At 54.8% G+C, this 57,671-nt stretch carries 49 protein-coding genes (2 of these 49 cut by a window edge); 28 read left to right on the top strand and 21 right to left on the bottom strand.

Annotated elements, in window-relative coordinates; all coding sequences use genetic code 11:
• The 3 genes from rsmF to yebS form a co-directional block, all read right to left on the bottom strand.
• On the bottom strand, positions 1 to 596 hold the 5' end (the start) of the coding sequence (gene rsmF, locus F3J40_RS01050; protein WP_167012085.1) for a 16S rRNA (cytosine(1407)-C(5))-methyltransferase RsmF. Its footprint begins 832 nt before the window's first position; the window shows 596 of its 1,428 coding nt (coding positions 1-596); it begins with the start codon at positions 594 to 596; its stop codon lies beyond the left edge, outside the window.
• A gap of 88 nt (positions 597 to 684) precedes the next feature.
• Positions 685 to 3,324: a PqiB family protein gene (locus F3J40_RS01045; RefSeq protein ID WP_167012083.1), complete on the bottom strand. Its 2,640-nt coding sequence runs from the start codon at positions 3,322 to 3,324 to the stop codon at positions 685 to 687.
• Positions 3,293 to 4,537, bottom strand: a complete 1,245-nt coding sequence (gene yebS / locus F3J40_RS01040) for a membrane integrity lipid transport subunit YebS (RefSeq protein ID WP_167012081.1) — start codon at positions 4,535 to 4,537, stop codon at positions 3,293 to 3,295. Before yebS ends, F3J40_RS01045 begins: the two co-directional genes overlap by 32 nt.
• Positions 4,538 to 4,760: 223 nt before the next feature.
• Here yebS and msrC point away from each other — a divergent pair, with 223 nt between their 5' ends.
• From msrC to htpX, 4 genes are all read left to right on the top strand, one after another.
• Positions 4,761 to 5,261, top strand: coding sequence for a free L-methionine (R)-S-oxide reductase MsrC (gene msrC, locus F3J40_RS01035; RefSeq protein ID WP_167012079.1), 501 nt, complete (start codon positions 4,761 to 4,763; stop codon positions 5,259 to 5,261).
• A gap of 96 nt (positions 5,262 to 5,357) precedes the next feature.
• Entirely contained in the window at positions 5,358 to 6,038 is a 681-nt protein-coding gene (proQ, locus tag F3J40_RS01030) for an RNA chaperone ProQ (RefSeq protein WP_167012077.1), read from the top strand.
• A 19-nt stretch (positions 6,039 to 6,057) separates the two neighbouring features.
• Positions 6,058 to 8,106 (top strand): carboxy terminal-processing peptidase, encoded by a 2,049-nt coding sequence (prc, locus tag F3J40_RS01025; protein ID WP_167012075.1) that lies wholly within the window; start codon positions 6,058 to 6,060, stop codon positions 8,104 to 8,106.
• A gap of 229 nt (positions 8,107 to 8,335) precedes the next feature.
• The gene (gene htpX, locus F3J40_RS01020; RefSeq protein ID WP_167012073.1) at positions 8,336 to 9,217 is read left to right on the top strand and encodes a protease HtpX; all 882 of its coding nucleotides are present in this window, start codon (positions 8,336 to 8,338) and stop codon (positions 9,215 to 9,217) included.
• 58 nt (positions 9,218 to 9,275) lie between these two features.
• Here htpX and F3J40_RS01015 read toward each other — a convergent pair whose 3' ends face one another.
• Positions 9,276 to 10,652, bottom strand: coding sequence for an MFS transporter (locus F3J40_RS01015; RefSeq protein ID WP_167012071.1), 1,377 nt, complete (start codon positions 10,650 to 10,652; stop codon positions 9,276 to 9,278).
• Positions 10,653 to 10,791: 139 nt separating this feature from the next.
• Positions 10,792 to 11,028 carry a YobH family protein gene (locus F3J40_RS01010; RefSeq protein WP_017347194.1) on the bottom strand — a complete coding sequence of 79 codons (237 nt, stop codon included), beginning with the start codon at positions 11,026 to 11,028 and terminating at the stop codon, positions 10,792 to 10,794.
• Positions 11,029 to 11,221: 193 nt separating this feature from the next.
• Here F3J40_RS01010 and F3J40_RS01005 point away from each other — a divergent pair, with 193 nt between their 5' ends.
• The 5 genes from F3J40_RS01005 (at position 11,222) to rlmA (ending at position 14,345) form a co-directional block, all read left to right on the top strand.
• Positions 11,222 to 11,491 (top strand): YebO family protein, encoded by a 270-nt coding sequence (locus F3J40_RS01005; RefSeq protein WP_167012069.1) that lies wholly within the window; start codon positions 11,222 to 11,224, stop codon positions 11,489 to 11,491.
• An 18-nt stretch (positions 11,492 to 11,509) separates the two neighbouring features.
• Positions 11,510 to 12,499: an MBL fold metallo-hydrolase gene (locus F3J40_RS01000; protein ID WP_167012068.1), complete on the top strand. Its 990-nt coding sequence runs from the start codon at positions 11,510 to 11,512 to the stop codon at positions 12,497 to 12,499.
• A 529-nt stretch (positions 12,500 to 13,028) separates the two neighbouring features.
• Positions 13,029 to 13,103, top strand: coding sequence for a DUF2627 domain-containing protein (locus F3J40_RS00995; RefSeq protein ID WP_128599124.1), 75 nt, complete (start codon positions 13,029 to 13,031; stop codon positions 13,101 to 13,103).
• Positions 13,104 to 13,184: 81 nt separating this feature from the next.
• A complete protein-coding gene (cspE, locus tag F3J40_RS00990) occupies positions 13,185 to 13,394 on the top strand; it encodes a transcription antiterminator/RNA stability regulator CspE (RefSeq protein ID WP_001062678.1) in 210 nt (69 codons plus the stop codon).
• Between the two features lie 138 nt (positions 13,395 to 13,532).
• Positions 13,533 to 14,345: a 23S rRNA (guanine(745)-N(1))-methyltransferase gene (gene rlmA, locus F3J40_RS00985; RefSeq protein ID WP_167012067.1), complete on the top strand. Its 813-nt coding sequence runs from the start codon at positions 13,533 to 13,535 to the stop codon at positions 14,343 to 14,345.
• Here rlmA and F3J40_RS00980 read toward each other — a convergent pair.
• Genes F3J40_RS00980 through manX form a run of 4 tightly spaced genes read right to left on the bottom strand, consistent with a single transcriptional unit; the run spans position 14,342 to position 17,524 of the window.
• Positions 14,342 to 14,800 (bottom strand): DUF986 family protein, encoded by a 459-nt coding sequence (locus F3J40_RS00980; RefSeq protein WP_167012065.1) that lies wholly within the window; start codon positions 14,798 to 14,800, stop codon positions 14,342 to 14,344. The genes rlmA and F3J40_RS00980 overlap by 4 nt on opposite strands.
• Before the next feature lie 58 nt (positions 14,801 to 14,858).
• Positions 14,859 to 15,704 carry a PTS mannose transporter subunit IID gene (locus F3J40_RS00975; RefSeq protein ID WP_017347199.1) on the bottom strand — a complete coding sequence of 282 codons (846 nt, stop codon included), beginning with the start codon at positions 15,702 to 15,704 and terminating at the stop codon, positions 14,859 to 14,861.
• Between the two features lie 15 nt (positions 15,705 to 15,719).
• The gene (locus tag F3J40_RS00970) at positions 15,720 to 16,520 is read right to left on the bottom strand and encodes a PTS mannose/fructose/sorbose transporter subunit IIC (protein ID WP_167012064.1); all 801 of its coding nucleotides are present in this window, start codon (positions 16,518 to 16,520) and stop codon (positions 15,720 to 15,722) included.
• 41 nt (positions 16,521 to 16,561) lie between these two features.
• Positions 16,562 to 17,524 (bottom strand): PTS mannose transporter subunit IIAB, encoded by a 963-nt coding sequence (manX, locus tag F3J40_RS00965; protein ID WP_167012062.1) that lies wholly within the window; start codon positions 17,522 to 17,524, stop codon positions 16,562 to 16,564.
• A gap of 469 nt (positions 17,525 to 17,993) precedes the next feature.
• Between manX and F3J40_RS00960 the strand changes: the two genes are divergently transcribed.
• The 4 genes from F3J40_RS00960 (at position 17,994) to F3J40_RS00945 (ending at position 22,036) form a co-directional block, all read left to right on the top strand.
• Complete coding sequence (locus F3J40_RS00960; protein WP_167012061.1) at positions 17,994 to 19,559, top strand: TerC family protein; 1,566 nt, start codon at positions 17,994 to 17,996, stop codon at positions 19,557 to 19,559.
• A gap of 132 nt (positions 19,560 to 19,691) precedes the next feature.
• Positions 19,692 to 19,874, top strand: a complete 183-nt coding sequence (locus tag F3J40_RS00955) for a hypothetical protein (RefSeq protein WP_167012059.1) — start codon at positions 19,692 to 19,694, stop codon at positions 19,872 to 19,874.
• Between the two features lie 257 nt (positions 19,875 to 20,131).
• On the top strand, positions 20,132 to 21,232 hold the full coding sequence (gene sfnG / locus F3J40_RS00950; RefSeq protein ID WP_167012058.1) for a dimethylsulfone monooxygenase SfnG: 1,101 nt from the start codon (positions 20,132 to 20,134) through the stop codon (positions 21,230 to 21,232).
• A 174-nt stretch (positions 21,233 to 21,406) separates the two neighbouring features.
• A complete protein-coding gene (locus F3J40_RS00945; protein WP_167012056.1) occupies positions 21,407 to 22,036 on the top strand; it encodes a TetR/AcrR family transcriptional regulator in 630 nt (209 codons plus the stop codon).
• A 4-nt stretch (positions 22,037 to 22,040) separates the two neighbouring features.
• Here F3J40_RS00945 and F3J40_RS00940 read toward each other — a convergent pair whose 3' ends face one another.
• Genes F3J40_RS00940 through F3J40_RS00915 form a run of 6 tightly spaced genes read right to left on the bottom strand, consistent with a single transcriptional unit; the run spans position 22,041 to position 27,544 of the window.
• Complete coding sequence (locus F3J40_RS00940) at positions 22,041 to 22,871, bottom strand: phosphodiesterase (RefSeq protein ID WP_167012055.1); 831 nt, start codon at positions 22,869 to 22,871, stop codon at positions 22,041 to 22,043.
• A gap of 10 nt (positions 22,872 to 22,881) precedes the next feature.
• On the bottom strand, positions 22,882 to 23,856 hold the full coding sequence (locus F3J40_RS00935) for an ABC transporter ATP-binding protein (protein ID WP_167012053.1): 975 nt from the start codon (positions 23,854 to 23,856) through the stop codon (positions 22,882 to 22,884).
• Positions 23,853 to 24,650, bottom strand: a complete 798-nt coding sequence (locus tag F3J40_RS00930; protein ID WP_167012052.1) for an ABC transporter permease — start codon at positions 24,648 to 24,650, stop codon at positions 23,853 to 23,855. Before F3J40_RS00930 ends, F3J40_RS00935 begins: the two co-directional genes overlap by 4 nt.
• The gene (locus tag F3J40_RS00925; protein ID WP_167012051.1) at positions 24,647 to 25,525 is read right to left on the bottom strand and encodes an ABC transporter permease; all 879 of its coding nucleotides are present in this window, start codon (positions 25,523 to 25,525) and stop codon (positions 24,647 to 24,649) included. The genes F3J40_RS00930 and F3J40_RS00925 overlap by 4 nt, the downstream gene beginning before the upstream one ends.
• Positions 25,525 to 26,526, bottom strand: coding sequence for an ABC transporter substrate-binding protein (locus F3J40_RS00920; RefSeq protein WP_167012049.1), 1,002 nt, complete (start codon positions 26,524 to 26,526; stop codon positions 25,525 to 25,527). Before F3J40_RS00920 ends, F3J40_RS00925 begins: the two co-directional genes overlap by 1 nt.
• Positions 26,527 to 26,548: 22 nt before the next feature.
• Positions 26,549 to 27,544 carry a LacI family DNA-binding transcriptional regulator gene (locus tag F3J40_RS00915; protein WP_205297184.1) on the bottom strand — a complete coding sequence of 332 codons (996 nt, stop codon included), beginning with the start codon at positions 27,542 to 27,544 and terminating at the stop codon, positions 26,549 to 26,551.
• Positions 27,545 to 28,708: 1,164 nt separating this feature from the next.
• On the opposite strand from F3J40_RS00915, the gene F3J40_RS00910 reads away from it, so the two are divergent.
• Positions 28,709 to 30,175: a hypothetical protein gene (locus F3J40_RS00910; RefSeq protein WP_167012045.1), complete on the top strand. Its 1,467-nt coding sequence runs from the start codon at positions 28,709 to 28,711 to the stop codon at positions 30,173 to 30,175.
• A gap of 382 nt (positions 30,176 to 30,557) precedes the next feature.
• Here F3J40_RS00910 and copC read toward each other — a convergent pair whose 3' ends face one another.
• The 6 genes from copC to F3J40_RS00880 all read right to left on the bottom strand — a co-directional run bounded on the left by copC (position 30,558) and on the right by F3J40_RS00880 (position 37,055).
• Complete coding sequence (gene copC / locus F3J40_RS00905; protein ID WP_167012044.1) at positions 30,558 to 30,932, bottom strand: copper homeostasis periplasmic binding protein CopC; 375 nt, start codon at positions 30,930 to 30,932, stop codon at positions 30,558 to 30,560.
• 252 nt (positions 30,933 to 31,184) lie between these two features.
• Entirely contained in the window at positions 31,185 to 31,409 is a 225-nt protein-coding gene (locus F3J40_RS00900) for a YlcI/YnfO family protein (protein ID WP_370659848.1), read from the bottom strand.
• A gap of 9 nt (positions 31,410 to 31,418) precedes the next feature.
• Positions 31,419 to 33,344 (bottom strand): TonB-dependent copper receptor, encoded by a 1,926-nt coding sequence (locus tag F3J40_RS00895; protein WP_240155278.1) that lies wholly within the window; start codon positions 33,342 to 33,344, stop codon positions 31,419 to 31,421.
• 380 nt (positions 33,345 to 33,724) lie between these two features.
• The gene (locus tag F3J40_RS00890; protein WP_167012041.1) at positions 33,725 to 34,255 is read right to left on the bottom strand and encodes a DUF2946 domain-containing protein; all 531 of its coding nucleotides are present in this window, start codon (positions 34,253 to 34,255) and stop codon (positions 33,725 to 33,727) included.
• Positions 34,256 to 34,700: 445 nt separating this feature from the next.
• Positions 34,701 to 35,801 carry an iron-containing alcohol dehydrogenase family protein gene (locus F3J40_RS00885; RefSeq protein WP_167012040.1) on the bottom strand — a complete coding sequence of 367 codons (1,101 nt, stop codon included), beginning with the start codon at positions 35,799 to 35,801 and terminating at the stop codon, positions 34,701 to 34,703.
• A gap of 75 nt (positions 35,802 to 35,876) precedes the next feature.
• Entirely contained in the window at positions 35,877 to 37,055 is a 1,179-nt protein-coding gene (locus F3J40_RS00880) for an aminotransferase class I/II-fold pyridoxal phosphate-dependent enzyme (protein ID WP_167012039.1), read from the bottom strand.
• A 224-nt stretch (positions 37,056 to 37,279) separates the two neighbouring features.
• On the opposite strand from F3J40_RS00880, the gene F3J40_RS00875 reads away from it, so the two are divergent.
• From F3J40_RS00875 to recD, 14 genes are all read left to right on the top strand, one after another.
• Positions 37,280 to 38,095 (top strand): MetQ/NlpA family ABC transporter substrate-binding protein, encoded by an 816-nt coding sequence (locus F3J40_RS00875; RefSeq protein WP_240155259.1) that lies wholly within the window; start codon positions 37,280 to 37,282, stop codon positions 38,093 to 38,095.
• Positions 38,092 to 39,117, top strand: a complete 1,026-nt coding sequence (locus tag F3J40_RS00870; RefSeq protein WP_167012035.1) for a methionine ABC transporter ATP-binding protein — start codon at positions 38,092 to 38,094, stop codon at positions 39,115 to 39,117. Before F3J40_RS00875 ends, F3J40_RS00870 begins: the two co-directional genes overlap by 4 nt.
• Complete coding sequence (locus F3J40_RS00865) at positions 39,110 to 39,778, top strand: methionine ABC transporter permease (protein WP_167012033.1); 669 nt, start codon at positions 39,110 to 39,112, stop codon at positions 39,776 to 39,778. The genes F3J40_RS00870 and F3J40_RS00865 overlap by 8 nt, the downstream gene beginning before the upstream one ends.
• 12 nt (positions 39,779 to 39,790) lie before the next feature.
• Positions 39,791 to 42,115 (top strand): molybdopterin-dependent oxidoreductase, encoded by a 2,325-nt coding sequence (locus tag F3J40_RS00860; protein ID WP_167012031.1) that lies wholly within the window; start codon positions 39,791 to 39,793, stop codon positions 42,113 to 42,115.
• 95 nt (positions 42,116 to 42,210) lie between these two features.
• Positions 42,211 to 43,230 (top strand): isopenicillin N synthase family dioxygenase, encoded by a 1,020-nt coding sequence (locus F3J40_RS00855; RefSeq protein WP_167012029.1) that lies wholly within the window; start codon positions 42,211 to 42,213, stop codon positions 43,228 to 43,230.
• A 23-nt stretch (positions 43,231 to 43,253) separates the two neighbouring features.
• On the top strand, positions 43,254 to 44,057 hold the full coding sequence (locus F3J40_RS00850; RefSeq protein ID WP_167012028.1) for a MetQ/NlpA family ABC transporter substrate-binding protein: 804 nt from the start codon (positions 43,254 to 43,256) through the stop codon (positions 44,055 to 44,057).
• Entirely contained in the window at positions 44,050 to 44,838 is a 789-nt protein-coding gene (locus F3J40_RS00845) for a methionine ABC transporter ATP-binding protein (protein ID WP_167012027.1), read from the top strand. Before F3J40_RS00850 ends, F3J40_RS00845 begins: the two co-directional genes overlap by 8 nt.
• Positions 44,826 to 45,494 (top strand): methionine ABC transporter permease, encoded by a 669-nt coding sequence (locus tag F3J40_RS00840; protein WP_167012024.1) that lies wholly within the window; start codon positions 44,826 to 44,828, stop codon positions 45,492 to 45,494. The genes F3J40_RS00845 and F3J40_RS00840 overlap by 13 nt, the downstream gene beginning before the upstream one ends.
• A 139-nt stretch (positions 45,495 to 45,633) precedes the next feature.
• On the top strand, positions 45,634 to 46,851 hold the full coding sequence (locus F3J40_RS00835) for a multidrug effflux MFS transporter (protein WP_167012022.1): 1,218 nt from the start codon (positions 45,634 to 45,636) through the stop codon (positions 46,849 to 46,851).
• A 102-nt stretch (positions 46,852 to 46,953) separates the two neighbouring features.
• Positions 46,954 to 47,349: a (R)-mandelonitrile lyase gene (locus F3J40_RS00830; RefSeq protein ID WP_167012020.1), complete on the top strand. Its 396-nt coding sequence runs from the start codon at positions 46,954 to 46,956 to the stop codon at positions 47,347 to 47,349.
• A gap of 103 nt (positions 47,350 to 47,452) precedes the next feature.
• Complete coding sequence (locus tag F3J40_RS00825) at positions 47,453 to 48,544, top strand: Fic family protein (RefSeq protein ID WP_167012018.1); 1,092 nt, start codon at positions 47,453 to 47,455, stop codon at positions 48,542 to 48,544.
• Positions 48,545 to 48,634: 90 nt separating this feature from the next.
• On the top strand, positions 48,635 to 52,114 hold the full coding sequence (gene recC / locus F3J40_RS00820; RefSeq protein ID WP_167012008.1) for an exodeoxyribonuclease V subunit gamma: 3,480 nt from the start codon (positions 48,635 to 48,637) through the stop codon (positions 52,112 to 52,114).
• Positions 52,114 to 55,770: an exodeoxyribonuclease V subunit beta gene (gene recB / locus F3J40_RS00815; protein WP_167012006.1), complete on the top strand. Its 3,657-nt coding sequence runs from the start codon at positions 52,114 to 52,116 to the stop codon at positions 55,768 to 55,770. Before recC ends, recB begins: the two co-directional genes overlap by 1 nt.
• A 2-nt stretch (positions 55,771 to 55,772) precedes the next feature.
• Positions 55,773 to 57,671, top strand: partial view of an exodeoxyribonuclease V subunit alpha gene (gene recD, locus F3J40_RS00810; RefSeq protein WP_167012004.1) — the 5' portion only. The gene runs 135 nt beyond the window's last position; the window shows 1,899 of its 2,034 coding nt (coding positions 1-1,899); its start codon is at positions 55,773 to 55,775; its stop codon lies off the right edge, out of view.

Genomic DNA, 57,671 nt, shown 5'->3' with positions numbered 1-57,671 from the left:
TCACCGGAGCAGGGGGCATCCAGCAGAATGGCATCAAACTGTTGCGGCAACGCTGCGCCAAAAACGCGGGCATCAAAATGGGTTAACGCGCAGTTACTGACGCCGCAGCGGCTGATGTTGGCATGTAACACTTTCACCCGACTAGCGGAGTACTCATTGGCCACAATCAGCCCCTGGTTATTCATCTTTGCCGCAATTTGGGTGGTTTTAGAGCCAGGCGCGGCCGCCATATCCATCACCTGAGTTGGTTCAGGGCAACCGGCAAACAGTGCGCTGACCGGTAACATGGAGCTGGCTTCCTGAATGTAGAACAGCCCAGAGAGGTGTTCAGCCACGCTGCCTAATGGCAGGCTCTCATCTTCACGCTCGATCCAGAAGCCTTCTGCACACCACGGAATGGGGGTTAAGCGCCAGCCGTAGTGGGCGGTTTGTGCTAAGAAGTCCGCTACGCTGATCTTCAACGTATTGATACGCAAACTGCGGCGTAAAGGCTGGAAGCAAATGGCGTTAAAACGTGCGAATTCAGCCTCATCAGGCAGAGCCTGACGCATCAGGGTGAGGAAATCAGGGGGAAAGCGTAAAGACGAATCAGCCACAGCAAGGTTCCAGTCAGGACAAAGGCGGCAAGTTTATCATGTCAGCTAACGCCCGGGCAGAGAATCTGCCCGGGAACGTCAGGAAGGATCAGTTTTGATGCGGATCGGGGATGGCGGTGCCCCAACTGCGCCACTCTTTCGGTGCTTCATCTTGCAACAGGAAGTGCTTGTCCGGTGAAGCTTGTGGTGCCAGCGGCACGGTCGGCGGTGTTGCAAACTGAATGCCGCCACGGATGAACTGCTGGAATGTCCCGGTTTTCACCACGCCGCCAATCAGGCCAAAGTTCAGATCGTAACCGGATGCCAGCCAGAACACCGAGTTGTTACGCACCAGATGCTGATATTTCTTGCTGATACGCAACGCAACCTGCACGCGGTCCGCCATATTGCCCAGTGACGTCCCGGTAACCGTCCCGACTTCCACGCCACGGAACAGCACTGGCGTACCCAGCGAAAGCGATCCGGCTTCGGTAGCATCGACATAAATATTCAGCCCGTTCAGGTAGCGCGCATCGGTGATGGTGCTCTCCTGAAGATAGAAGTTACGTTCCTGTCCGCCCTTACCTGGATCGACATTCACGTACGGCTGTAACAGGCTCTCCAGATGATTCACACCAGCCGGTGAGATTTCGGGTGCCACCACGGAGAAGCTGCTGCCACTGCGGGCAAAGTCCTGCACGTATTCCGGATACAGCACCGCTTTGGCAATCACCTGGTTGTTATCGCTGCTGAGCGCCAGGGATTCGACCTGGCCTACGTTGATACCCAGATAACGAATCGGCATCCCGGCAGAGAGTTTGCTGCCGTCATAGGTGTGCAGCGTAATCTGGCTACCCACGGCACGCGCAGCGGTTTCCGAGGAGTAGAGCACCCGTTTGGCATTGCGCGCGACCTGGGCACCTTTGAGGTTGTCAAAACTGATGGCACCGCGTAATGCCCGGTTGATCGGCGAGGCCTGAACCGTCAGGCCGCTGCCGTTGAGCTGCACCTTGGCGCCGCCTTCAGCCCAGAATACGCTCTCTGAGGTCAGTAATTTACGGTACTCAGGGCGGATATGTACTGCGATATCAAAGGCATCTGCCCGTGGGGTTACGTTTACCACTTCGCCCACCTCAAATTTACGGTACAGCACCACAGAACCGGTCTGCACATCTGGCAGGCTGGCTGCGGTTAGCATCAGCGTAGTGCCAGGCCGATCGCCGGTGATGCCTTCCTGCGCTTTTTCGGCATCGGCATACAGCGGATATTCAGCCTTGCTGGTACCGATGCTGCCGGGATCAAGGCGTATGCCGCCGTTAACCCATTCGCTGGCGCTGGCACCCAGCACCTGCATGCCATCGAGGCCAAATTTCACATTCAGGCGGCTGTTAACGATAAATTTACTGTCGCCATGGACCAACTGGCGATATTGCGACTGAACCGCGACCACAAAGTGAATGCCATCCGCCGCCAGTTCGCGGGAAATAACCTGCCCAATTTGCATCCCGTGCAGCATCAGCGGCTGTCCGGCATCAATACCGAAGCTGTCTGGCGCGGTGAGTTTAACCGTCAATACATCCGGCTGCTGCAATAACGATTCATCTGCTGCTAACACCGTAAAGTGGTCCTGCGCCGGGCCTTCACCGGGCACCAGCACCAGCGTATTTCCGGTTAACAGGCTGCTGAGGCTGGTATCCGTCAGGCTGATTTTCGGGCTGTGCATTTCAATGCGCGTACCGCTACGCATTAAGTCGGTGACGGAAGGATCAATCGTCAATTCGCCGTTGACTTTACCGCCCGGCAGCAGGTTGAGTTTGGTCAAGGTGCCCACTTCCAGCCCTTGGTAGAGCAGTGGCGTGCGTCCCGCTTTGAGATTATTACCATTTGGCAGATCGAGGGTAATGTTGACCCCGCGCTGGCTATGGGAGAGATCCGGGTAGAGCGTGTAATTTTGATCCGCCTTTGCAGGCTGGCCGTCAGAGGGGGAGTCAAAGGCAATCGCCCCATTGACCAGCGCCGACAGGCTTTCCAGCTGGACTTTAGCACCGCTCAGACTGACATCGGCATTCAGCCCGGAGACGTTCCAGAAACGGCTGTTGCTCTTCACCAGGTTAGTGAAGCGGCGATCAACAAGCACATCTACCGTCACACCGTTGCTGCCGTTGTTGATGCTGTAGTCATAGACGCGGCCCACCGGAATCTTACGGTAGTACACCAGAGAACCGGTATTCAGTGACCCCAAATCCGGGGCGTGCAGATGCACCAGCAGTTCACCGGTATTCACGCGATACTTCGGCTGGGTATCCAGCGCGGTGAAGTTATCCCGCGGGTTACCTTTACCGGGCATCATACCGATGTAGTTACCGCCCACCAGCGCGTCCAGTCCGGAGACCCCCGCCAAAGAGGCTTTGGGTGTGACCAGCCAGAACTGGGTATTATCGCGCAGCGCCTCACGCATATCGCTCTTGATACTGGCCTTGATCTGAATGCTGCGATAGTCATCACTCAGCACAATGCCTTGCACCGTGCCCACTTCCACCCCCTGATAGCGAATCGGGGTGCGGCCCGGCACAATGCCGTCCGCGGTCTGGAAGTTGATGGTGATCACCGTTCCGCGATCCTGGTAATTGGTCCAGAGCAGCCAGCCTGCGATCAGCATCGCAATGACAGGCAGCAGCCAGAAGGGCGAAACCTTACGCTTATTGCGCACGTTAGCGCTAGTCGGTGTAGTCGGCGTTTCCTGTTGCATGTGCATCCCAAATCAGTCGGCTATCAAGCCATTCAACAGCCAGAATCGTCAGGATCACTGCTGAGCCAAAGTAAAACGCAGCAGGTCCCATGGTAAAAGCCAGTAGCTGGTCACGGTTAACCAGCGACATGGTAAGCGAAATGACAAACAGATCCAGCATTGACCAGCGTCCCACCCAGGTCACCACGCGCAGCAGTCGAATGCGGGTTTTTAACCCCTGTTCACAGCGGAAATGAATGCTAATTAACAGCGTCAGCATCACCAGTACTTTGGTAAACGGCACCAGAATACTGGCAATAAAGACCACAGCGGCAACGGGTACGTTGCCATTAGCCAGCGAAAGAATCCCCGAGAGAATGGTGTCATCGCGGCGAGCGCCGTTGACATACACGATCGAGATGGGCATCAGATTCGCCGGAATCAGTAGCACAATGGACGCGATCAGGGCCGCCCAGGATTTTTGCAGGCTGTGTCGGCGGCGGAAATCCAACGGGGTATGGCAACGAGGACAACGACCGCGATCGTCCGGGGTGCTGGTGTGATGACAATTAAGGCACACCTGAAGCTTTTCCACCGGCACGTTGGCGGGCGGCTGGGGATAAAAACGCTCCCAAAGCTGTTCCACGTTGAGATGAATCAGCGTCAGCAGGCTCAGTAAGGTGAGGGCAATAAACGCAACCAGCCCATAGCCGGCATCTAAATCGGCGTAGTCCTGGACTTTGATCGAGGCAATCGCGACACCCACCAGATAGATATCCAGCATCACCCACTCTTTGAGCTTATCCAGCATCAGCAACACGGGGCGCAGGTTCATGCCAAGCCGTTCACCCAGCCACAGATAGAGAATCGAGGCGACCAGCGTAACCGGGGCACCCACCGCACAAAATGCCACCATTGAGGCGGTCAGCACATTGCCCTGTTGTGTCATTTGAATGATGCCTTCAATGACACTGGCGTTAATGCGTTGACCTAACAGGCGAATATCCACCAGCGGCAGGGAAAAGGCGAACGGCATCAACACAATCATCGCCACGGCCATGGCGGTTAGCCCGGTCATCGACCAGTCACGGCCGCTGGAAATCTTTGCCTGGCAGCGCGGACAGTAGCAGGACTGATGGGATTTAACATCCGGTAAGGAAAAAAGGGTATCGCATTGCGGGCAACGCTGATAACGTGCGGGGGGCAACGCTTCGGTGATGGCTTGAATTTTCATAAAGAGTGCGATCTCAGCCCATTGCTCGTGACGGATTCTGGTTTACATCAGCCACAATCCATAATGAAGCGACGTTGCAACTGGTGCTCGGCTTTCTGGGCCACAGACAGATAAGGGTATAGTAACTAACGGATTGATTCACCTTGTTGCCCTGGATTTTTAGTGCTTATTTTTAACAGGCGAAGAGAGCAAGGCCTCTTTTGATACTGGTTATGGTTGAATAATGAACAAAACTGAGTTTTATGCGGATTTGAACCGCGACATGCGGGCGTTACTCTCTGGTGAAACCGCCTTCCTGGCCGCACTGGGTAACTTCAGCGCGCTGGTCTACGAACGTCTCGATGGTTTGAACTGGGTCGGTTTTTATCTGCTGACGGAAGCAGACACGCTGGTACTTGGCCCCTTCCAGGGCAAAATTGCCTGTGTGCGTATTCCTGTCGGTAAAGGCGTGTGTGGTACCGCCATTGCCGAAGAGCGTGTACAGCGCGTCGATGATGTTCATGCCTTCCCTGGGCATATCGCCTGCGACGCGGCAAGTAATGCAGAAATCGTTATTCCACTGAAGGTTAACGGTCAGTGGATCGGTGTGCTGGACATCGACAGTACCGTGTTTAACCGCTTCAACGAAGAAGACGAAGCGGGGCTGGTCGAACTGACTGATGGGCTTTGTGAAGTGCTGGCGAACAGCGATCTCGAAAAATTTATTCAGCTGACGCGCAGCTAATCGACTGGAACACATAGCATTTATCAGGCGTGTCATTATAATGTCGCCTGTTCATGCCAGCTCCGGTCGGCAAACCCGTTGTAATCAGGAAATTTCATGGAAAATCAACCTAAGTTGAACAGTAGTAAAGAAGTGATTGCCTTTCTTGCGGAACGTTTTCCGCAATGCTTTAGCGCTGAAGGCGAAGCCCGTCCTCTGAAAATCGGGATCTTCCAGGATCTGGTCGAGCGTGTTCAGGGTGAAATGAGCCTGAGCAAGACGCAGTTGCGTTCCGCTCTGCGCCTTTATACGTCTAGCTGGCGTTACCTTTACGGCGTCAAAGCCGGTGCAATTCGTGTGGACCTGGATGGCAACGACTGTGGCGTGCTGGATGAGCAGCATGTTGAGCATGCGCGCAAACAGTTAGAAGAAGCGAAAGCTCGCGTGCAGGCACAGCGCGATCAGCAGAAAGCGGCAAAACGCGAAGCAGCAGGTGAAGAGGGCGAACGTCGTCCAGCGAAACCTGCACCGCGCCGCCCGGCTAATCCAGACGCACCACGTCAACCACGTGCTAAAACGCAGCGTGACAGTGCACCAGCGCGTAAACCGGCTCCACGTGCGGAGCGGCCTAAGCCAATCACTGACACCTCAACTTTGCAACCCGGCCAAAATATTAAAGTTACAGCGGGTAAAGGTGCAATGGATGCTACCGTCCTTGAAGTTTCAAAAGACGGTGTTCGGGTGCAACTCGCATCTGGCATGGCAATGATTGTACGCGCAGAACATTTGCAGTTCTGATACGGAGGCTGATCGCGGCATGAACACCTTTTTTAAGATCGGTATGATCGCGGGCCTGCTGTTAGCAGGCCCAACTTTCGGCGCGGAAACCCAGATTACGCGCGCGAACCAGATTCCCCAGATCCACGAAGATGCGCAGGACCCCACGGTCAGCGAACGTGTCACTTCACGCTTCACGCGCTCTCACTATCGCCAGTTTGATCTCGATGCCACTTTCTCGGCGCGCATCTTTGATCGCTATCTGAATATGCTGGATTACAACCACAACGTTTTCCTCGCTTCAGACGTTGCGCAATTTGCCGATAAGAAAGGCACCCTGGGCGATGAGTATCGCAGTGGCAAACTGGACGTGTTCTACGATTTATACAATCTTTCGCAGAAACGCCGCTTTGAGCGCTATCAGTACGCCTTGAGCGTGCTGAGCCAACCGATGAATTTCTCCAGCAATGCCACTATTGATATCGATCGCGCTAAAGCACCTTGGCCGAAAGATGAGGCAGAGCTGAATGCCCTGTGGCAGGCTCGCGTCACTTATGACGAACTGAACCTGAAACTGACCGGCAAGAGCGAGCAGGAAATCCGCGATATCCTGACGAAGCGCTATAACTTTGCCATCCGCCGTCTGACGCAAAGCACCAGCGAAGACGTGTTCCAGTTGGCAATGAATGCGTTTGCGCATGAAATTGATCCGCATACCAACTACCTCTCGCCACGCAGTACCGATCAGTTCAACACTGAAATGAGCCTCTCGCTGGAGGGGATCGGTGCGGTTCTGCAGATGGACGACGACTACACCGTGATTAACTCCATGGTGGCTGGCGGTCCAGCGGCGAAAAGCAAAACTATCACCGTTGGCGATCGTATCGTCGGTGTGGGTCAGCCGGGCAAACCTATTGAAGATGTGATTGGCTGGCGTCTTGATGACGTCGTCGACAAAATCAAAGGCCCGAAAGGCAGTAAAGTGCGTCTGGAAATTTTGCCTGCGGGCAAAGGCTCCAAAACCCGCATCGTAACGCTGACGCGTGAAAAAATCCGTCTGGAAGACCGCGCAGTGCAGATGTCTGTCCATAACGTTGGCAAACAAAAAGTCGGCGTGCTGGATATTCCTGGCTTCTACGTGGGCTTAACGGATGACGTAAAAGTCCAGCTGCAAAAACTGCAGAAGCAAAACGTCGACAGCATTGTGATTGACTTGCGTACCAACGGCGGCGGCGCGTTAACCGAAGCGGTAGGCTTGTCTGGTCTGTTCATTCCGAGCGGCCCGGTGGTGCAGGTTCGTGACAACAACGGGCGTATCCGTCAGGACAGCGACAACGACGGCATTGTTTACTACAAAGGCCCACTGGTGGTGCTGGTTGACCGTTTCAGTGCTTCGGCGTCTGAGATCTTCGCGGCAGCGATGCAGGATTATGGCCGTGCGCTGATTGTCGGCGAGCCGACCTTTGGTAAAGGCACCGTACAGCAATACCGTTCGCTCAACCGCATCTACGATCAGATGCTGCGTCCTGAATGGCCAGCCCTGGGTTCGGTGCAGTACACCATTCAGAAATTCTACCGCATCAACGGCGGCAGTACTCAGCGCAAAGGCGTCACGCCGGACCTGATTATGCCGACTGGGGTAGAAGCGGCGAAAACGGGCGAGAAGTTCGAAGATAACGCACTGCCGTGGGACAGCATCACTGCTGCCAGCTACACCAAAACCGGTGACATCAAACCGTATATCCCGGCGCTGGTGAAAGAGCACGAAGAGCGTATTGCCAAAGATCGTGAATTCCAGTACATCATGAAAGATATCGCGCGTTACGATGCGATCAAAGACAAGCTGAACATCGTTTCCCTCAACCTGGCCCAGCGTCAGAAAGAGAATCAGGAAGATGATGCGTTGCGTCTGGAACGCATCAATGCCCGTTATCAGGCAGAAGGCAAAGCGCCACTGAAGAGTCTGGACGCGTTGCCGAAAGATTACAAAGAGCCGGACCCGTATCTTGATGAAACGGTGAAGATTGCCAATGACCTGGCTCAGCTTGAAACGGCCCAGCCTGAAGCTGCGGCAGCCACAGACAAGTAATCTGTCTCATGAGAGAAAAGCATCGCCTCGGCGGTGCTTTTTTTTGCCTGTGTCATACTTGAGGTAAATTTATGCGTCACGCGAGCCAGAAAAATACCAGGACACTTCTGAGTGTAAAGTTATGTCTTTTTAGACACTTAAACGTTAAGGTCGCTTGAAAAGCACGGCAATGATCTTAGGATATGTATCCGCGTATAATCGCGTGAACTACTGAGGAAGATTAACGTTTATGATGCGTATTGCTCTTTTCCTGCTAACCAACCTGGCTGTGATGTTGGTTTTCGGGCTGATTCTCAGCCTGACAGGAATACAGTCAAGCAGTGTTCAGGGCCTGATGATTATGGCAGGCCTGTTTGGCTTCGGCGGTGCGTTTGTTTCACTGCTGATGTCTAAATGGATGGCGTTACGTTCGGTGGGCGGTGAAGTGATTGAACAACCGCGCAACGAAACCGAGCGCTGGTTGATGGATACGGTGGCACGTCAGTCGCAGCACGCTGGATTTAAAATGCCGCAGGTGGCGATTTATCACGCCCCGGACATTAATGCCTTTGCTACTGGCGCACGCCGTGATGCCTCGCTGGTTGCGGTTTCTACCGGGCTGTTGCAAAACATGAACCGCGATGAAGCCGAAGCCGTGCTGGCGCACGAAATCAGCCACATCGCCAATGGCGACATGGTGACGATGACGCTGATCCAGGGGATCGTGAATACCTTTGTGATCTTTATTTCACGTATCCTGGCCCAAATTGCAGCGGGCTTTATGTCGGGCAACCGCGACGGTGAAGAGAACAGTAACGGTAACCCGCTGGTCTATTTTGCCGTAGCCACCGTACTCGAACTGGTCTTCGGTATCCTTGCCAGCGTCATCACCATGTGGTTCTCACGCCACCGTGAGTTCCATGCAGATGCCGGTTCAGCGCGTCTTGTCGGACGTGAGAAGATGATTGCAGCGTTACAGCGGTTGAAAACCAGCTACGAACCGCAGGAGCCAGGAAACATGATGGCGTTCTGTATCAACGGGAAGAACAAGTCGTTGACCGAGCTGTTTATGTCGCATCCGCCATTGGATAAACGCATTGAAGCGTTGCGCAGCGGCCAGTATCTGAAATAACGTCGTTCTAAAACAAAAAAGCGCCACACGTGGCGCTTTTTTTATTGCTGCAAGCCGGTCAGGCAGGGCGTTCCTGTGTCATGCGCGACATGCTCACCACCGCCGCGACACTGGCAAAAACCCCAGCCAGAATCAGTGCCGCATGGGTGCCATGGCTATTGAACAGATTAAACATCAAGGCAACCAGCGCGGCGCCACTGCTTTGTCCCAACAGGCGTGCGGTCCCCAGCATTCCGCTGGCACCACCGCTGCGCTGGCGGGGGGCCGAGCTGATAATCGTATGGTTATTTGGCGACTGAAACAGACCAAAACCTGCGCCACAGAGCGCCATACGCCAGACGATATCAATACTTGAAGGGTTGTGTGGCAAGAGGGCAAGCAGGAACAGGCCTGCCGCAAACATCGCCAGCCCCATACCGCCTAACAGCCCGCTGTGCACGCGGCCAATCAGCCTACCGGCGATGGGCGCAAATGCCATGGTTGCCAGAGGCCATGGCGTTAGCAGAAGACCTGTTGCCACCTCGTCACGGCCTAGCCCGTTTTGCAGGAAGAACGGCAGGGACACCATCGCCAGCATTTGGGCGCAGAACGAGCAAATGGACGTGCACAGTGACAGGCTGAATACAGGAATACGCAGCAGATCCACCGGTAACAGGGGCACCGGCAGGGTAAGCTGGCGACGAATAAACACCCATCCGACAATCACAAAGGCAATGATTTCTGCCCCCACCAGCATCCCGGACTGCCCTTGAGAGAATCCACTTAACGCCGAAATCAGCAGGCCAAAGAACAGCGCATTCATCACCGCACTAAGGGGATCAAATTTCTGCTTCTGCGCTTTTTGTGGATTATCCGGCAGAAAACGCAGCGCCAGCCACAGGGCGACAATGCCAATCGGCACATTAATTAAAAACAGCCACTGCCAGCTCGCAACAGAGAGAATCGCCGCCGCGACAGTCGGCCCGGCAGCTGTAGACACGGCAACAATTAACGAGTTAATTGCCATGCCTCGCCCGAGGTAGCGCTGCGGATAAATAATGCGAATCAGGGCCGTATTCACGCTCATCAGCGCTGCACCGCCAAACCCTTGCAAGATACGGGCGACGGTGAGGACATCCAGCGTGCTGGAGAGCGCACAAAACAGTGAAGTGGCAATAAACAGGCCGAGGCCAACCTGATACACGCGGCGGTAACCGAGCATATCGCCCAGAAAAGAGAGGGTTAGCAGCGAAATCACAATCGCGATTTGGTAAGCATTAACAATCCAAATCGATTCTGCCGGGCTGGCATTCAGGTCACGCGCAATGGTCGGTAAGGCCACGTTAGCAATGACGCCATCCAACACCGCCATGGTAATGCCCAGCGCAATGGTCAGAATGGCACCGTAACGCTGTGGGACGGGTAAACCATCTTGCTGTGAAGAGAGAGAAGACATAGTGGAGTAAGTAAAGGGAGTGAATATTATAATGCTAATGAAATTGTGGGCTGAAAGCACTGACTGTTTAACAGAAAATGTATCTTAAAATATGTCTTAGGTGGGATAAGCACGGGAGTTGTGCTCCCGTGCTGTGAAATCAGTTATCGATGACTTCTCCGCTTTTCTTCAGCAATGGGCACTCGCTCACGCCAATCACGCCGCTGTCACTGTGAAGATACTGGGCAGTAATGACGCCACGCGCGGTCAGGTAGCGGCACTGTAGCCCCAGGCCTGCAACGTTTTTGCTGCTGCCTGTCAGAACGCCATAGCCGGTAAACAACATCGCCAGCCAAATCACCGCCAGTAACATAATGGCACGAATAATCAGTTTCATTTTTATCTCCCTGTGATACACCACGCAGCAGCACCTGTGCGCCACTGGGTGGTGAGTGCATAGCTTGCCGCGCTTCGCTGCCACTTTCGATCAGACTCTACTGAAAGCAGGCTAAATATCTCGGCAAGATTACCATTTTTTTATCCAACGGGTAGAATGCGGGCTGGCATTTAATCTGTTATTTGAGGCAGTTATGAGTGATTTTTCAAACGATCCAGCACTGTTGTTAAACTATGCCCTGGTGGGTGTGCTGTTTCTGTTAGGGCTGTTTATCTGGTTTTTTGTCAACCGATCCAGTGTGCGTGCCAGTGAGCAGATCCACTTGCTGGAACAGCTGCTTGAAGAGCAGAAGAAACAGAACCGCTTGTTGCGCCAGTGGGTAGATGAAAAACAGGGCAAAGGCAGCGAAGTTGCCGAGCCGGCAGAAGAAGAAGACATTATCCGGCTTATCCCGGAACGTTAATCCACAAAAGGAGCGCTCATGGCCTGGCAAAACCCCTGGTACGATGCGAGTAAGTCTCATCATACGCCTGAAGGATTTCGCAACCCGGAGCCTGAAACGCGCCAGCCGGGAGATCTGGACCGCTGGCGTAAAGAGCGCAAAGCGCAGGGGCTGCCGCGACCGCCCCAGCAAGGCTATGAGCAATTTATTGCGCAGTGGTGGCAGCAGGCCGACCTCAGCGGAAGTGACAACCGGATCTGGTGGTTGGGCCACGCGGCAATGCTGCTGCGTGTTAATCAGCGCTATATTCTGATAGACCCTGCGCTCTCGAAGCGGGCTTCGCCAGTGCGTTTTGCTGGCCCGCAACGTAAGACACCCGCGCCGTTACAGATTCGCCAGCTGCCGCAGCTCGATTATGTGTTGATCTCTCACAGCCACTACGATCATCTCGATCGGCCCACCGTGCGTAAAATCGTCGCACGCTTTCCACAGGCGACGTTTATTGTGCCATTAGGGCTGGCCCCCTGGTGTAAGCGTCAGGGCATTCGCCACGTGACACAGCTCGACTGGTGGGATTCAACCCGCGCAGATGGCATTGACTTTCATGCTGTACCGGCGAAACACTGGAGCATGCGCACGTTCCACGATCGTAACCGTTCCCTGTGGTGTGGCTGGGTCATAGTGACATCAACCACCCGATTCTGGTTCTCAGGTGACAGCGGCTACAGTGAAAGTCTGTATGAAATTCCGCGTCGGCTTGGCCCGTTCAATGTGGCAGCACTGCCAAACGGTGCCTATGCCCCAAAATGGTTCATGAACAGTCAGCATATGGACCCCGATCAGGCTGTGAAGCTGTGGCGACATATGGCGCAGCCTTTAACCGTCCCGATCCACTGGGGCGTATTTGAACTGGCAGATGAATCACTGGATGAGCCACCCGAAGACCTGGCACGCGCGATAGCCGCTTCAGGCGAGGACAACGGCCAGTTCAGCCCGTGGCGCATTGGGGAGAGCCGCCCGCTACCCTAGGACAAATCCTGGGCGAAAAGTGCGATATACCCGCTTTATTTCCGCGAGTGATTAATTCGGTCCGTACTCGCATTTTTGATATTTACTGAAAAATAACCCTGCATTGAATTGGGGCAGGGTTATTATTTTTTTCCTTTTTTTGGTGCAAAACAACTTATACCGGATGTTGATGACTTCTCGCTGTACATAAATAAAGCAATAACTTTAAGTATGAAAATGCAAAACTTTGATAGAGATCAATCTTGATGCCATATTTTTGCAATCTTTTTTATATAACCTTTATTTTTATTGTTATATAGCTGGACGCCTGGCAGAAAAGGGACTAGTTTTACCCGCTGGAGCGCAAATCTGCTGTTAACAACGTGTCCACAGCGAGTTCGCGACGCATTGTTTCGTACCATTGGGAACATTCAGTGGATTTTATCCAGTGAAAGTGTGCGGCATCTCCATCGGTAGTTAAAAATGGCTTGCCAATGAATTGCGGATATGTGATAACAATTCTTGGGTCAAACGAGGTACAGTTCTGTATATGTATGGCATCTTCAGTAAAGAAGTTACGAGTAAAGACGTTGACGTTGAATTCCGCTTCCTTGCCGAACCTTAATTAGTGCCTCATTCAGTAACGTCTCTGGTTTCTCTAGTACGTGGCCTTCGGGCTAAATAAACATTTTAAGGAATTTGCAAAATGGCAAAGATTAAAGGTCAGGTTAAGTGGTTCAACGAGTCTAAAGGTTTTGGTTTCATTACTCCTGCTGACGGCAGCAAAGACGTGTTCGTACACTTCTCTGCAATCCAGGGTAACGGCTTCAAAACTCTGGCTGAAGGCCAGAACGTTGAGTTCGAAATCCAGGACGGCCAGAAAGGCCCAGCTGCAGTTAACGTAACTGCTATCTGATTTCGAGTCACTTACTGGCGCTCTGCGCCTGTGAACCGAATCTTAAGCCCCGGCCTTTGTGCCGGGGCTTTGTTTTTCTTCCTGTCGGTTCACGAACAGCGTACACTGCGCCGCGTTATGAAATAGCTGGAGCTTCCTGTGTCGCTGATTTGTCCTCTCTGTCATCTCTCTTTATCCGCTGAAAAAAATAGCTGGCGCTGTGCCCAGGGCCACCAGTTTGATCGCGCCCGTGAAGGGTACGTCAATCTGCTTCCGGTACAGCATAAAGGGTCACGTGAACCCGGCGACAGCGCAGAAATGATGCAGGCGCGACGTGCCTTCCTTGCCGCAGGGCACTATCAGCCGCTGCGCGATGGCGTGGCTGAGTTGCTGGCCGCGCGGGTCTCCACGCCGCAGCCACAGCTGCTGGATATCGGCTGCGGTGAAGGCTACTACACCGATGCGATGGCCACGGCACTCCAGCCGTTACACGGGCAAGTCTACGGATTAGATGTGGCGAAAATTGCCGTGCGCCTCGCCGCGAAGCGCTATCCCCAGGTGCTGTTCTGTGTGGCCTCCAGCCAGCGTTTGCCTTTTGCTGATGCATCGCTGGATGCCGTGGTACGCATTTATGCGCCCTGCAATGAGGCTGAGCTACAACGGGTGATTAAGCCGGGGGGATGGTTACTGACCGTGACGCCGGGCCCGCACCATCTGCAACAGTTCAAGGCCTTGATTTATCGTGAAGTGAAACTGCATGAGCCGGAGAGTAAGTGCTATGCGGGCTTTACCCAGGTTGAACAGCAGTCGCTGGGCTATCCAATGACGTTGAACAGCGCCGATGCCACCACGCTATTGCAGATGACGCCGTTTGCCTGGCGCGCCAGTGAAGATGTCTGGCAGCAATTACGCGCAGCAACGTCATTCGAATGTGATGCGGATTTCACCCTGACGCTGTGGCAGCGCGACTAACGAATCTCCATCAGGGTTTGCCAGATACGCTCTAAATCGTCTATCTGGCGAACTCTGACCAACAAGCGGCGTTGTTCCAGCTGGATCACTAATACGCCGTCTTCGCTGAGTTTCATATCCTGGATGCGTGTATAGGCAATCCACACCCCGGCATAAAACAGCCCCTGGTCTTTTAACCATAAACGCGGGCGGCGGATCCAGAATACCCAGAGTGCCAACGCACACAGGACCATCAGCAGGGTGGTGGTGAGTTGCGGGCCGTGCTGAGACAGGTTATTCCACAGCACAATCCCCAACAGGCCAATAAAAATAAGGCCATCGAGCGGTTGTCGGCGGCGCAAATCAACCCGTAAGCGCACCACACCGTAGCGGCGCGGCAAAATCAGTTCGTCATAAATAATAAACAGCGCCATAAGTGCGATTAGCGCGGCAATAATGAGTTGCGTGATATCCATATGATCTTTCCTGTGCAGCAAAAACAAAATAGCCGGGCAGAGCGCCCGGCTATAAAGATTACAGGCCGAGTAAGCCGGACCAGTAACCGAAAATACCAATGACAAAGAAGCCCATGATAATCCACAGCGCGTTAACTTTACGCCGCAGCAGCCACATACAGGCAAAGGTCAGCAGGAGCGGGACTACGCCGGGCATCAACTGGTCGAGAATGGTCTGCACGGTGGTCACCGTGGTTTTCCCGGTCTGGTCAGTAATGCGCGACACTTCCAGCGGAATGTTGACGTGCGTCCACTTGTTAACCAGCGCCCCCATAACAAACAGGCCGAGGATCGATGCCCCCTCAGTCAGTTTCTGCAGGAAGCCGCCACCCATATCACTCACGATATCGATGCCTTTGCGGTAGCCGTAAGCCACGCCGTAATAGCGCGTCAGCAGGCGAACCAGGTTAAACAGCACAAAGAACAGAATCGGCCCGAGAATACTGCCACTCATGGCAATCCCCGCCCCGAGCGCGGCGAAAACCGGACGTGCGGTACCCCAAAAGATCGGGTCACCCACGCCTGCAAGCGGCCCCATCAGCCCGACTTTAATACCGTTGATGGCCGCATCGTCGATCGCCGCCCCGTTGGCCCGCTGCTCTTCCATCGCCATGGTAACGCCCAGCACCGGGGCGGCAACGAAGGGATGGGTGTTGAAGAACTCCAGATGCCGTTTAATCGCCTGCTTGCGGTCATCATTATTCTCGGGGTACAGGCGACGAATCACCGGCACCATGGAGAAGCAGAAGCCCAACGCCTGCATACGTTCAAAGTTCCATGAACCCTGAAACAGATTAGAGCGTAAAAACACACCGCGAATATCGGACTGGGTGAGCTTTTTAGCTGAATTTGTTGTATCAACCATGTTCGTCACCTTTCCTTAATCAAGTTCGTTATCAAGATCGTTATGAGCAGGACCGGCAGCCACAGCACCGGCAACGCGGTTATATTTAGGGCTAAGCTGGATATACAGAATAGCCATTACGACGCCAATCACACCCAGTGCCACCAGGTTGAAGCTGGTAAAGGCGGCGGTGACAAAGCCGAGGTAGAAGAATGGCATCAGGTAGCCTGCGCGCATCATATTAATGACCATCGCGTAACCGACGACCACAATCATGCCACCGGCGATATTCAGGCCATTAGTGACCACTTCTGGAATAGAACTTAACAGCGTATGTACCGCACTAGTCCCGACAGAGATGGCAACAATCAGGGCTGGAATAGCGATACGCATGGCTTGTAATACCAGCGCAGAGATGTGGATCCAGGTAATGGCATTGAGATTACCTTTATCCGCCGCCTTATCCGCGGCGTGCTGGAACGCCACGGTAATAGTACGGACGATAATGGTCAGTACCTGACCTGCCGCGGCCAGCGGGATGGCAAGGGCAATACCGGCCCCGACACTCTGCCCACCGGCAATAACCAGAATGGTGGAGATGATGGAGGCGAGGGCGGCGTCTGGCGCAACGGCTGCACCGATATTCATCCAACCCAGGGCGATCATCTCCAGCGTACCGCCGATAATAATCCCGGTCTGGAGATCACCCAATACCGCACCAATTAACGTACAAGCCACCAGCGGGCGGTGGAACTGAAATTCGTCAAGAATTGATCCCATACCTGCAATACAGGCAACGATAAATATCAAGACAATTTGTAGTGAGGTTATTTCCATTAGCATGTCCTCAGCAGTGAGCGAAGCATAATGTCCGCGTGTCAGGCCTGAACTTTAGTAATCAGGTCCATCATTTTAAGTTGTGGATCGCTTGAAACTTTACGAACTTCGAGTTCAATTCCCCGATCGTTAAGTTGACGGAAAGCGGCAATATCTTTTTCATCAATGGACACCGCATTATTGACCTGGGTTTTCCCCTGACGAAATGCCATGCCACCAATATTGACGGTTTTAATCGCGACGCCCTGTTCGACTAAACGCAGCACATCAGTGGGATTGGTGAACAGTAGCATCACCCGGTCAGAACCATATTTCGGGTTATTCCAGACGCGCACCATTTTATCCACATCCACCACATGGGCCGTGACGCCTGGCGGGGCAACCTGGGTTAACAAGGTTTTACGTACCTGGTCGTTAGCCACTTCATCACTGACCACAATGATGCGTGAAACGTTGGTCTCTTTGGTCCAGCGGGTGGCTACCTGGCCGTGAATCAGACGGTCATCGATGCGTGCGAGGCCAATTTTCATGTGCTCGCCGGCCGCTAAAGGTGGAGCCGGTTGCGCAGTGGCAGGAGCTTTAACAGGTTGGCTAACCGGGGCTGCAACCTCGGTTTTCAACGGCTTGACACCTTCACGCCCGGTCTCTACTGCCAGGGCAATCAGTTCGGCAAAGGTAGGGTTGTCATCACGCGCCATCAGGGTTTCCACCAACATCGGAATGTTAACCCCGGCAATCACATCGTAATGCTCTTTATCGACCACAATACGGCTAGCCGCATTAAACGGACTGCCGCCCCAGGTATCAACGAGGAACAGGACTCCTTGTGATGTGTCTAGTTTTTCAAGCTGCGCCTGATATTTTTCAATCAGCGTTTCTGCGTTTTCACCCGGTACAAAGTCGATCCAGCCGACGTTGTTCTGTTCACCGAGCAACATCTCTGCGGTTTTTAGCAGCTGCTCCGCAGCCCAACCGTGGGTGCCGATGACAATAGCAATAGTCACTTGCTACCTCCATATTGAGTAAGGCCCGAAAAAAGGGGCCGGAGAGAGTAGACAGATTGTTGGAATCAATTAAGCGTAGCCTTTACCGGTTCACCTGGTGGAAAAGCAACGAATAACAAATACCCAGCGAAGAATTCATGACTTATTTTAGAGCGCGAAAAAATAATTTATGTGATGCCAGTCGCCAAACAACACTGAAAAAAACTTAAATTTGCAGCTGTTAATCTTATGAATTTGCAATCTTTTGTAAAAATCGTAATTTTTTTTGATCCTGGTCAGGTAACTGATACATTAAGCACTTCTATTTAATTCAGGAGTAACGGGCAGCAGCCCACTTTATGGACCGTCACCGACGTAGCTTTACCCCCTCTCTGTGCCAGCAGGCACGCACGCTGATACATCTCTTTTGTCAGACCGCCCATGATCGGGTGCGTTTTCGTTCAATCCGTTCACCGTTCAGGAGTCATTGATGGAATTCCTTCTCGACCCCTCAATCTGGGCAGGTTTGTTAACGCTTATCGTGCTGGAGATTGTGCTCGGCATCGATAACCTGGTATTTATTGCCATTCTGGCAGAGAAGTTGCCGCCGAAGCAGCGTGATAAAGCACGTCTGATTGGCCTTTCGCTGGCGCTGGTCATGCGTCTGGGCCTGCTTTCTCTGATCTCCTGGATGGTCACACTGACCCGCCCGCTGTTTAGCGTCGGCATGTTCAGTTTTTCCGGCCGCGACCTGATCTTACTGGTCGGGGGTATCTTCCTGCTGTTCAAAGCCACGATGGAGCTGCATGAACGGCTGGAAAACCGTGGCATGGAGCAGCAGGGCAATCGTAACTACGCCAGTTTCTGGGCCGTAGTGATTCAGATTGTGGTGCTGGATGCGGTGTTCTCACTGGATGCGGTGATCACCGCGGTGGGTATGGTTAACCACCTCCCGGTGATGATGACGGCGGTCGTCATTGCAATGGGTATTATGCTGTTGGCGTCGAAGCCGTTAACCCGCTTCGTCAACGCGCACCCTACCGTGGTGGTGTTGTGCCTCAGCTTCCTGTTGATGATCGGTTTGTCCCTGCTGGCTGAAGGTTTCGGCTTCCATATTCCGAAAGGTTACCTGTATGCGGCGATCGGCTTCTCGATTCTGATCGAGCTGTTTAACCAGATTGCACGACGCAACTTCATTCGCCATCAGTCACATCGTCCGATGCGTGAGCGCACGGCGGAAGCCATTCTGCGCCTGATGGGCGGCCGTAAGCGCCAGCAGGCGCCAGCGGAAGAGGGAACTGCGCTGGCGGTTGAAGTGCCCCATGAGGCGTTTAAAGATGAAGAACGCTACATGATTAACGGCGTATTAACGCTGGCTTCCCGCTCGATCCGCAGCATCATGACGCCGCGTGGGGATATTTCGTGGGTGGATGCCACCCGTTCAGTGGATGACGTCCGTATGCAGCTGCTGGATACCCCACACAGCCTGTTCCCGGTGTGTCGCGGCGAGCTGGATGAGCTGATCGGTATTGTACGGGCTAAAGAGCTGTTGGTGGCACTGGATCACGGTATGGATGTGGCGACCTTTGCCGCGGCCAACCCGGCGATTGTGGTGCCGGAAACGCTGGACCCCATCAACCTGTTGGGCGTACTGCGTCGGGCGAAAGGCAGTTTTGTCATCGTGACCAATGAGTTTGGTGTGGTGCAGGGTCTGATTACGCCGCTGGATGTATTAGAAGCGATTGCCGGTGAGTTCCCGGACGAAGACGAAACGCCAGATATCATCGTTGATGGCGATGGTTGGCTGGTCAAGGGCGGCACCGACTTGCACTCCCTACAGCAGCTGTTGGACTACTACGAACTGGTGAAGCCAGACGACCAGCACGCCTCATTGGCGGGGTTACTCATCGCGCAGAAAGGGCAGTTGCCGCAGGCGGGTGAAGTGATCGATATGCCACCCCTGCATTTCCAGGTACTGGAAACCACGGACTACCGCGTAGACCTGGTGCGCGTCACGCGGGATAAACCCCACGACGAAGAGCACCACGAAGCGTAATTGTCCTCCACGGCAGCAGGGAAGCTGCCGGTTCTGACGTCGTCTCTGCTGATTGCACAAGTGTCATGACATTGTCAGCAACTTGTGGCAGGTTAAGAGGGGCTTGTTTCTCAGACTATCAAGGAGAGCACCATGCGCGACTACTCAGGATTTATGCACGAAGACGACACTTCGCTGGATGTGATGGAAGAGAGCATTATTAGCGTCAATCTACCGGGCCGCACCCACGCCAGCCTGAATCAACAGATTGCCGACAGCGCGCCGGGCTGGGATCTCGCGGGTTTTGATCCTGTGACGCCACATCACCACCACTGAACACGGTTTCTGTCGCATCCGCAACAGCGCACTGGCAATGTTGTTGCGAATGCGGCTTCCCTTCTAAACGCGATACTCCTGCTTTTCTTTTTAAATCAATATCTTATAAAACGCTCATTTCTGGCACGAACTCTGCTTACCTCCTGTTATGCCAAAATAAAACATTTTGTGATTTGAAAGTTCATTTTGGTTATATATCGCGTCTGCCAGGTTACAGACCGGCGGGTGTGTTTCACACCGAGAAATGAGGTAATGCCATGTCCACTTCTTCTGCCCGTCAGCCGTTGCAGTTTGCCTACTGGGTGCCAAACGTGTCTGGCGGACTGGTCATCAGCCAGATTGAACAACGCACCCACTGGGGTGCGGAATATAACCGCCAACTGGCGAAAATTGCCGAACAGGCAGGATTTGATTACGCCCTGACGCAAATCCGCTTCACCGCCGGATATGGTGCAGAGAACCAGCATGAATCGGTGACGTTTTCTCAGGATTTACTGAGCCACACCACAAAGCTAAAAGTGATTGCGGCCCTGCTGCCCGGCCCGTGGAACCCGGTGTTGGCGGCGAAGCAAATCGCCACCATCAGCCACCTGTACGGTCCGCGCATTGCGGTCAACATTGTCAGCGGCTGGTTTCGTGGGGAATTTAAGGCGATTGGTGAACCCTGGCTGGATCATGAAGAGCGCTATCTGCGGTCGGAAGAGTTTATCCGCTGCCTGCGCGGGATCTGGCGCGAAGAGCATTTTACCTTCGCGGGGGATTTCTATCGCTTCCGTGACTACGCATTGAAGCCCAAGCCCCTCAATCCGCTGCCAGAAATCTTTCAGGGCGGCAGTTCCCGTGCGGCACGGGATATGGCAGCACGCGTATCAGACTGGTACTTCACCAATGGCAACACCCCGGAAGGCGTAGCAAAACAGGTGGCAGATATTCAGACCAAGGCCAGGCAGCAGCAACATGCGGTGAAGATCGGTCTGAATGGTTTTGTCATTGCTCGGGAGACTGAAGCGCAAGCCCAGGCGGTATTGGCAGAAATTATTGTTAAAGCCAACCCTGACGCGGTTAAGGGCTTCCAGCATGAGGTGAAAAATGCGGGCAGCGCTTCACCTGAAGGGGAGGGGAACTGGGCTGCTTCTTCGTTCGACGATCTGGTGCAGTACAACGACGGTTTTAAAACCAACCTGATTGGCACCCCTCAGCAAATTGCTGAACGCATCATGGCGCTAAAACATGCCGGTGTGGATCTGCTGCTGTTAGCGTTCCTGCATTTCCAGGAAGATGTGGCCTTTTTCGGTCGTGAAGTGATCCCGTTGGTGCGCGAGCTGGAACGTCAGGAAGAGGCGGCTGCCGTACTCTAAATTTTCCGTGGCGCGCCAGCCCTGGCGCGCTGCATTCCTCCGGAAGTGAACCGACAGGTACAACCCGCTAAAAGCCTTTACTCCCCCGCCGTCATCGCTTGTAATAGCCCCTAAACACGATAATAACATCAGCCGTTTTTTTGATTAAAAACCCAGCGGTTTAGTTGAGGTGATATGAGCAGCGTTAAATTTCCCCCCACCATGAGCAAAAAAGATCGGGTTGCTATTGCCGCGACAGAGGTGTTCTTAACCCACGGTTTCAGCGCTGCCACTACGGACATGATCCAGCAGGCGGCGGGCGTCTCGAAAGCCACCGTGTATGCCAGTTGGAGCAGCAAAGAGGCGCTGTTCTCAGCGGTGATTGAGCAGCAGTGTGCGCAGATGTCGCTGCGGGTACAGGCGATCCAACCGACGAAAGACAATGTGGTGCGCACCTTAAATGAACTTGGGCAGGCCTATCTGGCGATCGTCCTCTCGCCTACCGCGCTAGCCTTGTTTCGTGTGGTCAGTGCAGAAGCGCCAAGGTTTCCGGCACTGGCTCGTACTTTCTGGCAAAGTGGCCCGGTGACGATAGCGGCCATTGTGGCAGAACGGCTGGCCGAAGCCGTCGCCGCCGGAGAGCTGGATGTACAGCGAACCGGTGTGAGCGCGGCGGCCGTGCAGTTTGTCAGCTTACTGAAAGGCGAGGCACAGATGGAATGCCTGATGCATCCGCAATCGGTGCCTTCAGAAGCACAGGTGGAACGTTGGGTTGAGCAGGCCGTAGGCACTTTCCTGGCGGCCTTTTCCCCTGAGCGAGATTAAGGCGTTAATCAATCAGCCCGTTGGCATCATAAAACGGCCACGGGCCGGGATAATGACCAATGGGGAGATAGTGGGTGGTGGTGCCTTGCTGTGCCACCCAGCGATGCAGCAAGAGGCCCGCCGGTTCCAGCACAAAATGCGCCGGACCCGCTGGAGTGAAATCAGGCGCGACCTGGTGCGAGGTACCGGGCGCGCTGCACACCACTTTCCCGGCCAGTTGCGAAACCATAAACCGATGCACATGGCCACACAGCACGCGTTCCACCTGCGGTGCCTGGGATAAGGTTTCCGCTAACCGTGCGCTATCACGCAGATTCTGCCGGTCCATATGATCAATCCCGCTGATAAACGGATGCTGATGCAGCAGCACCATGGTAGGTTTATCCGGTTGTTGGGCTAAAACCGTGCCTAACCAGTCAGCGCGTTGTGCACAAAACTCCCCCCAGGACTGACCAGGCACTGTGGTATCCAGGGCCACGATCCGCACCGGGAAATCATCCACCACCCAGTTAATGAACTCTCCGTTCTGCGGCAGCCAGCTTTTGTCGGCAAAGGCACGGCGAAAAGCCGATCGCTCATCGTGATTGCCGGGAATGGCAAACCAGGGCAAATCCAACTGATCGAGAAGCGCACGGGCTTCGGCATACTCTTCATCACGACCAAAATCGGTTAAATCGCCGGTGATGACCACCGCATCCGGGGCGGGGCGCAGCTGGTTCAGTTGGTCAATGCACTGCTGTAAGGCCTGTTGCGTATCCACTTTCTGATAAGAGAGGCGGCCAGCGGCTTTAATGTGCAGATCGCTGATATGGGCCAAAACGAAAGACGTGGTCAAAATGGACTCCTTATGAAAGCTGAAACAGGGATTCGGCGGCAAACGCGACGCCAACCCGTTGATCGGGACGCCACATCTGGCGTGCTGGGCAGTCGACGACAATCACCTCGCCGTTGCTTAATCCCACCTGCACGCGCTGCACTGGCCCGAAAAACGTTGCCAGCAGAACGCGGCCCTGTAGCGGGGCTGTGGGGTTATCAACTAACTGCATCTCTTCCGGTCGGCACCAGAATTCACCTTGCGGTAGCGCCAGCCGGTTTACCGCACCGATAAAATTCGCCACAAACGGGGTGGCAGGATGGTGATAAAGATCGCGCGGAGTGGCTAACTGCTCAATGCGACCGTGGCGCATTACCGCGATGCGATCGCCCAACGCCATGGCCTCTTGCTGGTCATGCGTCACATACACGGCGGTAATGGCGAGTTGCTGTAACAGCTGCCCAATGTCTTCACGCAGCTTATCGCGCAGTTTGGCATCCAGCGCGGCCAGCGGTTCGTCAAACAACAGCACTCTGGGACGCGCAGCCAGCGCACGAGCGAGTGAAACACGCTGCTTTTGTCCGCCGGAAAGTGCCTGTACCGGACGCTGGGCGAAATCAGCCAGATCCACCATCGCCAGCATCTCGTTGACCCGGGCTTCGATCTCTGCCGCAGGCAAGCGCTGGATCCGCAGGCCGTAAGCCACGTTTTGCGCCACGTTCAAATTAGGAAACAGCGCATAGTTCTGGAACACCATCCCGACATTGCGTTTCTCAATCGGCAGCGCCGTGACATTGTTCTCGCCAAACCACACTTCACCACCGGCATCGCAGCGTTCAAGGCCGCTGATGATGCGTAACGTGGTGGTCTTACCGCAGCCGGAAGGACCCAGCAGCACTAAGGTTTCCCCGGCTTTTATCTCCAGATCCAGCGGATGAAGTGCAAACTGGCCGGGCTGAAAACTGCGCGCGCAGTGGCGCAAGCGAATAGCAACTGGATCAGTCACAGTGAAATCTCCCGTGAACGGCGTGGGCGAGCCAAAGCGTGCATCGCCAACAGCAGTGGAATAATCATGATCAGGAACAGGGTGGTATAGGCAGAACCCATCTCCAGTCGCATCGAGGCATAGCTGTCCGCCAGCCCGACCGGCAAGGTTTTGGTTAATGGGGTATGCAGCATCCAGGTAATATTGAATTCACCAATCGACAGGGTGATGACCATAAATGCCCCGGCCAGCATCCCGGAGACGGCATTGGGCACCACCACGGTGAGAAAGCGGCGCAGTGGACCGGCACCCAGGCTGGCGGCAGCCTCTTCCATTGACTTCACATCAATAGCCTTCAGCACCGCCAGTACCGGACGCACCATAAACGGCAGCGTAAACAGTACGTGACCAATAAGAATAAACAGCCAACTCTGGCGCAGTTCGCCAAAGCCGCCATACACCAATAGCAGTCCCAGCGCGGTTGCCAACCCTGGAATTGCCACCGGCAACATCAGGCACTCTTCAATGACGGCGGCCCAGCGCGATGAACTTCGCAGTAATCCCCACGCGGCGGGCACGCCCAGTAGCAAAGTGACGGCCAGACAGCTCAGCGCGATAAGCAGCGAGAGCCAGAAGGTATTGGCATACATCGCCCAGACTTCTGCGATCCAACGCAGCGTCAGCCCGCTTTTCAGACCGACAAAATAGTTTTGGGTGAAGCCTGCCATCACGGACATCACCACCGGCACGATTAAAAACAGGCAGACCAGCAGGGTGAACGCCAGTTGCAGGCTAAACAACCGTGAGCGATTCATAGGGAAGCTCCTGAACGCTGGCTATCGAAGCGGCGAGTGACAATCAGTGCACACCAGGTCACCAGCCCCATGATGACCGAAAGCGCGGCAGCGGTAGCAAAGTTGGCGTAGTTAGTGAACTCGCCATAAATGGTTAACGGCAGCACGTTGAGATCGGTGCCCAGCGTAAAAGCGGTACCGAAAGCCCCCATGCTGGTGGCAAAGCAGATCGCGGCGCTGGACCACAATGCCGGTGCAAGACCGGGAACAATCACATCCCAGATGATGCGCCAATGGCTGGCACCCAGAGAACGTGCGGCTTCTTCCAGGCTGCGGTCGAGCTTTTCACAGGCCGCGATCAGCGTCATGACCACGCGTGGAATCGAGAAGTAGAGATAGCCGAGGAACAGCCCAATCAGGCTATAGGCAAACACCCAACGTTCGCCAAACAGTGACAGACCGAGCTGCGCAAACAGGCCCTGACGTCCGCCGAGCATGATGATGAAAAAGCCGACCACCACGCCGGGAAAGGCCAGCGGGAAGGTGATCAACGCCAGCAGCAGGCCTTTACCGGCAAACTGCTGGCGCGCGAGGAAACACGCCACAATGGCAGAAATCGCCACGGCGACCAGCGCAACTAACGCCGAGAGCGCCACGGTCACGCCAAGGCTTTCGAGGTACTGCGGTTGGCTTATAACGGTCCAGTAGGCGTTCTGGTGCGTGCTGTTGTCGGGCTGGCTGCCCAGCACCACCAGCCAGCCAAACGGCAGCAGCCAGAAGGCGCAGAACACCGCGATTGCTGGCGTTAATGCCAGCAGCACGGGACGCGGCAGCGTTTTGCGCCAACGCCCCCCCGTGAGGGAGGACGTGGTGCCCTGTTGCCAGGTCTCAGACATTACTTCACCTCACGCAGGTACTGCGCGGAGAAGGCTTTTTGCGCTTCAGCCATCTGCTGATAGTTCACGGTGCGAGCGCGAGCATAGTCGCTGTCCGGCAGGAACTGCGCTTTGGCGGTGGCTGACATGGCGCTCTCACGTACCGGACGAAGCCAGGCATTCGCCCAGATCGCTTGACCGCGGTCGGACAGCACATAGTCGATCACTTTTTTGCCTTGTTCGCTGTGCGGCGCGTTGTTGACCAGGCCAATCACGTACGGCACTTTGATACTGCCTTCCTGTGGGATCACAAAGACCACATTGGCTTTGTCTTTGTAGCGGGCGCGATAGGCGTTGAAGTCGTAATCCAGCATGATTGGAATTTCACCGGACAGCACGCGGGCATAGGCGGTCTGCTTCGGTACAATCGGCTCGTTTTTCATGAGTTGTTTAAAGTAGCTGATCCCTGGGGCGAAGTTTTGCAGCGTGCCGCCTTTCGCCAGGTTCACCGCCACCGCAGCGGCGTAGCCGACAAAAGCACTGGCCGGGTCGAGATAGCCGATCATCCCTTTATACTCCGGCTTGAGCAGGTCATCCCATGAACGGGGCACTGGCGCGCCATTCAGCGCATCCACATTGACCATAAAGCCGATGGTGCCGGAGTGCAGCGCGATCCATTTGCCATCGGGGTCTTTCATATCGGCGGGAATGCTGTCCCACACGGCGGGTTTGTAGCTCGCCAGCACGCCGGATTTCGCCGCTTCAATGCCGAAAGTGACGCCGAGATAGGTGACATCAGCCACCGGATGCGCCTGCTCGGCGACGATCTGCGCCAGCGCCTGGCCAGAGTTTTTATTGTCTTGCGGCACTACAATGCCGGTATCTTTGGCGATGGCTTTCAGTTGCGTACCCCAGTCAGCCCATTCAGGCGGACAGTTGTAGCAGACGGCGGTAGAGGCCTGTGCTGAAGTCGCCAGTACAAGGCCGCCCAGCAGACAGAATGACGTCAGAGCTTTATTCATGGTGTTCCCCGGTGTTGGTCGATCAAAAGCTGTGGCGGGCGACACTTTCGCCCACGCGCAGCGTGAAATTGAGGGTGCGCGAGGTGATATCCACCCCGGCCAGTAATCCCGTCAGACACTCCATCGCCACTTCTCCCAGCTCTCGTTGTGGCTGGACCACCGAGCACAGCGCCGGGTAAACCCGTTCTCCCAGCGCAATACCATCAAAACCCACTACAGAAATTTGCTGCGGCACGCGATAACCCAGGCGTTGCAGCGTGCCAATAACGCTCAGCGCCAGCAGGTCGTTGGAGCAGAGCAGGGCGGTAACATCCGGCACTGCTGTGAGCCAGCTCTGCAAACGCTGCGGCTCAGCTTCGGTGTGATGCGCCATTTCAGCCAGCGGCAGCGGCGTCAGTGCGGCCTCTTGCATCGCCTGGCAGTAACCGAGGTAGCGCAACTGCGCCCGGTCTGACTGCTGCACCGGTCCGGCGATCATCGCAATCTGGCGATGACCCAGTTGCAGCAAGTGGCGCGTGGCCTGGTACATTGCCGCCTGGTTATCCACGCTGACGGTAACGAAATCACCCGCCGCCGGATTGTGCGCCAGTACCACCGGCAGAGGCTCCTGCGCCAGTAGCTTCAGGCAGGCACTGTTTTGCGCATCGGCCACGGTGATCACCACGCCATCTACTCGCTGGCGCAGCAGGTTTTCCAGCACCGCACTTTCGCGCTCTGCATCGTAATCGGTGGTTGATACCAGCAGGGCATAACCCTGTTCCCGTGCCACACGTTCCATGCCCTGAAGCTGTTCGCTAAACACCGGATTACTCAAGGTGGGCAGCATGACCCCGATCATGCGAGTGGACTGCGTGCGCAGCTGACGGGCCACATAGTTCGGGCGAAACCCCAGCACCTCTGATGCGGCATACACTTTTTCCCGCGTCGCCGGACGGACCTTCTCTGGTTCGGCAAAGGCACGTGCAGCAGTAGCGCGGGAAACACCCGCCATTCGGGCAACGCTGACCAAATCGCTCATCTTGTTACTCAGTTCTCCATGAATGAGATCGATCTCATTGGCCGCCATCCTGCCGCCAGCAGATGTCAGAATAATGACGGCAAGATGACGAACTGGATTTATCAGGCTGGCGATATATGCCGTAGCAACCCGCCGGGTCTGGATAATATGTAAAGAGAAGAAGATGCCGCGATTGGAAAAACATTTCCGGGCGAAACACCGTTTCTGTTTAATTAGTGGAACATCTAAATAATTATTCTGTTTAAAGTGTTCAGCTCGCAGTGCAAGTGTCCCGGCTGTAGTTCCACGTACTTTTTGAGATGTCCGGGTTTTAAGCTATCAGCCGGTAGACTTCCTGCGTCAGGTTGTTCAGGGAAGGGGATGGGATTGTGTGGCAGGTTATATAGGACTGGAACCAGCTGTGCCGGGCTACCTGTGGTGTTCAGCATCTCAGCCATATGCAGCATCATTTGGCACCTTCATGCCGCTGACGCGGCCTTCAAAACGTCTGTAATTCATCTAGCGTATGACAGCTTGGCTTTTTACAAAGCTATTTTCAGTCTTTTCAATTTAACAGCAGATGCGGGTAAACCCTGCGTATGTGCGCAATCGTGACCTGAGAGAAAAGTAACCCGCCAAGGGCTCCGCCAAAAAAGCACCTAGCAGGTAAAAATATGCCCCGACACTACAGGTTACTGCTCCAATGATTTGCATATACCAGCATTGCCAGTCTTTGTGCGCAGCAGTGTAAGCACATCGCCAACGGGCATTACGCTCCTGAGGTTGAAGATGCGCCAGTTCAGGTATGCTTTCAGGGACCAGTAGATACGCATGCTTTATCTCCTTTAGCAGAATAATCAACAAACTCCATTCGACATGTATCGAAGATACAACGGCAGACTATCAGACCTCAATTTATCATGTGACTGGCAGCTCTGTGCCAGTTGCAGGTATTACTTTATTGTGTTTTGTAACTATAATCTGTATTATATTAGCTTTCATAACTCCGTGGGTAATTCATTCTAAATATAATGAGGAGTCAATTAATTACTCTCTAAACATTAAAGTAGTGGAATGATTAATTCGCTGTCGATTGATTTTGATCTGATGTTTTAAAAATTCGCTTTATCATCAGCTTCCGTTAAAGTATTATGGGGTGATTAATCAAATTACATAGAGGTTTGAATGAGAAAAATTAGCGATGAACAAATTAATATCGAAGCTAAATCAGGTTATAAACCTTGGACTATTGAATCTGGCATCGGATTGCTTCCTTTTTCGGAATTAGGAGACCGAGAGTTTGAATTATTATGTTATCTATTAGTTAAAAACGAAATTGAATGTGGTGAACAAAAAAATTTAACCTCCATATCTTTGATGCAAGGTGTTTCTGAAAGGGGGCGTGACTGCTCACTGTACTATAATGGTACTGTTAGGGGTTTGATTCAATGTAAAAAACTACAAGGGAGAATGTCTAGACCGCAAGCATTAAGAGAGGTAATTAAATTTCTATTATTTTCTATAATTGATGGTGAACTACTTCCTGAGCCTGATTTTTTCGAATACAAACTATACGTTTCTAATGATCTCGCTGAAACGACAAATTCACTAATTCATTCATATACAGTTGAAATTGAGAAGGAAATACAGTCCGGCGCTATACGTAAGTACACCAAAGATGTTGTTTCTGAGTATGAAACATTCAAGATTTTTGAGAGCGATTTACCAGTTACTAAAATTATTGAACTTCTGAGGCGGATAAGTTTATCAGCATCAAATGCGACAGATTTAACCATGCGAGTCCATAAACATGATTCATTGTTATCGTTGTTTTTTAATGTGAAAACGGTAATCGATTTAGAATCTGCAAATGAAGTAATACGCAATGCGCTTGATGACTATGGTTTGAAATACTTGACTGATGAAGATCTTAAGCAGCTTCAAAATCGCATTTCAAACACTAAAGAAGAAAACAGAATAAATTTAGGATTTGTAGATTTCTTTGGGTATAATAAAGAGTTTTTTAAATTTTTGAATGGTGATCCGTTCAAAAAAGTATTGGAAGCGGTTGCATCGGTAACAATATTATTAGACCAGTATTCACTGGAGTTTATAAATAGTAAAATTAACAAGCTAACTGTCGAGAAAGTTACAAAAAACTTATTAAATCAAGGAAAAATCCATCCTTTTAGTGTGGGTGTGGTGGGACCCTATCTACTTCAAAGGCTGTCCATGAAAGTCCTATCAAGAAAAATGCCAAGAGAGTTGGCAAGTGCTTTTCATAAACAAGCCTCTCAGTCAAAAAATGAATTAATCGATTCGATAGCAATTAAACTTTTTGACGCAAGTGAAAGGGTTATGAAGGGCGATTTTAGCCATTTAGTGGGCAATCCTGAAGACATACAGTTTAAAAAGAAAATTTATGCTCATATCCACAGTGGATTCAATACAATAGAAGATGCAAAGCTTACTTTTGCCCAAGATATCCAGATTATAATTCCAGTTATGGATTCGATTGAGGAGAAAATTAATGAATTATTACAAGAGGAACGTACTGTAGTAATAAAGGATGCCTCATTTTTAGAAAGTGATGATGAAATTAAGAAAATAGCAAAAACATTAAGCATGATCGAGCCCAATGAAGGGATGTAGTATAATTTTTACTTGGCTTGTGCTCTTCTTTTAGTATTTATATTAGTATAAACGCACAAACACACTCTTGGAGAAGTATCTGAAAGCTTTATCAAGTTTAAAATGTATTGTTAGATACGCGTAACCTGTATTCTGTTGGTTAAAGCACTTTTATGCTAGTAAAAGTCAAGCCGGCTCAACGTCTGCTTATCGCTCACAACAGCCCCTCAGCCCCTATAACTAACCGGCTTCACACCGCAGAGCGAACATTGCCAATGTCCGCACTACATTTAATCGAGAGGCTACGGCTCTGCATCATTCAAAAACAGAGCCCAAACAGGCTCTGTCTTTTTATTTTCAATGAAAAACAGCACCTTACATATATTGATTCTAATTCTACGGCTTACTTCACAGTGAACATGTAGTTACCCTGTGTCTTATGGCCATCAACAGATAAAGCATGCCAGCTCACCTGGTAGTCACCAGCTTTAAGGGCTGACGGGAGTGGAACGACTAACGTTTTTTTGTCTGAGCCTTCAAGCTCCGCTTTGCCAGTATCTACCGCTTTACCACTCGCATCCGTGATTTTTACCCCACTGAAGGCCAGCTCTAATCCCTCGGTAAACGCCAGCGTCAGCTTTTCTGGCGAATGCTCAACGCTGCTCATATCAGCAGGTACGGATGATGTCAGATGCGCATGAGCTATGGCTTGTTGGCTGCATACAATGGCCGCAGTAAACAGGGCGGCACTGAGAAGATTTTTTGCTTTGTAAAACATAACTAACTCCTGTGACTAAAGGTCCCCGATATGGAGACGCAAAAATTCATTGGCTCAGGTGATGATCCCGATAGCGTGTGGAAAACACTGCTGCTTGATGGGGAAAAATCAGCCACCAGACTCGTATCAAATGCCTTTTCAGCCACGCGAGCGAGTGCAGCCTGTGCGAATAACAGGTGCTGATAAGTACGCTGCTGGCCACAGCAGCCTGACAAAGGCGAAAGTGCCGACGTAAATACATCATCAATATCCTTAAATTTTTGTCGCCTGAGTGATGCGCAGGCAGGAGGATCGCCCTGATTTCAGCGCTTTGTTAACAGCAGACTCGCTCTTAATGCGCAGGCGACAGGCCTCCACTACCCAGGCGGAGAAGTTCTGGCTACATTCTCTGGCAAGGCTGGCTTCAATACCCTCAAGAAGTGAGTGCGGGAAGCGGATATGCCTGCGGCGCGTTTTGCTGGTGCTCATTTTATCCATGTCCCCTCCTTAAAAGGTCACGTTGACTTTTGCCCACCAGGTCCTGCCCGGTTCATTGACTGCCGTATTCGCCGAGTAGCCAAAGGCGCTGTTGCCCGCCAGATTGAGGTGCTCGCTGTAGTTAACATCAAACAGGTTATCCACCCCGGTACTGACCTTGATGTCGGATGTGATCCGGTAGGCCAGATTGGCGGAGAACACCGCAAATCCGGCACTGCTGCCAAAGTCTTTGCCCACCACATTCCCTTCATTGACGGCAGTTCGGTGCTGGCTGCTCACCAGTCGCAATAACCCGCCGCTGCTCCAGTTCCCCGATGCCCAGTTCAGCCCCAGCCTGGCTTCAAGAGGGGGAATTTGCGGGAGTGGCTGATGATCGGAGGTATTTTGCGCCCAGGAATACGCCAGGCTGGCGTCGGTTTTCCAGTGGTCAGTGAGCTGATAACTGAATCCTGCTTCACCGCCCATCAAGGTGGCATTGACGTTGCTGGCCTGACTGACGGAGGTATCCTGGGGATCATAGAGAAACAGAATATAGTCGCTGACATGGCCCAGATATGCGGAAACCCAGGCATTGAGGCGATCGCCGCTGTACTGTGCGCCGATATCGAGCTGCGTGGTTTTTTCGCTTTTTACGCTGTCAAACGCGCTGACATTACCGCCTGGCCCGTAGGTGGGTGAAAACAGTTCCCAGTAGTCGGGAAAACGTTCGGTATAACCCAGTCCTGCATAGAGCATCAGGGGCACATTACTCAGGCTATGTTCCAGACGCACGAAGCCTGCCGGGAGCGTATCGTGTCGGCTGCTCAGGCCAGTGCCGGTAAAATTATCGACGAGGGTGCGGTCAAGCCGCCCACCGCCAATCACTTTATTCTGCGCCGATGCGTACCAGGTCAGTTCACTGAAGACACCATAATCATGGAAACGGGCGTCTTTCGACCAGCCGCTGTTCCCGAGACTGCGGTGGGTATTCAGCTGAGTATCTGCACCGCTCTGCAACTGGAAGTCCTGCCATAGCCAGGTTCCCATCATGCGACCGCCCACGGTTCTCCGGTCAAGCTGCATGGCCATCGGACTGCTCATATCCATCGACGAACTGTCAGACATATCCATGGCGGTACTCATACCCGACATGGAAGTAGCGGCTGGAGAACGCAGGGTGTAGTTGTCCATGATGTGGTTGGCATAGTTGTAGTAAGCGCTGGCCTCAAACTTATCGAACACCTCGCCGATATTTGACTTTTCAAAGCGCACGCCCAGACTTTCCCGTTTGAACTGCGATCCATCCATGCTTCGCCCGGCGTAACGCGCCTCACCATTGCCCCTGCCTGCGGTCAGTTCAAGCAGCGTGTCTTTATCTGGCGTCCAGCCAAGCGCAACATCCGCATTCCATTTGTCCCAACGGGAAGGGACGCGGCTGCCATTTCCATCCTTATAATCACCGGAACGTGATTCATTGCCCGTCAGCCGGATATACCCCTTTTCATTGCCCAGGCTTACGTCGGCATTCTCATCAAAACGGCGATTAGACGCGGCAAGCATGCTGGCACTGCCCGTCACGCCGGGCTTATCGAACTGCGGAGGCTGACGATCAAACCGCAGCGTTCCCGCTGAATTACCCGGTCCCCAGAGCACTGTTTCCGGTCCTTTAATCAGCGTCAGGGTATCGAAACTTTCCGGAGAGATGTATGAAGTGGGGGCATCCATCCTGGCCGGGCAGGCACCCAGCATTTCACTGTTATTCGTCAGGATCCTCAGGCGGGAACCAAACATGCCCCGAAATACCGGGTCGCCGTTGGTACCGCCATTGCGGATCTGTGAGAAGCCAGGGATGGTCTTGAGGTAATCAGAACCATCACTGGCAGGCACCGGCTGTCGCGGCGTTTTAAGGTTAGTCACCACCGTCAGGGGTGAAACCACGGGTGCCGTCACGGTCATCACCGGGTCTGTAGATGATAGGGGCTGAGCGGGCTGTTCCTCCGCATTTTCAGCAAAGGTGATTCCTGGAAACAGGCAACCCAGCGCCACAGCAAGACTGACGGTCCGAAGAGAAAAATGAAGCTTATACATAACTTATCCTGATTTTGGCGTGCAACATTCCTGCCCGCTGAAATATTCAGAAGGCATTCTGGCTCTGCCAGGAAAAAACAACCCGATATCAATGACCAAAGCATCGTTATTTTTAAACGCCTTACCGGGCGATTCAAAATAGGCCTGAATCAGTTTAATTTGATATTTTCTGGGCGTTATTTACCCTGCGCCTGAGCACAATGAGAAATTAACGACATACGACAACAAATAATTATCGCTGATGAAAATCAGTAAGTATTGGAAGGAGGGGCGCGTGGCTGCGCGATGCCTGGGAAGAACAGTGTGAAGAAGGTATGTATCCGCTTTGGCGGTGGTATAACGCTAACGAGGGAAGTCAGCCAGAGAATCGCGGCAAACAGGCACAGCATCAGGGGAAGGTGGATCAAGACAAGGCAGTATCCACAGGCAATATCGCCCATCATATCGCCTGCGCCCATCATACCTTGCATGCCTGGCATCATCGCAGTTCGCATTGACTTAGCCATATGCATGCTCGCGTGCTCGTGCCCCATCGCGTCAGGCATTGACATGTCCATACCGGCCATATCATCCCCCTGCATCTGCTGGGCAGTAGGGCCGGTTTGAACTGCAACAGGGCAAGGATCGGAAGAAGGGGGTTCGACACAAATATCCATGTTTTCCATTCGCCGGTGTTCCAGCGTTTTCGACACGATCGGCGCAATAAACAGCATCAGTATCGCAAGGATTGCGATAACGGCGGGTTGTTTATTGCGACAGAGTCGAATAAGGGAAAACAAATTGTGCATCCTGCATTGCTGATTCAGATGCAGCAGTGTAAGAAAAAACCGGTCAATTGTTAATATATTTTTTGATAAAGTGAAATATCATTTTTCTGTTAACATTATTGAAACATCGCTAATGGTGAGTCTATTGAGACAACCCTCACGCTTTATCTCTCATCATTAAAAGAAACCTGTTAAGGGTTCCATTAAATAACCAAATGCACCACGCGTTGTTAATGGATATTGACCAGAATAAAGCGAAAGGGAAGGTCGGGATTATTTAGCTCTACCTCCGTAATCCTCGTAACACAGGCAGGACAGAGCAGCGCTTTTGCTTTCCGGGCAATGTGGGACCTGAATCCCAATGTTCGAAAGAGATCTGTCAGGAGGAGAAAAGCAGCCGAACGCAGAGGCGTTTACAACAATGCCGTTGCCCCCGCAACGGCACCTGAAGGCAAAATCACGCAGCCGCGGTGTGTGTCGCGGGTGCTTCTGCTGCGGTCAGCAGGGCATGGGTCAGCTTCCCGGCATCAATAGTAAACGGCAGCCGGGCGGCAACGTCTGCGGGCAGGGTAAACTTCTGCGCGATCCCGGCAACGTGCTGCGGGCTATCGTTCACGCCAAGCTGGGCCAGCGTCAGCGGGGTATGATACTGCTGCAACAGACGTAACAACGTTTGGCGCAACTCAGGCGCATCGCTGTCCAGCTGGCTCTGCACCGCCAGCGCAAAACCCACAATCTCGCCGTGCAGCCAGTGATGGTGAACGCCTGGCTCATGCGTGAGCAAATCGTGAATGCGATGGGAAATACCGATGCGGTCAATCTCATCCACGATGCTGTTGGCTAACCCGGCCAGGGCAATGTTGGCATCGGTTGCCCGCCGCAAGGCTGCGGTATCCAGCCCACGTTCATTATCTGCCACCGCTTGTTCACCGATGTCGCGCAGGGTGTCAAAGGCGAGCTGCGCCGCATTCACTTTTAAGGTTAAACCCAGGTCGTCGGCACCGTTACGCTGATAAGGGGCAAATTCAAACCACTTCGCCAGCGCATCAACAATGCCTGCACGCAGGAAACGCACCGGGGCACGGGCAATGATCGTGCTATCGAGCAATACCCACTGCGGGAAACGGGTCAGGCGAATGTGACCGTCCTGGCCGCCTTGCGCGTTGTACAGCACCGTCACCGGGGACCAGGCCGCACAGGTTGCCGCGATAGTGGGCACGGTAATCACTGACAGATCGTCGAGTAATTTGCCGACCGCTTTGGCGCTGTCCAGCACGCGTCCGCCGCCAATGCCAACGATCAGCTCCGAACGTTGGCGTTGTGCCTGCTCGGCCAGCCCTTCAATGGTGGGAAGGTGGCAAGGCCCGCTGAGAAAATGCACCTGCCAGTGTACTTCAGCCGCTTTCAGGCTGGCTTCTACGGCTTCCCGCGTCAGGTTCCATGCCGTTGGGCTGGTCAGAATGGTTACGCGACTCGCCAGCGGTTTTACGTATTCGCCTATGCGCTGAATAATGCCCGCTTCGTGGCGATAATTGTCGGGTGCTTTAATGGCTACCATGATGTCACTCCTGTTAAGCGTCGGGCAGCGCATGCGTTCAGCTCACAGGCAACGTGAGCCCGCCCTGAAGTTGAATTAACGGAACAGCTTAAGCGCGGCGATACGATCAAAGGCTTCGCCCAGCTCGGCATCGCTCGCCGTCAGGCTGATGCGGATATACCCTTCACCGCCGGGGCCAAAGCCAGTACCCGGCACCACCAGCACATGTGCCTGCTGGAGCAGATGTTCAGTCAGTTGCTGGCTGGTAAAGCCCGGTGGCACTTCCAGCCAGAGGAAAAACGATCCCTGTCCGCGGCGTACCGGCCAGCCAAGCTGCGCCAGGCGCTGTTCTACCAGGGTACGACGGCGTGGATACACCGCCAGATGCGGGTCGATATCACTGTCGGCAAGATTCAACGCCGCAGTGGCCGCATCCTGCACGGCACCAAACACCGTGCTGTAACTGTGGGTGTGCAGCTTTTTCAGCGCCTGAATGATCGAGGCGTTACCCACCGCGAAGCCAAAACGCCAGCCCGCCATATTGAAGGTTTTCGACAGGGTATAGGTTTCCACTCCCCACTCTTTACCGCCCGGCTGAGCCAGCAGGCTGATGGGCGCGCCACCTTCACTGGCACCAATGGCGGCGTAGGCAAAATCATTCAACACCGGTAGCTGGTAACGTTGCGCCCAGGCTAAGGCATCGGCGAATAATTCCGGCGTGGCGAGCGCACCGGTGGGGTTGTGCGGATAGTTCAGCACCAGTAGACCGGCATTGCGCGCCACTTCTTCCGGCACGCTGTCAAAATCCGGCACGAAATCATTTTCCGCGTTAACCGGGATTCCCCAGAACTGGGCCTGTGCCTGTTTGGCCACATTACGGAAGGTCGGGAAGCACGGATCGGTGGCGATAATGTATTGGCCGGGATTGACCAGCGCGCGTGGTACACCGGTAATCCCGATGTGGGAACCGTGAAATACGGCGATCTCGGTGTCCGGGTCCAGCGTGACGCCGTACTGGCGCTGATAGAAATCCGCAATCGCCTGACGCACCTGCGGTTTGCCCCAGAACGAGGGATATTCGTGGTTTTCCGGTCGTCCTACCGCTTCCTGCAATTCGGCGATGATCGCCGCAGGCGCAGGTTGACGCGGACTGCCGCTAGAGAGGTCAATCAGCGGCTTATTACGGGTATCAATAGCAGCGGCCATTTTTTCCAGCACGCCAAACAGATTACTCGGCAGTTCATTAACTAATTCAGCAGCAGCAAATTGTGGCATGGTAAAACCTTTTAATACGTGGACAACATAAATTGCTGTCGCGAATGGAAAGGGCGTTAACGCATTAAAAACCGCGCTGAGCGACAGCTGCAAGTCCAATTCAGATAATCCAAAGCGCATAAATGCATAATCAATTTGCGCACAACCATTGCGTAAATGCGCAAATAAAATCCCGGTGGGCTTATGATTTAATCCTCTTCACCTTCATAACGATGAGTAAAAAGATGAAACAGATGCTATTTCGCACCGGCCTCCTGGTGCTTTTGACGACGGCAGCGATTGCCAGCCAGGCGAATGACAATGCGACAAAAACACTGCGTATCGGTTTTAATCCCGGCCCTTATAAAGAGCAGTTTGAACAGGGCGTGGCACCCGAGCTGATTAAGCAAGGCTATAAAATTGAATACAAAGATTTCAGCGATGGTATTCAGGTGAATGATGCGGTCGATAAAGGCGGTATTGAAGCCAATATTATGCAACATCCGGTTTATCTCGCCTCGGTGAACGATCGCTTAGGCATCCATAATATCGGCATTGTCCAGGTTCCAACCCCGCCGATGGGGATCTACTCGAACAGCCAACAGCAGGTCACTCAACCCAAAGAGGGGGCGGTGGTTTCGGTGCCGAATCAGCCCTCTAACGAGTACCGGGCAGCGCTGCTGTTGCAGGATCTTGGCTGGCTAAAAGTCGATCCTAAAAGTGATGCAGCGACCTTTTCGCAGCGCAATATCACCGCCAATCCCTACCATATTGTGCTGAAAGAGATGGACAATGCGCAGCAGGTTCGCGCCTTACCTGATACCGATTTTGGTGTGATTCAGGGGAATTTTGCTGTCTCCAGCGGCTTAAAACTGGCTTCGGCGTTAAAACTGGAAAATCCACGCTCACAGTTTATTAACGTCGTCACCATTGCGGAAAAAAATAAAGACAGCCAGTGGGCGAAAGATATTGTGGCCGGTTATCACTCGGCCGCGTTTAAACACTATATTCTGAGTCATCATCAGTACGATGGCTATTTACTGCCTGATTATCTGAAATGAGCCAGCCAGCGATTGAATTTCGCGGTGTCAGCAAACAGTTCTCCCGTCAGGGGCAGCAGGTTAATGCGCTGGAAGATATTTCCCTGACCATTAATCAGGGGGATATTTTTGGCGTGATTGGCTATAGCGGGGCAGGAAAAAGCACCTTGCTCAGGCTGATCAACCGGCTGGAAGTGCCGACGCAGGGCACGGTCACGCTGGCCGGGGAAACACTCAATGATGTTTCCCCACGGCGATTAAACGCGCTTAAAAAAAATATCGGCATGATATTCCAGCATTTTAATCTGCTGAATTCCCGCACGGTATTTCACAATGTCGCGATCCCGCTGATACTGCAAGGCCTGCCCAAGGCGCAAATTCGCCAGCGTGTCGAGGAGTTGTTGACCTTTGTTGACCTGATTGACAAGCAGCACAGCTACCCCGATGAGCTCTCCGGCGGACAGAAACAGCGCGTGGGGATTGCGCGCGCGCTGGCTACCAATCCGGCTGTGCTGCTGTGTGATGAAGCCACCTCGGCGCTGGACCCGCACACCACCATACAGATTTTACTGCTGCTCCAGGAGATCAATCGCCGTTATGGCATCACCATCGTGCTGATTACGCATGAGATGTCGGTGATCCAGAGAATTTGCCATCGCGTGGCGGTGTTTGAGCAGGGACGGATGGTGGAAGAGGGCAGCGTGCTACAGCTGTTCTCCGCGCCACAGCACCCGGTCACGGCGCGTTTCGTCAGTGCCGTGATTCACGACCAACTGCCGGAGGCGGTGACGCAGTTCCTGGATTCCGCTCCGCCAGGCGCGGCGTTGCGACTGGAGTTTATTGGTGAGAGCGCGCGTCAGCCGCTGATCCAGCAGGTGATGCAGGCACAGGGCATTGAGGTCAATATCCTGTTTGCCAGCATGACCGAAGTCCAACAGACCATCCTCGGTTTTATGATTATCACCCTCAACGGCGAAGCCACGGCGATTCAGGCGGCGCGTCACACTCTGCACCAGGCAGGGGTAAGGATCAGCGATGTTTGACTGGATAGATACCGTGGTGACCGGTGAGCAGTACCTCCAGGCGATTCATGACACGCTGGTGATGATTGCCGTTTCGCTGGGATTTGGTGCCCTGTTCGGTGTGCCACTGGGAATGGCGTTGGTGGTCTGTCGTCCTGGGGGGATTCACCCGGTGGCGGCGCTACATCGCCTGCTCAATCCGCTGATCAATATTGTGCGATCGCTGCCGTTTATTATCTTACTGATTGCGATTCTGCCCCTGACGCGTCTGCTGGTACACACCACCATTGGCACCGCGGGGGCGATTGTGCCGCTGGTGTTCTACATCGCCCCGTATATTGCCCGCCTGGTCGAAAACTCGCTGCTGGAAGTGGACCCCGGAATTCTCGAATCCGCCAACGCGATGGGAGCCACGACCTGGCAAACGCTGTGGCACTTTATGTTACCGGAGGCCGCCTCTTCACTGGTGCTGGCGCTGACCACGGCCACCATCGGTCTGCTGGGCGCCACGGCGATGGCAGGAACGGTAGGCGGCGGCGGAATTGGCGACCTGGCGATCACTTACGGCTATCAGCGCTTTGATGCTTTTGCCACCTTCAGTACCGCGCTGGCGTTGATTGTGATTGTTCAACTGCTGCAATCGCTGGGTAATTGGCTGGCGCGGCGCATTCGCCGTGAATAGCCCGGAGGTTTTATGAAGCCATTTCAGGATCTGGCCGTGCTGCACTGGGGCACCTATCACGTTACGACAGAACAGGGCAAACTAACGGCCATGCGGCCGGTCGAGTGGGATCGTAATCCTTCGGCTATCGGCCAGTCGCTTACCGATGCGGTTCAGGGGCCAAGCCGGGTCAGACGTCCGGCCGTGCGCCTGGGCTACCTGCAACAGGGGGCCGCTTCGCGTCAGCGGCGTGGACAGGAGCCGTTTGTCGAGGTCAGTTGGGAAGTCGCCCTGCAACTGGTGGCGGATGAGCTGCAACGGGTTAAAACCGCGCACGGCAATCAGGCTATTTATGGCGGCTCTTACGGCTGGTCTAGCGCCGGGCGTTTCCATCATGCACAAAGCCAGTTGCACCGCTTTCTTAACGGCTTTGGTGGCTACAGTGCCAGTACCAACACCTACAGCATTGCCGCCGGGGAGCGGGTGTTACCGCATATTCTCGGCGATCTGGATGAGTTGCAACGCCAGCATACCCACTGGTCGGTGCTGGCAGAACACTGCGATCTGTTTGTGGCGATAGGCGGACTGCCGCTGCGTAATGCCCAGGTGAACGGCGGCGGGGCTAACGACCATTCGCTGCAACACTGGCTGGATCAATTACAGCGCAACGGTACGCGGTTTATTAACGTCAGTCCGGTGAAAAATGATCTCTCGGCGGTACCGCAGGCCGAGTGGTTGGCGATCCGCCCCGGCAGCGATACTGCGCTGCTGCTGGCGGTGTGCCAGGTACTGATTGCAGAACAGCTATACGATGCTGCGTTTGTCGCCAGCCACACCGTGGGTTTTGCGCACTATCGGCAGTATCTGCTGGGTGAGTTGGATGGCGTGGTGAAAGATGCTCACTGGGCGGCCCCGCTGACCGGGCTTGAGGCGACACAGATTGAACAGCTGGCGCGGCAGATGGCCGGGCAGCGCACCATGATCAACATAGCCTGGTCGGTACAGCGCGCCCGTCAGGGCGAACAGGCTTACTGGGCACTGGTCGCCACCACCGCGCTGCTCGGGCAGATTGGCACGCCAGGCGGAGGGATCGGTTTTGGTTACGCCTCGACGAACCTCGCGGGATCGGTTCGACGGCGCTTTTCTGGCCCGCGTCTGCCCGCAGGAGAGAACCCCATCAGAGAACGTATTCCGGTGGCGCGGCTGGCCGATATGCTGCTTAATCCCGGCGCAAGCTATGAGTTTGATGGCAACGTCGGCCACTATCCGGATATCCGTTTGGTCTACTGGGCGGGAGGCAATGCGTTCCATCATCATCAGGATCTTAACCGGCTCATCACCGCCTGGCAGCAGCCGGAAACCATTGTCGTGCATGAACAGTACTGGACGGCGCAGGCGCGTTTTGCCGACATCGTGTTGCCTGCCACCACTTCGCTAGAGCGGGAAGACATTGGCAGCGCCAGTAATGATGGTTTTATGATCGCCATGCATCAGCACATTGCACCGGTGGGTGAAGCGCAGGATGACTACGCCATTTTCAGCCAGTTGGCGCAGCGGCTGGGCTTTGCCTCCGCGTTTAGCGAGGGACGTGATGTACAGCAGTGGTTACGGCACATGTATCAGCAAGCCGAGCCGCGTGCGCACGAGGAAGGCATTACGCTGCCCACGTTTGATCAGTTCTGGCAGCAGGGCAAACTGGAATACGCACTCCCGGCCGATCCTCTGATTTTGCTGGCGGATTTCCGCGCGGACCCACAGCGCTTCCCACTGGATACCCCCTCCGGGAAAATCGAACTCTACTCTGCCACCGTGGCCGCATTTGGCTATGCCGAATGTCCTGGCTATCCCTTCTGGGATCGGCAAGAGGCAAACTACCAGCAGCAGCAGGCGCAACGCTGGCCGCTGCATTTGCTCTCCAGCCAGCCACGCACCCGGCTGCACAGCCAGTACGATCACGGTTCACTCAGCAAGAGTACCAAAGTGTCTGGACGGGAGCCGCTGTGGTTGCATCCCCAGGATGCGGCGGCGCGCCGTTTGCAGGAGGGGGATGTGGTGCGGGTGTTCAACGCGCGCGGTGCACTGCTGGCGGGCATACATATCACGGCAGATATTCGCCCTGGCGTGGTGCAGATGTCTACCGGTGCCTGGTACGATCCGCTGGATGTCCTGACGCCGGGCTCGCTCGACAAACACGGCAACCCGAATGTGCTCACGGAAGATCGCGGCAGCTCACGTTTAGGGCAGGGGTGTAGCGCCCAGAGTTGTCGGGTGGAAATAGAACGTTACGACTTGCCATTACCGGATATTACAGCCTGGCAACCGCCGACGTTTATTGCCAGACCAGGCACAACGGATTAACTGATTTTAACGGCAATCGATAGTAATTTTAGTTCGTAGTGTTAATTCAGTGAAGCTGGCAAGGTTTATTTAACTGAATTAGCGAGATTATTCCAATGGCGAACATAAACCCCCTTAAATTGCCGGTTATTGATTTTTCCCTGCTGAATGGCAGTGCTGAACAACGGGCTGCACTGCTACAGCAATTAAATAAGGCCGCTCGTGAGGTTGGCTTTTTCTATCTTATCCATCATGGCATTGATACTGCCCTGTCAGACGAAGTTCAGCGCCTCTCCCGTGCCTTTTTTGCCTTGCCGGATGCGGATAAGCGCGAGGTAGAGATGGTTAATTCGCCGCATTTTCGCGGCTACAACTTCGCCGGTTCCGAGCTGACCCGTAGCCAGCCCGATCAGCGCGAGCAGTTCGACATTGGTGCCGAGCGGGAACCGCTGCCAGCCGATGCCTCAGCGCCCGCCTGGCAGCGCTTACAGGGCCCCAATCAGTGGCCGGAAGCGTTGCCGGAGCTGCGTCCGGTGATCACCCAGTGGCAGCAGGAGATGACTCAGGTGGCGTTGCAACTGCTGCGCGCGTTTGCGGAATCGCTGCAACTGCCGGTCAATGCCTTCGATAATCTCTACGGCCGTGAGCCCAATGAACACATCAAGCTGATCCGCTATCCGGGTCGCGCTCACGAGGATTCACGCCAGGGCGTCGGCGCGCATAAAGATTCGGGCTTTTTAACCTTCCTGCTGCAAGACGATCAACGTGGCTTGCAGGTTGAGGTCACGCCGGATAACTGGGTGGATGCCCTGCCGGTACCGGGGGCGTTTGTGGTGAACATCGGTGAGCTGCTGGAGCTGGCCACCAATGGTTATTTACGTGCCACCGTACACCGCGTGGTCTCTCCCGCCTCGGATGCTGAACGTCTGTCGGTGGCATTCTTCCTCGGTGCCGAGCTGGGTGCCGTGGTGCCGGTTTATCAACTGCCTGAACATCTGGCACAGCTGGCTCAGGGGCCAGCCAGTGACCCGTTAAACCCGCTGCTGCGCGAAGTGGGCTGGAACTACCTGAAAGGGCGGCTGCGTTCTCATCCCACGGTGGCGCAACGTTTCTATTCCGATCTCATCACCCATTAATCCCTATAATAAGAGAACCGATCATGCGTAAATCTGCTGCTTTGTTAATCACCAGTTTGTCACTGCTTATTTCCCACAGCCTGTATGCAGCACCGCTGCGTGTTGCGGCAGATCCGGTGCCGCACTCTGAAATTCTTAACTACGTTAAAAAAATCGACCCCAAACTCGATTTAAACATTATTGAGATGACCAACGGCGCTAACCCGAATGAACTGCTGGCGTCAGGAGATGTGGATGCCAACTATTTCCAACATCTGCCTTATTTACACGAGCAGGAGAAAGCGCTGGGTAAAAAATTCGTGGTGGCGGCCGCAGTGCATATTGAGCCATTGGGTATCTACTCACATAAATATAAAACGCTGGCAGATTTGCCGCAGGGCGCAAAAATCGCGATTCCCAATAACGCCACCAACCTGAGCCGTGGGCTGTGGTTATTACAGGATAATGGCCTCATTAAACTCAAAGGTGAACGCTCAGCGGAATCCACCCTGGTGACGCCAAAAGATATTATCGAAAACCCGAAAAACGTGAAGATTCTGGAGATCGAATCACCGCAGATCCCGCGTTCGCTGGATGACGTCGATGCGGGGATCATTAACGGCAACTACGCGCTGGAAGCGGGCCTGAGCCCAGCAAAAGACGCCCTCGGAATTGAAAAGGCCAAGGATAATCCTTACGCCAACTTACTGGTGACCACCCCTGTGCTGGAAAACGATCCGCGCATCAAGCAACTGGCGAAGGATCTGACCTCGCCGCAGGTTGCCGAGTTTATTCGAACCCAGTATCACGGCTCAGTGATCCCGGTTGCAGGCAGTGCGCATGATTAGCATTCATGCATTAAACAAACGGTATGCGGGGGCGCAAGCGCCCGCACTGGATAATGTCTCGCTCACCATTCCCGGCGGCAGTATTTATGGCATTGTTGGCCACAGTGGCGCCGGGAAGAGCACCTTGCTGCGTTCGCTGAACCTGCTGGAGCAGCCGGATAGCGGGGAAATTCTGATTGATGGCGAAAACATTCAACGCCTCAGCCTGCGTCAACTGCGGCGTCAGCGTCAGCAAATCGGCATGATCTTTCAGCACTTTAACCTGATCCACTCCCGCACCGTGGCAGACAATATTGCGCTGCCGCTGGAAATTGCAGGAGTAGGGAAAGCCCAGCGGCGTGAGCGCGTTGAGGCATTGCTGGCACTGGTTGGGCTGGAGGGGCGGGGGGATGCCTGGCCGTCTCAGCTCTCCGGTGGGCAGAAACAGCGCGTGGGCATTGCCCGGGCGCTGGCCTTTGAGCCGCGCTATCTGCTGTGCGATGAGGCGACCAGCGCACTGGACCCCAGCACCACCCAATCGATTCTCGATCTGCTGGCGACACTGCAACAGCGGTTGAACATCACGGTGGTGTTAATTACCCATGACATGGCGGTGGTCAAGCGGATCTGCGACCATGCGGCGTTACTGGAACACGGGCGTTTAATCGAGAGTGGTCCACTGGCCGGGATCATGGCGCAGCCCGCTTCACGTCTTTACCAACTGCTGTTGCAGGATGGTGCCGCAGAGCGCAACTTCCTCGCGCGGTTTGCACCACAGGGGAGATCACAATGCGTAGCGTAGACTGGGACACGTTTCGTGACCTCATGATCAATGCCACCCTGGAAACGTTATACATGGTGGCGCTGGCGGCGGTCTTCACGCTGGCGATTGGTTTGCCGGTGGGCGTAGCGCTGTTCCTGACGCGCAAGCAGGGATTGTTTCCTAACCGGCTGATTGCTGGGGTGTTGAATGTGCTGGTGAATGTGGGGCGCGCGCTGCCGTTTGTGGTATTGCTGATTGCCATTATCCCCTTTACCCGTTTAATTATTGGCACCACCCTTGGCAGTACGGCCGCCGTGGTGCCGATTACGCTCGGGGCTTTTCCTTTCTTTGCCCGCATCGTGGAAAATGCGCTGGATGAGGTTGATCGCGGACGCGTTGAAGCGGTGGTGGCGATGGGAGGAAACAGCTGGCATATCATTAGCCGGGTTCTGCTGCCGGAAGCACTGCCTTCGCTGCTTTCAGGCTCTACGCTGACCATCGTGATGCTGATTGGTTTCTCGGCCATGGCCGGTGTGATTGGCGGCGGCGGACTGGGCGATCTGGCGATTCGCTATGGCTATCAGCGCTTTGATAATCAGATCATGGTGGGTACCGTGCTGGTATTACTGCTGATGGTGTTTGTGGTGCAAAAAGCCGGTGATCGACTGGTCGGGGCGTTGGCGCATCGGCGCTAGGCTGGGCGTTGGATTAATGAGTTTTATTCATAAACCCATAAAGGTTCGCGGGGATTATCCGGCGAACCATTCCGGTTACACTGTGGGCCTGCTGTAAGTCTGCCGGAGCGGCCGGTGGGCAGGCCTAAGTGTTTGGAAGATGATGCGAAATCAAACTGTACCGGCGTCCACTCCTCCGGGTGGTGCGCTGTTTGTGGTGATCCTCAGTGCCCTGATGGCGCTAACTTCTCTCTCTACCGATATTTATCTCCCTGCAATGCCGTTAATGACGGTGGATCTGCATGGCGATCCGGCGTTGACGATCACCGGTTTCTTGATAGGCTTTGCGATTGCGCAGTTGATCTGGGGGCCGATTAGCGATCGCTATGGCCGCCGTCTGCCCTTACTGCTGGGCATGCTGTTATTTATGATTGGCTCCGCAGGCTGTGCGCTCTCTACGGATATGACGCAAATCGTCTTCTGGCGCGTTTTTCAGGCGCTGGGTGCCTGCACCGGGCCGATGCTGGCGCGTGCGATGATTCGCGATCTGTTCAGTCGTAGCCGGGCGGCACACATGCTCTCTACGCTGATGATGGTGATGGCGGTCGCCCCGATTGTGGGGCCACTGCTGGGCGGCCAGATGATCCGCTTCACCTCGTGGCACGCTATCTTCTGGCTGCTAGTGGCGCTGGGTGCCGTGATTCTGCTGGCGGTGAGCCTGCTGCCCGAGACGCTGCCGGTGGAAAAACGTGTGCAAACCTCATTGCGCGGTGCCTTCGTTAACTATGGCCGCCTGTTGCGCAATCCCGTGTTTATGCGCTACTCCCTCGGGCTGGCTTTCTATTACGCCGCCGCCTATGCCTTTATTGCCGGTTCGCCGATGGTCTACATCCGCTATTTTGGCGTTGACCCGGCGGCCTACGGCTGGCTGTTTGCCGTCAACATTGTGGGCGTAATGGTGATGAGTATGGTGAACCGTCGTCTGGTCACGCGATTTCCTCTGGAGCGCCTGCTGAAAAGCGCCACGGCGATTGCGGCGCTGGCAACCCTGGTGCTGCTGTTGACCACGCACCTGCACTGGGGTGGGTTGCTGATGGTGGTGGTGCCGGTGTTTATCTACTTTTCCATGAACGGCATTGTGGCGGCGAGTTCAACCGCCGCCGCGCTGGATGAGGTGCCAGAGATGGTGGGTTCCGCTTCTGCGCTGATTGGCGCGCTACAATTTGGTAGCGGCATTCTCTCCTCACTGCTGCTGGCCTGGCGTGCAGACGTTACCCCCGCCAGCATGGTATGGCTGATTGTGCTGTTCACCTGTGCCAGCGCGTTGATGGTGAACTTTGCCGGAAAACGCCGGATGTCTCCGGTGCAACAGGGCTAACTGATGCACGGGCTGCATAAGCTCATGCATTTTCCATCGTACGCTGAGCGTCATCCTGCGGCTAAGCTAGCGGCCGGATGAAATTTCAGGAGCAACCCGCAGATGAACATTACCCGCAATGGGGCCCACGCCTCCACCCGTGGCCCGGAAAGCTATTTCACGGGACAAGTGCGCATTGATGCGCCTTTTCAGGGCACCGGCTCCGCACGCATCAGCGGGGCGACCGTCACCTTTGAACCGGGCGCGCGTAACGCCTGGCACACCCATCCCCTCGGGCAGACACTGATTGTCACCCAGGGGCAGGGATGGGTGCAGTGCGAAGGTGAACCCAAACAGACCATTAATCCCGGTGACATCGTCTGGATCCCGCAAGGTGTCCGCCACTGGCACGGCGCGACCGATCGCACGTCAATGACCCATATCGCCATCGCCGAAAGTCTGGAGGGGAATTCCATCGACTGGCTGGAACCGGTGACGGATGAAGAGTACGGGAGTTAATCACTAACAAGGCTGTGGGGATCAGCTGTAGGTCTTTAAGACCGGGTGTGTTTACAATAGAGAGGTAACTCCCTATTGATAAGCAGATTTCCAGAGGAATGCCATGGCCGGATACCAGCCCCCTTACACCATCACCCCAGCGATGTTAAACCGACTGATTGAGATTGGTGAACTTTTGGGGCGCTGGGAAGCTCAGGCCACACAGGTTTCTCCACAGTTGCGGCGTGAAAATCGCATTCGCACTATCCAGGCCTCTTTAGCCATTGAACACAACAGCTTGTCTACCGAACAGGTAACGGCGTTAATGGAAGGCAAAAGGGTGCTGGCACCGGTAAAAGATATTCAGGAAGTGCGTAATGCTATCCTCACCTATGAAAAGTTAGGTAAATGGCGCAGTACTCGCCTACAAGACCTGCTTGAGGCACATTCAATGCTTATGCTGGGTTTAGTTGATAACCCAGGCCAACTGCGTAGTGGCAATGTAGGTATCTGGCGTGATAGTCAGTTAATTCATATGGCACCACCGGCCAGTCAATTATCCCGCCTGATGTCTGAACTGTTGCTTTGGCTCCAGAGCACAGATGTTCACCCTCTTATCGCCAGCGCGATTTTTCACTATGAATTTGAATTCATTCATCCGTTTGCCGATGGTAATGGCCGGATGGGGCGTTTATGGCAAACGCTTATTTTGAGCGAATGGCGTGCGGAGTTAGCCTGGTTGCCCATTGAAACACTGATTCGTAATGAGCAGGATGAGTACTATCAGGTCTTAGGACTGTGCGATAAAACGGCTGATTGCACGCCGTTTATTGCTTTTATTTTGGATAAAATGGTCCATGCATTGCGAGAAGGTATTGCACAACAGTTTACTTCTGTGAACACCCTGTCGGAAGAAATGTCGGAAGAAATGTCGGAAGAAATGTCGGAAGAAATGTCGGAAGAAATGTCGGAAGAAATGTCGGAAGAAATGTCGGAAGAAATGTCGGAAGAAACTGAGGGCTCATTACCGCATCTTGCTCAAGGTATCCTGGAGCATATCGGATCAACGCCAACGATAACCAGCCGCCAGCTTAGCGAAGTGCTGAATGTATCACCCCGCACAATTGAGCGTCATCTTCGCCAGTTACAATTAAACGGTCTTCTGGTACGTGTGGGTTCAACCAAAAAAGGGCACTGGCAGATCCATCGTCGTTAGGCGATGGCTTGCCGCTTCCGCCTGGGCTGAGCGGCGAAAAGTGTTATGCTGTTTGTCTTCTGTGACGGCCAGGCTGGCGAGACGACAACCATGACAACCCCCATCGCAACACCCATTCATCCCGGCATGATGGTGATCCACGGCAACCATTCGGAAATGCTGCGTGACGTGCTGGTCAGCTGGATGAAAAACCATCCGCTGCCGGTGCTGGAAAACGAAGTGATTCTGGTACAGAGCAACGGCATCGGCCAGTGGCTACGCCTGGCGCTGGCGCGCGATCCTGAAGAGGGCGGGTGTGGTATTGCAGCCGCCCTGGATATTCAGCTCCCGGCCCGTTTTTTCTGGCAGGTGTACCGCAGCGTTCTAGGGCGTGAGCAGGTGCCAGAGTCTTCCCCGTTTGATAAACCGCTGTTGGTCTGGCGTTTAATGCGCCTGCTGCCGCAACTGCTAACCCAGGATGCGTTCACTCCGTTGGCGCGGTTTCTTAAGCAGGATGACGACCAGCGTAAACTGTTCCAGTTGGCGGAAAGGCTGGCCGATCTGTATGACCAGTACCAGGTGTACCGCGCCGACTGGCTGGCAGACTGGAGCCAGGGAAATGATGTGCTGCATACCAGTCGGCGTGGGGCGACGCCGCTACCGGAAAGTCAGCGCTGGCAACCGTTATTGTGGCGCGCGCTGCAAGCCGATACCGGGGAAGCACTGGCCGCCACCAGCCGTGCGGCACTGCATCAGCGTTTCCTTACCGTCGCTGCGCAAGCCGATCACCAACAGCGCCCGGCAGGCTTGCCGCTGCGCGTGATTGTGTTTGGCATCTCTTCACTGCCACAGCAGGCGCTGGAAGTGCTGAGCGCCATCAGCCGCTGGACGCAGGTGTTCATGTGCGTACACAACCCTTGCCAGCACTACTGGGGCGATATTATTGCGGATAAAGACCTCCTGCGTGCTGAACGCTTGCGCCATCAGCGTAAGCCGGGCATGCCGTCCCATCTTGATGAAGATGCACTGCATCAACATGCACATCCATTGCTGGCGGCCTGGGGCAAACAGGGGCGCGATTATATCGGCCTGTTAGAAGAACACGATCAACGTGAACAGTATGAATCGCGTCTTGCGGCTGAAACGCAACGTATCGATCTGTTTGAAGCCACCGCCGGCAGCACGCTGTTGCAGCAGTTACAGGATGATATCTGCGATCTCCGTCCCTTAAGCGAAAGCCGCGAAAAGTGGGCCGATTACGCGGTTGCTCAGGACAACTCGATCCGCTTCCACATTGCCCACAGCCCGCAGCGGGAAGTGGAAATTCTCCACGACCAACTGCTGGCCGCCTTCACCGCCGATCCTTCGTTACGCCCGAGTGATGTCATCGTTATGGTGCCGGATATCAACAGCTACGCGCCACACATTCAGGCGGTGTTTGGTCTGGTGGATCGGCTGGATCCCCGCTACATTCCGTTTAGCGTTGCCGACCGTAATGCCCATCAAATCAGCCCGATTCCCGGTGCTCTGGAGCGCCTGCTGGCGCTGCCACAGTCGCGATTTGCGGTAAGCGATCTGCTCGACCTGCTGGAAGTCCCGGCGATTCGCCGCAGCTTTGCCATCAATGAAGATCAGCTTCCGCTATTGCAGCGTTGGATCCGCAGCGCCAACGTGCGTTGGGGCCTGCACCCGGAACAGCGCAACAGCCTCAACTTGCCGCTTGCCAGCGCACAGAACAGCTGGTTCTTTGGCTTACAGCGCATGTTGCTGGGTTACGCGGTGGGAAGTGGTGCCGCTTGGCAGGATATCGAGCCGCTGGATGAAGTCGGCGGGTTGGATGCACAGCTCGCAGGCCAGCTTGCGGCCTTCCTCAACGCCCTGGAGTCGAGCTGGCGTACGCTCTGTACAGAAGCGACCCCCGAGGAGTGGGGCACGCGACTGAATCAACTGCTGGAGCGCTTCTTCATGGCGGAAGACGATCAGGAAAGCTATATCCTGTTACAACTTGAAGAGGGTTTACAGCAGTGGCTAGACTCCTGTGACAGTGTCACTCTTACCACGCCGTTAACCTTACCGGTGGTGCGCGAACACTGGCTCAGCGTGCTGGATCAATCCAGCCTGGTACAACCCTTCTTCGGCGGCTCCGTGACCTTTGCCACGTTGATGCCGATGCGCGCCATTCCCTTCCGTCACGTCTGCCTGTTAGGCATGAACGACGGGGATTATCCGCGTAATCGCATTCCGCTGGATTTTGACCTCATGGGCCAGGACTATCGTCCCGGTGACCGTTCCCGCCGAGAAGATGACCGCTACCTGTTCCTTGAGGCGTTGCTGTCGGCACGGGATCGGCTGAGCATCAGCTGGGTGGGGCGCAGTATTCATGATAATGTCGAGCGGCCCCCCTCAGTGCTGGTGGCCCAGCTGCGCGACCATTTACAGGCGGGCTGGCAAGGTGATGTGCTATCCGCACTCACCCAGGAGCATCCGTTACAGCCATTCAGCGCCGCCTACTTTACTGAAGGCAGCGCACTATTCAGCTATGCCAATGAGTGGCGTGCGGGCTTAGCCCCGGATTCAGCGCGGGAAAGCGACGTCACGCTGCTTGGGGAATATCAACTGGAGCGCAGCCTGACGCTGCGCCAGTTGGCGGATTTCCTCAGCCAACCGGTGCGCAGCTTCTTCCGCCAGCGTTTGAACATCTTCTTTGAAGCCACCGACACCACCAGCCTCGATCACGAGCCTTTTGCCATCAATGCGCTGGAGAACTGGCGCTTGCAGGATGAGCTGATCGGCGTGCAAAAACAGGCGGTGCTGGCAGGTGGTGATCCTGCGGAAGCGTTACAACAGCAGTTGGCGCGTATTAGTCGCCGTGGAGAGCTGGCTCCCGGCGGTTTTGGCTCGGTACTGGAGCAGGCGTTGGCGGAGCCGATGGAGGATATCTTCAAGCGTTATCGTGCTGCACTCCATGACTGGCCGCTTCCGCTGGACAATCATCCCGTTAGTTTAACGTCACCGCCGCTTGAGGACTGGATCAGCGATCTGCGCAGCAATGGACAGGCAACTTGCCGGGTCTTGCTGGAAAGCAGCGGATTGCTGGATGAGAAAAAGCGCAGTTACCGTTGGGCACAACTGTTGCCGTTCTGGCTGACGCATTTAGCTGCTCATCTGGCGGTAGGACCGATGACCACCCTGGTAGTGAGTAAAAACGGGGATGTGATATTTCCGGTACTTGATATTTCCCAAGTGCAACTATACTGGCAGCAGATTGTTACTGCCTGGCAGGCCGGTATGTGTCGTCCGCTGCCGCTGGCAACCCGTACCGGCTTCCAGTGGCTCAGCCTCGGCGGTGAGGTGAATACCCCTGCGGACAGTGACATCTGGCAAAAGTGTGCCGTGGGGTATGAAGAGTACGATGCGCAAAACATGAAATTTGGCGAACTTAGCCGTAGTCCGTATCTCAATCGTGCCTGGCCTGACTTTATGTCGCTGTGGTCAGCGGGCGAATTTGCCCACTGGACCGAACAACTGCTGGCACCGCTGTACCATACGCTGAAAAGCCGCAGCAGCCGTAAACAGGGAGAAGAAAAATAATGGCACTGAGTTTGCCACAACCGCTTGAGATGCTGCGCTTTCCGTTGCGTGGCAGCCACCTGATCGAGGCCAGCGCCGGCACGGGTAAAACCTTTACCATCGCCATGCTGTATGTGCGCCTGGTGCTGGGCCACGGTGATGAACAGGGTTTTACCCGTGCTTTAACGCCACCTGAAATTCTGGTTGTCACCTTTACCGATGCCGCGACGCAGGAGCTACGAGACCGTATCCGCGCCAGATTGAGCGAAGCCGCCGAGTGCTTCCGTTGCTCGCCTGACGACATTACGCCGCGCGCTGCCGGGGAAGATGTCCTCCACGATCTGCGCAATGAGTACCCGCCGGATGCCTGGCCAGGCTGCGCGCGCAAACTGCAACTGGCGGCAGAGTGGATGGACGAGGCGGCGGTCTCCACCATCCACGGCTGGTGTAACCGCATGCTGAGTGAACACGCCTTTGACAGTGACAGCCTGTTTAGCCAGCGGCTGGAAACCAACCAGAGTGAACTGCTGCTGGAAGTGGTGCGGGATTACTGGCGTACCTGGTTCTTCCCGCTCGGGGTGGATCAGGTGGTACAAGTGCGCCAGTGGTGGATCGATCCAGAGATGCTGTACGTCAATCTGCAACCGCTGCTGGATCATGTTGAACTGCTGGCGGCACCGCAGCCGCCGGAAGTGGTGTTTAACCAGTGCCAGCAGCAGAAAAGCACCCAGCTTGCCGCGCTGAAAGCGCCGTGGCTGGCCTGGTGTGATGAGCTAAAACGTCTGCTGGATGAGGCGGTTGCCACCAAAGCGGTTAATGGTCGGGTGATTCAGGCTCGCTATTACGATCCGTGGCTGGAGGCACTGCGTCACTGGGCCCGCGGTGATGACGATCTGCTGGATCTGAAAACCGGCTGGGTGCGCCTGACGCCTGAAGGCATGCGTCAGGGGTGGAAAGATCCCGATCTGGCACCGCAGCACCCGGCGTTTGACGCCATTGCGACGCTGCCAGCCAGCCTTGCTGCGCTGCCGAATGCCTGTCACGGCATTCTGCAACACGCTTGCGGTTGGGTCTCCGCCCGTTTTCAGCAGGAGCAGCAGCGCCGTGCGCAGATGGGCTTTAACGACCTCCTCACCCGGTTAGACAGCGCGTTGCACAGTGAGAACGGCCCACGGTTGGCCGAGATGATTCGCCAGCAGTTTCCGCTGGCGTTAATCGACGAATTTCAGGATACCGATCCCTTACAGTACCGCATCTTTAACGCCATCTATCAGATCGCGGCTAACGATCCGCAACAGGGCGTGGTGCTGATTGGCGATCCCAAGCAGGCGATCTACGCGTTTCGCGGTGCGGACATTTACACCTATCTTCAGGCACGGCGGGATACCGCCGGTCGTCACTACACGCTGGGCACCAATTTCCGATCAACCCAGTCGATGGTGGATGCGGTCAATCAGGTCTTCTCCAGTGCGGAACAGCGGCCTGCGGGTCGCGGGGCTTTTCTCTTTCGCCGCGAGCAGGGGGACAACCCGGTGCCTTTCCAGCCGGTACAGGCGCAGGGGCGGGCCGAACGCTGGTGGGTGGAGGGCAGTGAAGGCAGTGCGCTGACCCTGATGTGCGCACCGGACGAAGAGACCCTGAGCAACGGCGATTATCGCCAGTTAATGGCGACGCACTGCGCGCAGGAAATTGTGCGCTTATTGTTGCTGGGGCAGCAGGGCGCAGCCGGTTTCACCCGCGATGGCGGTGACATTGCGCCGTTACAGCCTGGGGATATCGCGGTGTTGGTGAACACCGGGCGCGAGGCGGATGCGGTGCGTGAGGCGCTGCGTCGCCGTGGCGTGCGCAGCGTCTATCTCTCGGATAAAGAGTCGGTGTATGCCAGCCCGCGTGCTACGGAGATCCAGTTCTGGCTGGCGGCCTGTGTTGAACCGGAAAACGACCGCCTGCTGCGAGCCGCGCTTGGCACACCTGCGCTGGGCCTGAGCTGGCTTCAGCTCGATCGGCTCAATCACGATGAGCGTGAATGGGAACAGCGCGTGGCTCAGTTCCAGCAGTACCACAAAGTGTGGCGTTTTCAGGGCGTGTTACCCCTCTTACGCCGCCTGATGTGGGACTTTAACGTTCCCGAACGTCTGCTCAATGCCGGGGATTCCCGTAGCCTGACCGATCTGCTGCACCTTGCCGAGCTGCTACAGCAGGCCAGCGTTGAGCTGGAGGGCGAGCACGCGCTGCTGCGTTTCCTTGCCGAACAGCGTCTTGATCAGGGCAACAATAATGATGTGATGAAACTGCGCCTCGAAAGCGATGCCGCGCTGGTGAAAGTGGTGACGGTGCATAAATCAAAAGGGCTGGAGTACCCGTTGGTCTTCCTGCCCTTTGCCTGTGCATTCCGCGCGGTTAAAGCCAGCGACTCCCCACTGAAATGGCATGACGATCAGGGGCAGTTACAGTTGGCGATTGGAGGCGATGCGGCACAGGTGGCGCTGGCGGATGATGAACGCCTGGGAGAAGACATCCGCAAATGGTATGTCGCCCTGACGCGTGCGCGCTATGCCATGTGGCTGGGGATGGCACCGCTGAAAGGGGCAGAAAACAGTGCCGCAGGCTATCTGTTGCAGGGGAGTGAACCCGGCCAGATGATCGCCACGCTTGAAGCCCAGTATGGTGCGGTTGCCCAGGTACAGCCGCTGCCTGAGCCGGATGAGCGTGTGTTTACCACCCATGACCCGCAACCTGCGTTACGTTCCCCTCTCGCGACACCGGATCTGCGCAGCCACCGCTGGCGTATCACCAGCTATTCCCGGCTGAAATACAGCGATACCGCGTGGGCGGGCATTAATCATCACGAGGGGGAAGAGGTGCAAAGTGCCGCTCAGGAAACCCTGAGCGAGCCGGATACCGGGCTGCGTATCGAACCGGTTGTGACCAGCGGTGACGATCTGTTTGGTTTCCCACGCGGTACGGTAGCCGGTAATTTCCTGCACGGCTTGCTGGAGTGGGCCGGGCAACAGGGTTTTGCGCAACTGGCGCAGGACCGTGCTCAGGTCGAAGACCAGATCGCCCGCCGCTGTAACCGGCGCGGCTGGCAGCACTGGATCCCGCCACTCACCGACTGGATGATGAGTCTGTTGAACGATCCCTTACCGCTGGCAGGTAATGACAGCTTCAGCCTGGCGGGTTTGCACAGCAGCGAATATCAGGTGGAAATGGAGTTCTGGTTCGGCCTGAAAGCCGTGCGCGCACGTAAGTTTGATGAGCTGGTGATCCCGGCCACGCTGGGGGGATTACCTCGCATTACCCTGGCACCCGATGAAATCAACGGGATGCTGAAAGGCTTTATTGACCTGATTTTCCAGCATAACGGGCGCTATTACGTACTGGATTATAAGTCTAACTGGCTGGGCGGGCAGATGGAGGATTACGATCAGGCCGCGATGGTGCAGTCGATGATTGACCACCGCTATGATCTACAGCTGGTGATCTACCTGTTTGCGCTTCATCGGCTGCTGAAGTCGCGTTTGCCGGATTACGATTATGACCGTCACGTTGGGGGTGCACTGTATCTGTTCCTGCGCGGTCACCCAACGCCCGGTAAAGGTGCCTGTTTACAACGGCCAGATAAGGCGCTGATGGAGCAGTTAGAACAACTGTTTCGCGCGCATGAGGGATTATAAAGATGGCGTTAAACCATGATCGGCTGATGCAACTGCTGGATAGTTGGGTGGAAAGCGGTTGGCTGCGCGAGCTGGATCGGGCACTGGTGCGTTTTTTGCACCAGACGTGTCCGGACGCTTCACCCCTGTTATTGCTGGCTGCGGCGTTAGCCAGCCACCAGTTGGGGCGCGGCCATGTGTGCCTGAATCTGTCTGCGGTACTGACGGACAGCACCTTTGCGCTGGCGCTACCGCCGGAAGGTTCGCGTCAGCCCGAAATCGAAACACCGGCCCAGGTGCTGCAAGACGTCACGCTACCTCAGTGGCTGGCGGCATTAGATTTTCCAGCCCTGGTGGGGACAGGGGGTGGGGATTCCCCGCTGGTTTGTCAGGGGGATCGTCTCTATTTACGTCGTTACTGGCAGTATGAGCGCCAGGTTGAGGCGGGCATCCAGCAGCGTCTGGCGCAGAGTGCCCACTGGCGCAGCGCATTGACGCCGGAGCTGATGCAGCCCTTGCTGAATATCTTGTTCAGTGAACCCACGGCTGAGACCGCAAACTGGCAAAAACTGGCCTGCGCCCTGGCGGCTGCCAGTGCATTCAGCGTGATTACCGGCGGCCCCGGCACCGGTAAGACCACCACCGTGGTGCGTTTACTGGCGCTGTTGCAGGCGCTGGAGCAGCAACAGCGTGGGACCACACTGCGCATTCGCCTTGCGGCCCCCACCGGCAAAGCGGCCGCGCGTTTAAGCGAATCCATCGCTGGCGCATTAAGTCGGTTACCGTTGGCGCAATTAGGCATTGCCGTAGAGGCGATTAACAGCGATGTGGTTACGCTACATCGCCTGCTGGGCAGTCGTCCGGATACCCGCCATTTCCGCCATCATCCCGGCAACCCGCTGTTGCTGGATGTGCTGGTGGTGGATGAAGCCTCAATGGTCGATCTGGAGATGATGGCCGCGTTGCTATCGGCATTACCTCCTCATGCACGCCTGATTTTACTGGGGGATAAGGATCAGCTGGCGTCGGTAGAAGCTGGAGCGCTGTTGGGCGAACTGTGCCAACGCGCAGCCGCCGGGCATTATTTGCCTGCGACAGCAACCTGGCTGGCTGCGGTGGCAGGAGAGGCTCCTCCCGAAGCGATGCAAGATGCGCAGGGCGTGGCACTCGATCAGTCCATCGCCATGTTGCGGTTTAGTCACCGCTTTGGGGCCGAGAGTGGTATCGGGCAACTGGCGCAGGCGGTCAATGCCGGAGATGTGCGCGCGTTACGCCATGTCTGGCAACAGGACTACGCCGATCTGGCCCGTTTGCGTATTACGCCGACAGGGGGCAAAGCGCAGAATCCGGGCACCGTTTTCCGTGACTGGATCATTGAGGGGGCCGTCAGCCAGTTTGGCGCTCGGCCTGGTATCCCTGCGCCCGTGGGTTACGGGCACTATTTACGTGTGATGCGCACCACGCGACCAGAGGCAGGGGCACCGCAATCCGCCTTTGATCGTTGGGCTGCCGATGTGCTGGAAGCCTTTGGTCAGTTCCAGTTGTTATGTGCCGTGCGCCAGGGCGAGTGGGGCGTGAATCATCTCAATCAGCAGGTCGCAACGTTATTAGGCAGTGCGGGTCTACTGGTGCAGGAAGGATTGTGGTACGCCGGCCGCCCGGTGCTGGTCACGCGAAATGATTACAGCCTGGGGTTAATGAACGGGGATATCGGCATCGCCCTGTTGTTGCCGCAACCGGAAGGCGAAGTATTACGTGTTGCGTTCCCCGCCGGGGATGGTTCTGGCGGCGTCCGTTGGGTGCTTCCAGGGCGTTTACCCGGGGCTGAGACGGTGTTCGCCATGACGGTGCATAAATCGCAGGGTTCTGAGTTCAGCCATACGGCGTTGTTACTGCCGGAGTCATTAAGCCCGATTTTGACG

Origin of the sequence: Candidatus Pantoea multigeneris (assembly GCF_011752615.1) — a bacterium.
In the GTDB taxonomy this organism is placed as follows: domain Bacteria; phylum Pseudomonadota; class Gammaproteobacteria; order Enterobacterales; family Enterobacteriaceae; genus Pantoea; species Pantoea multigeneris.
Note: the sequence above shows the minus strand (reverse complement) of the source record. Positions and strands in the feature narration are given on the sequence as shown.

Bases quoted from the DNA above. Each gene is read 5' to 3' on its own strand.
- F3J40_RS01045 (WP_167012083.1), bottom strand. From the start codon at position 3,324: ATGCAACAGGAAACGCCGACTACACCGACTAGCGCTAACGTGCGCAAT.
- yebS (WP_167012081.1), bottom strand. From the start codon at position 4,537: ATGAAAATTCAAGCCATCACCGAAGCGTTGCCCCCCGCACGTTATCAG.
- msrC (WP_167012079.1), top strand. From the start codon at position 4,761: ATGAACAAAACTGAGTTTTATGCGGATTTGAACCGCGACATGCGGGCG.
- proQ (WP_167012077.1), top strand. From the start codon at position 5,358: ATGGAAAATCAACCTAAGTTGAACAGTAGTAAAGAAGTGATTGCCTTT.
- prc (WP_167012075.1), top strand. From the start codon at position 6,058: ATGAACACCTTTTTTAAGATCGGTATGATCGCGGGCCTGCTGTTAGCA.
- htpX (WP_167012073.1), top strand. From the start codon at position 8,336: ATGATGCGTATTGCTCTTTTCCTGCTAACCAACCTGGCTGTGATGTTG.
- F3J40_RS01015 (WP_167012071.1), bottom strand. From the start codon at position 10,652: ATGTCTTCTCTCTCTTCACAGCAAGATGGTTTACCCGTCCCACAGCGT.
- F3J40_RS01010 (WP_017347194.1), bottom strand. From the start codon at position 11,028: ATGAAACTGATTATTCGTGCCATTATGTTACTGGCGGTGATTTGGCTG.
- F3J40_RS01005 (WP_167012069.1), top strand. From the start codon at position 11,222: ATGAGTGATTTTTCAAACGATCCAGCACTGTTGTTAAACTATGCCCTG.
- F3J40_RS01000 (WP_167012068.1), top strand. From the start codon at position 11,510: ATGGCCTGGCAAAACCCCTGGTACGATGCGAGTAAGTCTCATCATACG.
- cspE (WP_001062678.1), top strand. From the start codon at position 13,185: ATGGCAAAGATTAAAGGTCAGGTTAAGTGGTTCAACGAGTCTAAAGGT.
- F3J40_RS00980 (WP_167012065.1), bottom strand. From the start codon at position 14,800: ATGGATATCACGCAACTCATTATTGCCGCGCTAATCGCACTTATGGCG.
- F3J40_RS00975 (WP_017347199.1), bottom strand. From the start codon at position 15,704: ATGGTTGATACAACAAATTCAGCTAAAAAGCTCACCCAGTCCGATATT.
- F3J40_RS00970 (WP_167012064.1), bottom strand. From the start codon at position 16,520: ATGGAAATAACCTCACTACAAATTGTCTTGATATTTATCGTTGCCTGT.
- F3J40_RS00960 (WP_167012061.1), top strand. From the start codon at position 17,994: ATGGAATTCCTTCTCGACCCCTCAATCTGGGCAGGTTTGTTAACGCTT.
- F3J40_RS00955 (WP_167012059.1), top strand. From the start codon at position 19,692: ATGCGCGACTACTCAGGATTTATGCACGAAGACGACACTTCGCTGGAT.
- sfnG (WP_167012058.1), top strand. From the start codon at position 20,132: ATGTCCACTTCTTCTGCCCGTCAGCCGTTGCAGTTTGCCTACTGGGTG.
- F3J40_RS00945 (WP_167012056.1), top strand. From the start codon at position 21,407: ATGAGCAGCGTTAAATTTCCCCCCACCATGAGCAAAAAAGATCGGGTT.
- F3J40_RS00930 (WP_167012052.1), bottom strand. From the start codon at position 24,650: ATGAATCGCTCACGGTTGTTTAGCCTGCAACTGGCGTTCACCCTGCTG.
- F3J40_RS00925 (WP_167012051.1), bottom strand. From the start codon at position 25,525: ATGTCTGAGACCTGGCAACAGGGCACCACGTCCTCCCTCACGGGGGGG.
- F3J40_RS00920 (WP_167012049.1), bottom strand. From the start codon at position 26,526: ATGAATAAAGCTCTGACGTCATTCTGTCTGCTGGGCGGCCTTGTACTG.
- F3J40_RS00915 (WP_205297184.1), bottom strand. From the start codon at position 27,544: ATGAGCGATTTGGTCAGCGTTGCCCGAATGGCGGGTGTTTCCCGCGCT.
- F3J40_RS00910 (WP_167012045.1), top strand. From the start codon at position 28,709: ATGAGAAAAATTAGCGATGAACAAATTAATATCGAAGCTAAATCAGGT.
- copC (WP_167012044.1), bottom strand. From the start codon at position 30,932: ATGTTTTACAAAGCAAAAAATCTTCTCAGTGCCGCCCTGTTTACTGCG.
- F3J40_RS00900 (WP_370659848.1), bottom strand. From the start codon at position 31,409: ATGGATAAAATGAGCACCAGCAAAACGCGCCGCAGGCATATCCGCTTC.
- F3J40_RS00895 (WP_240155278.1), bottom strand. From the start codon at position 33,344: ATGACCGTGACGGCACCCGTGGTTTCACCCCTGACGGTGGTGACTAAC.
- F3J40_RS00885 (WP_167012040.1), bottom strand. From the start codon at position 35,801: ATGGTAGCCATTAAAGCACCCGACAATTATCGCCACGAAGCGGGCATT.
- F3J40_RS00880 (WP_167012039.1), bottom strand. From the start codon at position 37,055: ATGCCACAATTTGCTGCTGCTGAATTAGTTAATGAACTGCCGAGTAAT.
- F3J40_RS00875 (WP_240155259.1), top strand. From the start codon at position 37,280: ATGAAACAGATGCTATTTCGCACCGGCCTCCTGGTGCTTTTGACGACG.
- F3J40_RS00870 (WP_167012035.1), top strand. From the start codon at position 38,092: ATGAGCCAGCCAGCGATTGAATTTCGCGGTGTCAGCAAACAGTTCTCC.
- F3J40_RS00865 (WP_167012033.1), top strand. From the start codon at position 39,110: ATGTTTGACTGGATAGATACCGTGGTGACCGGTGAGCAGTACCTCCAG.
- F3J40_RS00860 (WP_167012031.1), top strand. From the start codon at position 39,791: ATGAAGCCATTTCAGGATCTGGCCGTGCTGCACTGGGGCACCTATCAC.
- F3J40_RS00855 (WP_167012029.1), top strand. From the start codon at position 42,211: ATGGCGAACATAAACCCCCTTAAATTGCCGGTTATTGATTTTTCCCTG.
- F3J40_RS00850 (WP_167012028.1), top strand. From the start codon at position 43,254: ATGCGTAAATCTGCTGCTTTGTTAATCACCAGTTTGTCACTGCTTATT.
- F3J40_RS00845 (WP_167012027.1), top strand. From the start codon at position 44,050: ATGATTAGCATTCATGCATTAAACAAACGGTATGCGGGGGCGCAAGCG.
- F3J40_RS00840 (WP_167012024.1), top strand. From the start codon at position 44,826: ATGCGTAGCGTAGACTGGGACACGTTTCGTGACCTCATGATCAATGCC.
- F3J40_RS00835 (WP_167012022.1), top strand. From the start codon at position 45,634: ATGATGCGAAATCAAACTGTACCGGCGTCCACTCCTCCGGGTGGTGCG.
- F3J40_RS00830 (WP_167012020.1), top strand. From the start codon at position 46,954: ATGAACATTACCCGCAATGGGGCCCACGCCTCCACCCGTGGCCCGGAA.
- F3J40_RS00825 (WP_167012018.1), top strand. From the start codon at position 47,453: ATGGCCGGATACCAGCCCCCTTACACCATCACCCCAGCGATGTTAAAC.
- recC (WP_167012008.1), top strand. From the start codon at position 48,635: ATGACAACCCCCATCGCAACACCCATTCATCCCGGCATGATGGTGATC.
- recB (WP_167012006.1), top strand. From the start codon at position 52,114: ATGGCACTGAGTTTGCCACAACCGCTTGAGATGCTGCGCTTTCCGTTG.